Genomic DNA, 54,354 nt, shown 5'->3' on the forward strand with positions numbered 1-54,354 from the left:
AGCCCTGGAAATGCCCGTCAGGGCTTCGCCCCGACAACCCACCAAAGGGATGATCCCTTTGGAATCCCGTCAATGGGCCGCGCCCGTGACGACGAACTTGATCAGGAACAGGGCGGCGATCACCCAGACCACGGGCTTCACCATGCGCGCCCGGCCGGTGAGGAGCTTCAGCGCCGCGTAGGTGAGGAAGCCGAAGGAGATCCCGGTGGCGATCGAGTAGGTGAAGGGCATGAGCAGCGCCGTGACGCAGGCCGGCACCACCTCGGTGAGGTCGTCCCAGTCGAGCCCGACCAGCTCGTGCAGCATCAGGCAGGCGACGTAGAACAGGGCTGGCGCCGTGGCATAGGCCGGCACCGAGCCGGCGAGCGGCGCGAAGAACAGGCAGGCGAGGAACAGCACGGCCACCGTCACGGCGGTGAGCCCGGTGCGCCCGCCCTCCTCGACGCCGGAGGCGCTCTCCAGATAGGCCGTGGTGCTCGACGTGCCGAGGAGCGAGCCCGCGAAGATCGCCGCGGAATCGGCCATCAGCGCCCGGTCGAGACCCCGGCCTCCGCCCGTCCGCTCCGGCGCGAGGAGCCCGGCCCGGCTCGCCACGCCCATCAGCGTGCCGGTGGCGTCGAAGAGCTCGACCAGGAACAGCACCAGCACGACGTTGAGGAGCCCGGCCGAGAGCGCGCCCGTGACGTCGAGGGCGAGGAAGGTCGGCGCGATCGAGGGGGGCATTGAGACGAGGCCGCCGAAGGCGTTGCCGGCCACGACGAAGCTCAGGGCCGTGATCGCCAGGATCGACAGGAGCAGCGCGCCCGTCACCTTCCGCACCGAGAGCACGGCCACCATCAGGAAGCCCAGCACCGCCAGCACCGTGCTCGGCTTGTGCAGGTCGCCGAGGGTGACCAGCGTCGCCGGGCTCGCCGCCACGATGCCGGCGCTCTTCAGGGCGATGATCGCCAGGAACAGGCCGATGCCCACCGTGATGGCGATGCGCATGGAGCGCGGGATGCCGTCCACGATGATCCGCCGCAGGCCGGTCAGCGTCACGGCGAGGAAGCAGAGGCCGGAGATGAACACGGCCCCGAGCGCCGCCTGCCAGGTGAAGCCCATCCCCAGCACGACCACGTAGGCGAAATAGGCGTTGAGGCCCATGCCGGGGGCCATCGCCACCGGCCAGTTGGCGAGGAGCCCCATCACCAGGGAGCCGAGCGCCGCGGCGAGGCAGGTCGCCACGAAGACCGCGCCCCGGTCCATGCCGGCATCGGCCAGGATGCTCGGATTGATGAAGACGATGTAGGCCATCGTCAGGAAGGTGGTCAGCCCGGCGAGCAGTTCGGTGCGCACGGTGGTCCCGTGCTCCGAGAGCCTGAACAGGCGCTCCAGCGCCGCCCGGCCGCGCGACGGCGGCCTCGTGTCCCGGATCGCGTCCATGCCCGCCTCAATCGCCTCCTCGTACTGAAACCGTTCGACCGCTTCGGTCCGCGACGGGCCTCTCCTCCCCGCAAGAGGGAGGGGACGCCTCCGATGACCCGTCCGATCAACGGGACATCGCGATCAGCCGCGGCCGATCGTGGCCTCGATCTGCCCGTGCGGCTCGTCGGTGGGCAGGAACACGGTGCCCGGATTCTCCAGGCCGAAGGGGGCGAGGTCGATCGGGATGTAATGCTTGTTCGGCATGGCGAAGGCGATCTCGGCGATCTCCGGGACCGCGGCGAGGGCCGCCTCGCCCATGCGGTACATCGAATCCTGCACCCCGTGCGAGTAGGTGGAGCCGAACACGGCGAGCAGGGTCTCCAGCACGGCGGCGTTGGCGGCGGCGTAGTCGGCGGGGACGCCGCGCCAGGTCCAGGTCGCGTCCATGCTGGTGGCCGCGATGCGGTCGTCGGTGTCGGGCAGCGTGCGGTAGGCGTCGTCGAAGAAGCCGCTCCAGCCGGATTGCGTGGTCTTCATCAGGGTGAAGCCGCGCAGGCCCGAGCGCAGCACGGATCCCGCCCGGCGCGCCGTCAGCCCGACATGGCCGAACCCGTTGCCGTCGAGGGTGAAGGTGTGGCCGTGGGGCGCCCCGCCGATGGCGGCGCGCAGCCAGCGCGTCTCGCAGGCATCGACCGTGACCGTCTCGACCTGGGGATAGGCCTCGAGGAAGAGCGCGGCCACCGCCTGCACGAAGGCCTCCGCGCCGAGGCCGGGATTTCGCGCCGCCACCACGTTGACGATGTTCCTCATCGTGTCGGTGGCGATGCAGGCCCGGTTGTCGGCCGCCGTCCAGGCGGCGTCGAAGCCCCCCGTCAGCATGACGCTCAAGGTCAGCTCGCGCGGAATGTGGTGGTCGCCGTCGCGGGCGAGGCGCATCACGCGCACCTGGCCCTTGCCATAGGTTGCGGAGGTCAGCGGCATGGGGGCTCCGGCGGTCTCGATGGGCTTAGTGCACCTCACAAAACTCCCGTTCGCTGGGAGTCCTCTCTCTGGCCGCGACGGCGCAGCGGGAGTTTTGTGAGAGACACGTGGTCGGCATTCCCCGGCGGCGGCCTTCGCCCCCGCCGGACGGTCGCGGGCAGGATGCCGGAATCGGGCCACGAATGCAGCGCCGGCGCGATCGCCGGAGAGAAACCCCGAGACTTGGCGGCGGGCGCCGGGCGCCGCAGGATGCGGGCCCAAGGACCGGACCGGCTTGTCCGAGGGCGATCCGCGAGAGGGCGAGACAGCGATGACGGCCGCGACCCACCGGCTCACCGACCTCAACGCGATGCCGGAGGCGGATTTCGTCGCGGCGCTGGGCGCCGTGTTCGAGCACGCCCCCTGGGTGGCGGCGGGGGCGGCCGCGCGCCGGCCCTTCGCGACGGTGCAGGCGCTGGCCGCCGCGATGCGGGCGAGCGTGGAGGCGGCGCCCGAGGCGGACCGCCACGCCCTCCTCGCCGGCCATCCGGAGCTCGCCGGCGCCGCGGCGCGGGCGGGTGCGATGGCGCCGGCCTCCGTCGCGGAGCAGGCGGCGGCCGGCCTCGGCCGGCTGTCGGAGGCCGAGCATGCCCGCTTCGCCGCCCTCAACGCCGCCTACCGGGCACGTTTCGGCCTGCCCTTCATCCTCTGCGTCCGGCGCCACGGCCGCGCCTCGATCCTGCGCAGCTTCGAGGCGCGCCTCGCCGCCGACCCGGAGAGCGAGCGCCGCACGGCGCTGGAGGAGGTCTTCCGCATCGCCGCGCTCCGCCTCGCCGGGCTGGTCACGGGGGAGGGGCCCCTGGCGGTGGCGGGCCGGATCTCGACCCATGTGCTCGACACGGTGCGGGGCGCGCCCGCCGCCGGCGTCGCGGTGGAGCTGCACGAGGTGGTCTCGGCGACGGAGACGGTGCCGGTGGCGCGCGCCGAGACCAATGCCGCCGGGCGCACCGACGCGCCCCTGATCGGCGGCCGCCCGGTGCCGGTGGCGACCTACGAGCTGCGCTTCGCCCTCGGCGACTACCACCGCCGCCTCGGCCTCGCGCTGCCCGAGCCGCCCTTCCTCGACGTGGTGCCCCTGCGCTTCGGCGTGGCCGATCCGGAGGGGCACTACCACGTGCCCCTCGTGGCGACGCCCTGGAGCTACCAGACCTATCGCGGCAGTTGAGGCGGCACGGCGCGGACGCGCGCGCAGAGGGCCTTCCGGTCCCGACGGCCTTCGTGGCCGTCGCAAGCGCGACTGCGCGCCGCCGCCCATGCGGCGGATCGCCCGCGATGCCCCGGCATCGCGGGCAACCCAGAGGGCCGTTCACCGCCGAATCCGCCTGAACGGACGTTCAGGGTTGCCAAGCTTGGCCATATGGGCCAGCCTGCTGCGTAGTTCCTACGCGGCTGGAGCCGGGCCCGATCACCCTGGATCGGGACACGCCTCCGAGCCCCCGTCCCGACGCGCTCCCCATCCCCGAACCGGCCACCGCGCCGGCTTCGACGAGCGCACCGACCCCAACCCGGAGGTGCCATGCTGGTCAACCACGCACGCCGCCTGCTCAGGCGCGCCGCAGAGGCCGCCGATCTCCAGATCTCGATCCGGCAGAAGCCCGACCTGTCCTGGCCGAGCGACCACAGCCGGCTGGTGGCCCTCGAGAGCCGCGGCGACCTTCTCCGGATCGACCTCCGGGACGGTCGCGGCACCGACAAGGCCTGCGCGACCTGGCAGATCACGGATCGCGGCCTCGCCAACCTCCAGCACCTGTCGGGCAGCGCGGTCTGATGGCGTCGATCAAGATCCACGGGACCTGCGACGGCACGTTCTCGGTCTACAAGAACGGGAGCGCCGTCTGTTCCGGCCTCACCCGGCCCCAGGCGGAGCGGCTGGCGGCGGTGCTGCGCTGGACCGAGCGCTAAACCCAGCGCCGGACGATCTCCGCGGACGCCTCACTTCGCCACGTCGTCGTCGAAGCTGAGCGCGCAGCGCTGGATCGCGGCGCCCTGGGCGTTGCGCATCTGCACGACCGTGCCGCCCTTCTCCGCGCAGGCCACCGCGAACCTGTCCGGCGGCGCGCGGGCGAACAGGTCCGGCACCGAGACGCGGATGGAGTAGGCGCCGAGCACGGCGGCGCCGAGGGCGAGCGCCGCGAGGAGCGCGTTCCGGACCTTGCGGCCGCGCGCCGGCTTGGCCACGGCGCAGTGCGGGCAGCACCGCGCATCGCTCAGGATCGGCTGCCGGCAGGTCCCGCACCGCGTCAGGTATCCGACCATCGGCCGTCTCCGCACCGTCCGGCCCGGGCCCCGCCCGCGCCGGAGCCGCGTCCGATCGCCGAACCGGCGTCCACTTCGGCGGGGCGCGGCCCGTGCAATGACGCGCTCCCTTGCGCCGAACCGGCGTCCACTTCGGCGGGGCGCGCTCTAGATAGGGCTTCGTCGGGTTGAGGGACGCCGATCATGATCAGGATCGCCATACTGTTCGGCCTCCTCCTGCACGTGGTCCTTGGATACTTGGCCCCTGGATCCGCTGCGGCGCAGACCGACGTCAAGACGCAGAGGCATGCGCGGTCCCAGAAGGCCGACATCAATGCCTGGACGGTCGGATTGGCCGGCGGCCTGATCGAAGGCAGTTTTATCCGCTACGCGTCCGATTTGGCAAAAGTCCTGGATGACGGGGACAACCTGCGCGTCATCCCGATGGTGACGTTCGGCGCGGTCGGAAACGTCAACGACCTGCTCAACCTCAAGGGCGTCGACGTCGCCATTACGCAGGCCGACGTGCTGGACTATTTCCAGCGCGAGCTGAAGGTGCCGAACGTCAACGCGCGCATCCAGTACATCTCACCGCTCTACCTGGCCGAGGTGCATGTCTACGCCCGCGAGGAGATCAAGACGCTGGCCGACCTCGCGGGGCGCAAGGTCGCCTTCAACACCGCCGGCAGCGCGGCCAACCTGACGGGCCAAGCCGTCTTCCGGCGCCTCGGCATCGCCGTGGAGCCGCTCCTGATCAACAACGCGCTCGCCCTCGAACGCATGCGCAGCGGCGAGATCTCGGCGATCGTGCACGTCGTCGGGAAGCCGAACGAGCTGTTCACGACGACGAAGAAGGAGCCCGGGTTCCACTTCCTGCCCATCGAGTACAGCCAGGCCTTCGAGGATTTCTACCTGCCCTCGATCCTCTCCGCCGAGGATTACCCGCAGCTGATCGCCCCGAACGAGACCGTCCCCACGCTCGCGGTCGTCACCGTCCTGGCCGTCTACAACTGGCCGAAGAACAGCGAGGGCTTCCGCCGCGTGTCGCGCTTCGTGGAGGCCTATTTCGCCAAGTTCCAGCAGCTCAGGAACCCGCCCTTCCAGCCGAAATGGAAGGACATCAACCTCGCGGCCACCGTCCCCGGCTGGACCCGGTTCAGCGTCGCCGAGGACGCGCTGGCGCGGATGCGGTCCGCGCGCCCGCAGGGCGGCGAGCCGCGCTGAGGCCGCACGATCCCTCTCAGGGCGTCGCCGTCCGGCCCTTGGCGGCCTGGGGCCAGGACAGTTCGAGGTCGGCGGCCTTCAGGTACCAGCGGTCGGCCTCGGCCCGGTCACCCTCCAGCCCGATCACCGGAAGCCCCTTCAGCACGGCCGGATCGTAGCTGCGCGCGAGGCCGCGCGCGCCGCGCGGATCGCCCTGCGTGGCGGCGCGCTGGAAGAACAGCCGCGCGGACACGACCTCGCCCGAGGTCAGGAGCTGCTCGCCGCGAGCCACGAACGTGTCGAGCTGCTGGATCTCCGCGGGGGAGCGCTCCACCACGGCCGGCGCGGCAACCGGACCGTCCTGGCCCTCCTTCGCCGGCTCGGGGGTGGCCGGTGCGCTCATCGAGGGCGGGGGCAGGTCGGTGATCGATTGCCGCGGGGATCGGTCGGCCGCCGGGGCCGCCGCGAACAGCGCGCTCGGGGCGAGCGGCGCCCGCGCCGCCGCGGCGCCCTCGGAGGCGCCGGGCCGGGCCGGACTGGCGGCCGGGCCGGGCTCGGGATCGCGCGCCGTCTTCGCCAGGGTGGTCACGCCGACCGGCGCGTCGGGGCGGATTGCGGGCGGCTTGACCGCCGCCGCGGTCCCGGCGGACGGGGCAGGCGGCGTGGCGCGGTAGGCCAGGAACGCGCCCGTCCCGAGCAGGCCGAGGACGCCGAGGCCGGCGACGACGCCCAGCCAGACCCCATGTCGTTTCATGAAGCGCCGGAACATTGCCCGCAGCGGGCCTTCGGCGATGAAGTTCTTCGGATCGGATAGAGCCGACATCGATGCAGGATTCTGCTCGCTCTCCTGGCCGGATCGACGGGGTTTGACACTATCCTGGGGCCGGAACCGGCGCAGGAACTCCAGGTCTTCGTGCCTTTGAGAGGGTTCTTCGAACGGGACGGGATCCTGCGCTGGAAAGAGCGGCAGAACCTCGGCTTTCTGCTGCCTCGCGAGTGCGCCTGAGTTTCCGATCGAAGACATCGAGCCAGTCCTATTTTCCTCAACTGCAGAGCCGACGACACCCCTGCTTCGCAAAGACCCAAATCCTGCCAGTTGAGCTAGAGATTCATGAACCGCGCATTCGAATGGCGGCGATCCCTTTATAGGCTTAGCTTCGCTCTCCCAATGGGACTATCTTATATCCGACTGTCCTCGTCAAATTCGCCCCTCTTCATGCCGATCGGCCGCGACAGCTTGGCGAATTGTGGAGCCCACCCGGACCGCTTCTTCCGCGCGACATCGGTCATTGGTGAGGGACATTTCGTCCGGGCGGCTTGCGCAGCGCGCTTCCGCCCGCCAGTGACTGCTCGCAGACGAGCCGATCGCGGGATCAGTCACCGCGCTGCATCAATTCAATATCCATGCGCCAGTCGCGACAATTTTCATTGATCAATGGAACCAGTCGAGCGGCAACGATTTCTGACGTGCACGAAAAACAGCGTACGGTGCAGACATCATGGATACCAATTGCTTACCACCAAAGTCTAGTCGAACGATGATAACCGGCCTCGTCTGGCTTCTTGCCATGACGAGCGGACAAGACGTCCTCGCTCAATCCATGAACCTGCCCGATGCGGCCTCGAACGAGCGCTTTCAGGGTCTGAGACGGTCCGCGCCGGTGTTCACGTATCGCGAGGTGACCTCCCGCCTGCCGCCCATGCCGGCGGAGCCGGAGGCCGGCGCGGCGCCGCGCCGGGCGGCCTCCGGCTCGTACATGACGGCGGGCAGGTCCCGGCCGATCGAGAGCGGGAAGGCGAGCTGGTACCAGCACCCCGGCCGGACCGCGAGCGGCGAGATCTACGATCCCGACCGGCTGACCGCGGCCCACCGCTCCCTGCCGTTCGGCAAGCGCGTCCTGGTGGTCAACAAGCGGAACGGGCGCTCCGTCGTCGTGCGGATCACCGACCGCACCAATGCCCGGACGCAGGCGCGGCGGCCCTACATCGTCGACCTGTCCCGGGGCAGCGCCCGCGCCCTCGGCATCGACGGCATCGGCCAGGTCGCGCTCTACGAACCCCGCTGAGCCGGACCCTGACGCACCTTGCCGCGCACCCGCGCGGCAGGGCACGTCCGGGCGCTCCCGGTCCTCAATCCCAGTCGATGCCGAGCGAGCGCTCGAAGACGGCGGCCGCGAGCTCCCGGCCCTGGGGATCGACCACCACCACCTCCCGGAAGCCGCGCCGCTGCAGCTCCCAGGTCTTCTCCATCGCCTGCTCGTCCGTCCCGCAGGCGAAGGTCATGGCCCTGCCGGACGGATCGATACCCTTCACCTTGAACACGGCGCACACCTCTCTCCGAGCCGGAGATATGGGGGTGCCCCGGCGGGCCGGAAGCCGCAAGCCGGCAGCGGTCACGCACATCGTCCGATGTACCCTTGCCATGCACCCTTGTGAGCCGGCGCACAGAAAGGCCGCACGCGATGGTGTCTTCTCCTCCCACCCGAGATGGCATCCCGAGACGGAGGATGAGGCGATGTCGGACACCTACGAACAGCTCGTGGCGGCACTCCGCGCGGTGGTCGCGCAGACCGGCGATCCCATGCCCGTCGTCGCCTTCGCGCTCCAGGCCATCGAGCAGGAGAACCTCGCGCGCCGGCGCCGGATGCAGGAGGTGCCCGGCCCCTACGCGCCGAACCCGATGTCGATCTATGCGGAGCGCCTGCCCTGACCGGCGGCGAAGGGTAGATCGGGCGGCCCTCTGGCGGAAGCGGATGGGAATCGAACCCACCGTACGCTGTTGGCGTACCACTGGTTTTGAAGACCAGGAGGGCCACCAGACCCCGTTCGCCTCCACCATCCGGCCTAGCATGGGCGCCGGGGCCGACCAAGGGCCGACCGAGAGCGGGGCCCTGCGGCAATCGCGCCGGCCTCCGCGGCAGGCGGGCGCAGGCGGCGCCGAGGACGGGCGCGGGCGGCCGCCGCTGCCCAAGTCGTATTAATTTCGCCACACTGTTGTGGCCCTGCATCAGGGATGCGGTTTCGACGCAGAACACCCCTGGAGGAGGCGCCCGTGCCCACCGGCTCTGCCGGCGACGCGGCGCGGCCCGACCCGCGCGGTCCCGGCTGGATCGGCGCCGCCGTGGTCGTCACGGCGCTGATCTCGGCGATCGCCACCTTCCTCGTGCTGGCGGGGATGATCCGGATCACGCCGACCCCGACGATCGGCGTGACGCTGCTCGCCATCAACGTCGCGCTGGTGCTCGGCCTCGTCGTGATCATCGCCTGGGAGGCGCGCGTCTTCCTGAAGGCGCGGCAGGCGCATGCGGCGGTGGCGCGGCTCCACACCCGCATCGTCGGCCTGTTCTCGCTCATCGCGATCCTGCCCACGATCCTGCTCGCCGTCGTCGCCTCGGTGACGATCGACCGCGGCCTCTCGCTCGGCTTCACCGACCGGGTCCGCGACGTGGTGCTGAAATCCGTGGAGGTGGCCGACGCCTACCAGGAGAACCAGTGCCAGTCGCTCGCCCGCGAGATCCGCATCCTCAACGACGACCTGACGCGGGCGCGGCCGAACTTCGACGTGAACCGCGACTGGTTCCAGAACTTCCTCACCACGCGGGCGACCAATCTCGGCCTGCCGGTGGCGCAGATCATGCGCGGGCCGACCGAGGTGGTGGCCAAGGCCAAGATCGACATCCTCAAGGCGACGCGCCTGCCCTCGGCGGCGGCCTTCGAGGACGCGGCGAAGTCGAACGACCCGATCTGCCTGCTGCCCACCGAGGGCCGCGTCTTCGCCGCCCTCCTGCGCATGCCGGCCTACGACGACGCCGTGCTGATGGTGCAGCGGGAGGTGAGCCAGCTCGCCATCGAGTTCCCCGGCGTCTCGCGCGCGGCGGCGGCCGAGTATCTCACCTACGATTCCCTGCGGCGCTCGATCCAGGTCACCTTCGCCTCGGTCTTCGTGCTGATCGCGCTGATCGCGCTGCTCTCCGCGGTCTGGTTCGGCCTGAACTTCGCCAACCGCTTCGTCGCCCCGATCCGGCGGCTCATCAACGCCGCCGACCAGGTCGCCTCGGGCAATTTCTACGCGCAGGTGCCGGCCAAGAAGTCCGACGGCGACCTCGCGCATCTCGGCGCCAGCTTCAACAAGATGACGCAGGAGCTGCGCCGCCAGCACGACGGGCTCACCGCCGCCAGCGAGCTGATCGACCGCCGCCGCCGCTTCACGGAGGCCGTGCTCTCGGGCGTCTCGCCGGGCGTCATCGGCATCGATGCGGGCGGCTTCGTCACCATCGCCAACCCGGCCGCCGAGCGCATGCTCGACCTCGCGGGCACCGCCCTGATCGGCCAGCCCCTCGGCCAGGCCGCGCCCGAGCTCGCCCCGGTCCTCGCCGAGGGCGAGAGCCGGCAGCGGGCGGTGCAGCAGCAGATCCAGCTCACCCGCGCGGGCCGCGAGCGCACGGTGACCGTGCGGGTGACGAGCGAGCAGGCGCACGGCACCGCGCGCGGCTACGTGGTGACGCTCGACGACATCACCGACCTCGTCTCGGCCCAGCGCACCTCGGCCTGGGCGGACGTGGCGCGCCGCATCGCCCACGAGATCAAGAACCCGCTCACCCCGATCCAGCTCTCGGCCGAGCGCATCCGGCGCAAGTACGGCAAGGTGATCGTCAGCGACCGCGAGGTCTTCGACCAGTGCACGGCGACGATCATCCGCCAGGTCGACGAGATCAAGCGCATGGTCGACGAGTTCTCGTCCTTCGCGCGCATGCCCAAGCCCGCGATCGCCGAGAACGACCTCACCGAGATCGCCAAGCAGAACCTGTTCATGATGCGGGTCGCGCATCCCGACATCGACTTCGCCTTCGCGTCGACGGGCGCGGGCGCGAACGAGCGCATCACCGCGGCCTTCGACATCCGCCTGCTGTCGCAGGCGATCACCAACATCCTCAAGAACGCCGTCGAGGCGGTGGCCGAGGTGCCGGAGGACGTGCTGGGCAAGGGCAAGATCGGCCTGGACCTCGCGGTCGACGACGGCTACGCGCTCATCTCCATCACCGACAACGGCAAGGGCTTCCCCACCGAGGGGCGCCAGCGCCTGCTCGAGCCCTACATGACGACCCGCGAGGGGGGCACCGGCCTCGGCCTCGCCATCGTCAGCAAGGTGCTGGAGGAACACGGTGGCGGAATCGAGCTGAACGACAACCCCGCGGGCCGGGGCGGCCAGGTGCGCATGCGGGTGCCGCGGGCGCAGCCGGACGCGCCGGCCGCAGATCCGGCAGCCCGTCCGGCCACCGCTCCGGCGGCCCGGCCGTCGGGTGAGGCGGCGCACGGCGCCGGCGCGCCGGATCCGACATCCGACACGACGATGGACACGACAGTGGAGAAGGGCGCCGCGCGGACGGCCCCCCAGACCGCGGAGATGCACTAGATGAGTGCCGACATCCTGATCGTCGACGACGAGGCGGACATCCGCGACCTCGTGGCCGGCATTCTCGACGACGAGGGCCACCGCTGCCGCACGGCCGGCGGCTCGGACGAGGCGCTGGCGGCGATCGAATCGCGCCGCCCGCACCTCGTCTTCCTCGATATCTGGCTGCAGGGCTCGCGCCTCGACGGCCTGCAGGTGCTCGACCTGATCAAGGCGGGCCATCCCGACCTGCCGGTGGTGATGATCTCGGGCCACGGCAACATCGAGACCGCGGTCTCGGCGATCAAGGCGGGCGCCTACGACTTCATCGAGAAGCCGTTCAAGGCCGACCGCCTGATCCTGGTGGCCGAGCGGGCGCTCGAGGCCTCCCGCCTCAAGCGCGAGGTGCGCGACCTCAAGGCGCGCTCAGGGCACGCCAACCGCATCGTCGGCGGCTCGGTGGCGGTGAACCAGCTCCGCCAGACCATCGAGCGCGTGGCCCCGACCAATGCCCGCGTGATGATCACCGGCGCGCTCGGCTCCGGCAAGGAGCTCGCCGCGCGCTCGCTGCACAAGGTCTCGGCGCGCGCCAACGGCCCCTTCGTGCTGCTCAATGCCGCCGCCATCCTGCCCGAGACGATGGAGGCCGAGCTGTTCGGCGTCGAGGGCGAGGGCGGGCGCCGCGTCGGGGCGCTGGAGGAGGCGCATGGCGGCACGCTCTACCTCGACGAGGTGGCCGACATGCCCCGCGAGACGCAGAACCGCATCCTGCGCGTCCTCGTGGACCAGAACTTCCAGCGCGTGGGCGGCACCACCCGCGTCCATGTGGACGTGCGCATCATCTCCTCCTCGTCGAAGGACCTGCAGGAGGAGATCGCCGCGGGGCGCTTCCGCGAGGATCTGTTCCACCGCCTCTCGGTGGTGCCGATCCGCGTGCCCGCCCTCTCCGAGCGCCGCGAGGACGTGCCGGAGCTGATCCAGTTCTTCATGGACAACATCTCGGCCCAGACCGGCCTGCCCAAGCGCCGCATCGCCGAGGATGCCATGGCGGTGCTGCAGTCGCACAACTGGCCGGGCAACATCCGCCAGCTCAAGAACAACGTCGAGCGGCTGATGATCCTGACCCAGGCCGACCCGGAGCAGGAGGTCACCTCCGAGATGCTGCCCTCCGAGATCGGCGCGCTGGTGCCGACGACCCCGGCGGGGGCGGGCGGCGAGAAGCTGATGAGCCTGGCGCTGCGCGAGGCCCGCGAGATCTTCGAGCGCGAGTACCTCGTGGCCCAGATCGCGCGCTTCTCCGGCAACATCTCCCGCACGGCCGAGTTCATCGGCATGGAGCGCTCGGCGCTCCACCGCAAGCTCAAGTCGCTCGGGATCGGCCCGTAGCCCGGACGGCTGGCCCGGACGGCGCAGAGTGCTGTTATCCGCGGCCGTTTCGTCACGAAACCCGCCGGCCCCGGCCTTGCGTCGGCGCCGGCTTTGCCCGTCTATGGAAGATCCGAACCGCATCGCCGCCTGCAGGGCGCGGGGGCTGCGGCGAGGATTCAAGGCAAGAAGCTTTCAGACAAGAAGCCAGGACGACAAAGGATAAGAAATGGCGGTCGAACGCGCACAGAACCTGCAGGACACCTTCCTCAACCACGTCCGCAAGAACAAGATCCCGTTGACTATCTTCCTCGTCAACGGCGTCAAGCTTCAGGGCGTCGTGACCTGGTTCGACAACTTCTGCGTGCTGCTGCGGCGCGACGGGCACTCGCAGCTCGTCTACAAGCACGCGATCTCGACGATCATGCCGGGCCATCCCGTGCAGCTCTTCGAGCCGGACGAGGCCGGGGCCGAGAAGGCCTGAGGCCCGGCACGCCCCGAGACCTGTCCGCCTGCCCCGCGCCGCGCGCGCCCGGGGCAGGTTGCGAATCGCCGAATTTCCGGCACCGGCGCCGCTGCAAAGCGGCGCTCCGCTCCCCAGATGAGGCGTTGGGGGGCGACGGAGACTGAATGACGGACCTGATTTCCCGCGGCGAGGCCCGGCTGCAGGCGATGGCCCAGCCGGAGGGCGAGATCGCCGCCGCGACCCATACGCTCGTGGTCGGCCCCTATCTCGCGCGCGGCGCGGACGGCGCGCATCCGACCCGCTCCGCCCAGGCGCGGCTGGAGGAGGCGGTGGGGCTCGCCGCCGCCATCGAGCTCGACGTGGTGCGCTCGCTCGGGGTGAGCCTCGCGAAGATCCGGCCCTCGACCTATCTCGGCAAGGGCCGGGTCGAGGAGATCGCCGGGTTGATCCGGGCCGAGGAGATCGGCCTCGTGGTCATGGATTGCGCCCTCTCGCCGGTGCAGCAGCGCAACCTCGAGAAGGAATGGGGCGCCAAGGTCATCGACCGCACCGGCCTGATCCTGGAGATCTTCGGGCGCCGCGCCTCGACCCGCGAGGGCACGCTCCAGGTCGAGCACGCGCATCTCGCCTACCAGCGGTCGCGGCTCGTCCGCTCCTGGACCCACCTGGAGCGCCAGCGCGGCGGCTTCGGCTTCCTCGGCGGCCCCGGCGAGACCCAGATCGAGGCCGACCGGCGCATGATCCAGGAGCGCATGACCCGGATCGAGCGCGACCTCGACGCGGTCACCCGCACCCGCGGCCTGCACCGGCAGAGCCGGGCGCGCGTGCCCTATCCGATCGTGGCGCTCGTCGGCTACACGAATGCCGGCAAGTCGACCCTGTTCAACGCGCTCACCAAGGCGCAGGTGGTCGCGCAGGACATGCTGTTCGCGACCCTCGACCCGACGGCCCGCGCCACCAAGCTGCCGCACGGCGAGACCGTGATCCTGTCGGACACGGTGGGCTTCATCTCGGACCTGCCGACCTCGCTCATCGCCGCCTTCCGGGCGACGCTGGAGGACGTGATCGAGGCCGACATCCTGCTCCACGTGCGCGACGTCTCCCATGTCGACACCGAGGCCCAGGCCGAGGATGTCGGCGCGGTCCTGCGCGAGCTCGGCATCGAGGACGCGGCGGACCGCGTCATCGAGGTCTGGAACAAGGCCGACCTCCTCGACGAGGCCGAGCGCACGCGGCTCCTGAACCTCAGCCGCAAGGGTGACGGCGCCCAGCGCAACGACCGCGACAGCGCCGCCCCGGTGCTCGTCTCGGCGCTGACGGGGGAGGGGCTCGCGGCGCTCACCGGCCGGATCGAGGCGCGGATCGCGCGGGCGCGCTCGACCTTCGCGGTGGTGCTGCCGCCGGAGGACGGGGCCGCGCTCAACTGGCTCTACGAGAACGCCGAGGTGCTCGACCGGCGCATGGAGGAGGGCGGCACCCTGCATCTCGCCATCCGCATCGCCCCCGAGAAGGAGCCGCGCTTCCTCAACCGCTTCGGCGCGGCCCGCCGCCTCACCCGGGCCGAGTAGGCGCATGACGGCCGAGATGGAGGCCGCGCCGGCCCCATCGCCGGCCGCGCCGCCGCCCGATGCGCGGCCCGATGCGCGGGGGCACGCCCGCGCCGCCCGCCGGCTGGTGCAGGCGGCCAATGGCGGCCGGCTGCTGGCGATCCGCATCATCGTGGTGCTCGTGCTGCTGATGGCGGCGCAGGCCTATGACGGCTCCCTCCACGCGCTCAGCCACTGGATCATCCTCGCCCTCTACGCGGGCAGCTCCGTCTGGTTCGCCCTGGCCGAGCGGGGCGGGGGACGGCGCGCCGACGCCTATGCCTGGGCCGGCACGCTGCTGAATGCGGGGCTTGCCGTCTACGTCATCGTCGAGCACCTGCTCGCGGGGGCGGATACGGCGGGCGCGGCCGACGCGGTGAGCCGCCTGCCCGCCTTCCTGCTGCTCCTGCAGACCGCGCTCTCGGTGCGGGTCTGGCACACCGCCCTCTATGCCGGCATCGTCGGCACCGCCTGGGGCGGGGCGCTCGCCGTCACCCATCTCGACCGGGCCGGGATGCTCGGGCCCCATGTCGATCTCGCCGAGCAGGTCCCGGCCCTCGTCACCTTCGTGGCGGCGGCCCTCGTCGTCATCGACGGCACGGCGCGGCTGAGCCGGGCGGTGGCCGAGGCCCTGCGGCTGGAGCACCAGCGCACGCTGCTCGCCCGCTTCGTGCCGGACGACGTGGCCGAGGACCTCGCCCGCGAGGGGGGCCTCGGCACGGTGCGCCGCCGCCATGCCTGCCTGATGATCCTCGACATCCGCAGCTTCTCGCGCCTCAGCGCCGAGCACGCCCCCGAGACGATGGTCGAGGCGCTGCTCTCGTTCCGGGCGCTCGCGCAGGAGGCGGTCGCCGCCCATGGCGGGCTGGTGGACAAGTATGTCGGCGACGCGGTGCTGGCGCAGTTCGTGGTCGGGCTGCCGGCCGACCAGGCCCGGGCGGCGCTCGCCTGCGCCCGCATGATCCGGGTGCGGCTCGGGCGCCTCAACCGGGCGCGCAACGCGCAGGGGCGCTTCCCCTTGCGCGTCGCGGTGGCGCTCCATGCGGGCGAATTGCTCGTCGGCGTCTTCGACGATGGCACGCGGGCCGAGTACACGGTGCTGGGTCCGGCCATGAACACGCTGGCCCGCATCGAATCCCGCGCCAAGGCCGCCAATCTCGACATCGCCGCCTCCGAGGATTTCCTGAGGCTGACCGGGCCGATCCTGCCGGAGGGCATAACCCTCGCGCCGGTGGCGGATGGAGGCCAGCCGGTGCTGTTCGCGGTGGGCGAGGGGCGGCGGGTGCCGGCCTGAGGCGCTTGTCCCCTCTCCCTTGCGGGGAGGGGTCAGGGGTGGGGGTGGCTCAGGATGAGGCGTGGCGGTGCCTCCTGCAGCACCCCCACCTCCGGCTCCTCCCCGCAAGGGGGAGGAGAGGCCCTGCGATGACGCGCCCCTACGGCGTCCAGCGGTAGAGCCAGGTCTCGCTCACCGGCCGGCCGCCGCGGCGCAGGACGAGGCGCAGCTCGCTCGCGCGCTCGCTGCCGGGATCGAGCTCGAACAGCACCCGCGCCGTCTTCGCGGCGGGATCGCCGACGAGCTCCTGCCGGGTGATCGTGCCGGGCGCGGCCGAGAGCGCGATGTCGAGGCTGCCCGAGCCCGCCAGCCCCTCGCCGGCGAAGTCGACCAGGAACAGGCGGCGGCCGCCCGTGCCGCCGCGCCCGCCGCGGCTCGCCGTGACGCGGGCGAGGGGGGGCGGCTCCGGCCGGTCCCAGGCCCAGTGCTGGCGATAGGCGAAGCGCATCTCAGCGCCCGCCACCAGGGCCTCCTTCGGGCGCCAATAGGCCAGGATGTTCTCGTTCGCCTCCGAATCGCTCGGGATCTCGAGGAGCGTGACCGCGCCCGGCCCCCAGGGCTCCCGCGGCGTCAGCCAGAGGGCGGGGCGGCTCTCCCAATGGGTCGCGTCGTCCTCGTAGTCGCGGAAGGTGCGGGCGCGCTGCATCAGGCCGAAGCCCTTCGGGTTCTCGTCCACGAAGGAGGAGATCTGCAGGGAATCCGGGTTGTGGACCGGCCGCCAGATCGCCTCGCCGGCCCCGTTCAGGATGGCGAGCCCGTCGGTGGCGTGCACGCTCGCGCGCACGTCGTCCACGTTGCGCCGGTCGAGGGGGCCGAACAGGAAGCTCGCCTGGGCGCCGCCGAGGCCGAGATGGTCGAGCGGCTGGCGGGCGAACAGCACGCCCTCCACGTCGCAGACCGTGTCCCGCTCGCCCGGTGCCAGCGCGAAGCGCAGGGCCGCCACCGCCGAGGCCGATTCGATCAGCGCGTGCAGCACCAGGGCGCCGTCGCCGCCGGGGCGCTCCACGAACAGGGCGCGGAACAGGGGGAATTCCTCGCCGCGCGCGTCGGCCGGGCGCAGGGTGAGGGCGCGGGCGGTGACGCCGAGGCTCTGGCCGCGCGCCGCCATCTTGAAGAACGAGGCGCCCTGGAACACCGCCGCCTCGAAGGGCTCGCCCTGGCCGAGCCGCGCCCGCACCCGCAGGCCCGAATAGCCGGCCTCGGGGGGAAGCTCGGGCAGCTCGATCCCGTCCGCCCGGAAGCGGTCGCGGGCATAGGGCAGGGGGACGAGGCGCCCCTCCTCCACGAGGTAGATCTGCACCGGGTTGACGAAGAGCGAGCCCCGCTGCAGCGGCTCCAGGGTGAAGGGCAGCCCCTCCCCCTCCCAGATGCCCCGGCCCGGCGCGGTGCGGATCGCCCCGTAGGGCTCGCGGCCGAGATTGCGCAGCAGCGGCGGCAGGTCGTCCGTGCGCGGGGCGACATAGGGCGCCTTGGCGCGCTCGCGGGCGAGCGCGATCAGGCTCTCGCGGTCGAAGGCCGCGCCGGCGGCGGGCAGGGGCGGCGGATCGGCCGCCGCCGCTCCCGTGAGACCGGCCCCCGCGACGAGGCCGACGCCCGCAGCCAGCACGGCGCGGCGGGTCGGGGCACGGGATCCGAGGGGGGCGGGCACGTCGGTCGGCAGAGGGGACTCCTGTCGCTGGATTGTTTCCGAGGCTTTACCATGCTGGGCCCTGAACCGGCGGTTAAGGATCCGGCCCCGCACTTGCGTGGGCGGCGCGAAGGCTGCATCCCGTCGCGCGGGATGGGCCGGGTTGCGCCCGCAAGGCACGACGAGGACCGACGGATGATCCAATCGGGGGACAATCGGCGCAGCCTGACGACGGTGGTGCTGGCGGCGGGCAAGGGCACGCGGATGCGCTCGGCCCTGCCGAAGGTGCTGCACCGGCTCGCCGGGCGGAGCATGCTCGGCCACGTCCTCGCCGCCGCGCAGGAGGCCGGCGCCGATCACATCGCCGTGGTGGTCGAGCCCGGCCGCGCGGACGTCGCCGCCGAGATCGCCCGCGAGGCCCCGGGCGCGCGGATCTTCGGGCAGGCCGAGCGGCTGGGCACGGCGCATGCCGTGCTCTGCGCCCGCGAGGCCCTGGAATCGGGCGAGGACGTGGTGATCGCCTTCGGCGACACGCCGCTGATCACCGGCGCCACCCTCGCCCGCCTGCGCGCCCCGCTGCGCGACGGCGCCACGGTCGCGGTGCTCGCCTTCGAGAGCGCGGATCCGTCCGGCTACGGCCGCGTGCTCACCGAGGGCGGACATGTCCTGGCGATCCGCGAGGAGAAGGATGCGAGCGCCGCCGAGCGGCAGGTGCGGCTGTGCAATGCCGGGCTGATGGCGCTGTCGGGCGCGCACGCCCTCGACCTCCTCGACCGCATCGGCAACGACAACGCGGCGGGCGAGTACTACCTGCCCGACGCCGTGGCGCTGGCCGTCGCCGACGGCTACGACGTGGCGATGGTGCCGGTGGCGGAGGAGGAGGCGCACGGCGTCAACGACCGCCTGCAGCTGAGCATGGCCGAGGCGGTGATCCAGGACCGCCTGCGCCGCGCGGCCCTGCTCGGCGGCGCGACCCTGGTGGCGCCAGAAACCGTTTTCCTGAGCTACGACACGGTGTTGGGCCAGGATGTTCTCGTGGAGCCTCATGTCGTCTTCGACACCGGCGTCACGGTCGGCGACGGCTGCGTCGTCCACGCCTTCGCCCATCTCAAGGACGTGCGGCTGGAGGAGGCGGTCAGCATCGGCCCCTTCGTGCGCCTGCGCGGCGGGGCGGTGCTGGAGGCGGGCGCCGCGATCGGCAACTTCGTCGAGATGAAGAACGCCCGGCTCGGGCCCGGGGCCAAGGCCGCCCACCTGACCTATCTCGGCGATGCCGAGATCGGCGCGAAGGCGAATATCGGCGCGGGCACCATCACCTGCAATTACGACGGCGTGAACAAGCACCGCACCACCATCGGCGCGGGCGCCTTCATCGGCTCGAACTCGGCGCTCGTCGCTCCGGTCACGGTGGGGGCGGGGGCCTATGTCGCCTCGGGCTCGGTCATCACCGACGACGTGCCGGAGGGCGCCCTCGCCGTCGCCCGCGGGCGCCAATCGGTGAAGCCGGGCTGGGCCGAGACCAAGCGCGCCGCGCTGCTCGCCGCGAAGGCCGCAGCGAAGAAAGATTAACCATCGCAGTCGGTTGGCTCAAGTCTCTCAAGCATTCGTTGAGAGGCGCGGGCCAAGCCTTCGTAGCGGAAGCCGTGCAACGCCCGGTTCCGTATCCGGCGGGGACTGCCCCTGCCGGTCCCGTTCCGGTACAACCATGGCTGTCCGGCTGCGGGCCGCCGGACCCGAATTCCTGTGGCCTTGCGCCGCTGCGGCTCGCGCGGCGGGACGCTTTCCGAGAGGGCTTGGCGCCATGTGCGGCATCGTAGGCATCGTCGGGCGCGACGCGGTCGCCGACCAGATGATCGAGGCGCTGCGCCGCCTCGAATACCGCGGCTACGACTCGGCCGGCATCGCCACCCTGGAGGGGGGCCGGCTGGAGCGCCGCCGCGCGCAAGGCAAGCTCGCCAACCTCCAGGCCAAGCTGGTGGAGGCGCCGCTCGCCGGCGCCACCGGCATCGGCCATACCCGCTGGGCCACCCACGGGCGCCCGAACGAGACCAACGCCCATCCCCACGCCACGGCGCGGCTCGCGGTGGTCCATAACGGCATCATCGAGAATTTTCGCGAGCTGAAGCAGGAGCTCCAGGCCGACGGCGTCGTGTTCGAGACCGAGACCGACACCGAGGTCGTCGCCCAGCTCGTCAGCCGCAACATGGACCGCGGCATGGAGCCCGTGGCGGCGGTGGAGGCGGCTTTGCCGCGCCTGCGCGGCGCCTTCGCGCTCGGCTTCCTGTTCGCGGGCGAGGACGGGCTCCTGATCGGCGCCCGCCACGGCGCGCCGCTCGCCATCGGCTTCGGCGAGGGCGAGACCTATCTCGGCTCGGACGCCCTGGCGCTCGCCCCCTTCACCGACGCGCTCACCTATCTGGAGGAGGGCGACTGGGCGATCCTGACGCGCGACGGCGCCGAGATCCGCGACGCGGAGGGCACGATCGTCGAGCGGCCGCGCCAGCGCATCGCCACGCAGGCCTACCGCATCGACAAGGGCAACCACCGCCACTTCATGGCCAAGGAGATCCACGAGCAGCCGGAGGTGGTGGGCCGGACGCTGGCCCACTACGTCGACATGGCGGGCGGCCGGGTCGCGCTGCCCGAGGCCCTGCCCTTCGACTTCGCCAGGCTGTCGCGGCTCTCGATCACCGCCTGCGGCACCGCCTATTACGCCGGGCTCGTCGCCCGCTACTGGTTCGAGAGCCTGGCGCGGCTGCCCGTCGACATCGACGTGGCCTCCGAGACCCGCTACCGCGAGGCGCCGCTGGAGACGGACGGGCTGACCCTCGTCGTCTCGCAATCGGGCGAGACCGCCGACACCCTGGCGAGCCTGCGCTACGCCAGGAGCCAAGGCCAGCACACGCTCTGCATCGTCAACGTGCCGACCTCGACCATCGCCCGCGAATCCTCGGCCGTGCTGCCGACGCTCGCCGGCCCCGAGATCGGCGTGGCCTCCACCAAGGCCTTCTCCTGCCAGCTCACCGTGCTCCTGTGCCTCGCGATCCATGCGGGCCGGGCGCGCGGCGTCCTGTCGGCCGAGCGCGAGCGGGCGCTCGTCGACGCGCTGATCACGGTGCCCGGCCTGATGGCCGAGGCGCTGACCCGGGAGGGCGAGATCGAGATGCTCGCCCGCGAGGTCTCCAAGGCGCGCGACGTGCTCTATCTCGGCCGCGGCACCAGCTACCCGATGGCGCTGGAGGGCGCGCTGAAGCTGAAGGAGATCTCCTACATCCACGCCGAGGGCTACGCCGCGGGCGAGCTGAAGCACGGCCCGATCGCGCTCATCGACGAGAGCGTGCCGGTGATCGTGATCGCGCCCCATGACGGCGTGTTCGAGAAGACCGTGTCGAACATGCAGGAGGTGGCCGCCCGCGGCGGGCGCATCGTGCTGATCGGCGACGCGCAGGGGGCGGCCGAGCACGGGCTCGACACGCTGGCGACCGTGACCATGCCGGACCTCGACCCGGTCGTCGCCCCGATCGTCTACGCGGTGCCGATCCAGCAGCTCGCCTACCACACCGCCGTCTTCATGGGGAAAGACGTCGACCAGCCGCGCAACCTCGCCAAGTCCGTCACGGTGGAGTGATACCGTGTCCGGTTGATAGACCGGACGCGGTCTCGGCCAAGCCCGCGCGGCGCCTGAGCGAAGGCGGCATCCGCCATCCCGAAGGGATCACCCGGATGTCGTATGAGAGCCGCCGCGGCGGCGTGAGGCGCACCCCTTAGAGCCGTTCCCGATCGCGTTGCGACGGGGCACGGCTCCAAGCCTTTGTTGTGACGCGCTCTCTTTCGCCGAACCGGCATCCACTTCGGCGGAGAGCGCTCTAGCGGGGGCCGCCACCGCTTGCGCTGGATCAAGGCCCGCATGCGGCCCGCCCGGCATCGTGATGCCCGCAGACCCAAGCGGGAGAACGCGATGTCGACGGTCGTGACCTTCATCTCCATGACGAGCATGCGGACGGCGCGGGCCGCCGGGCCGGCGGCGCTGCCGCCCACGGCCCGGACCGCCCGGCGCCCCGACCTCGGCAGCCTGCGGGCGCTGGCGCTCGCGGCCGCCGCCGCGCTCCTGACGACCGGGGCGATGTGGCTCGTCCACTGACGGGGCAGGGCGGGTTCTTGCGCTGGATCAAGGCCCCCGCGGCGCGGGCGGGCCAGGATCCCCTCGCCGCCTGCGCCGGCCCCGCCTTCCGCGGACGACCGGCGCGGGCGCCTTCGAGGAGGCGGATATGAGCTACGCCAACATCCTGGTCTCGGTCGATCTCGACGCCGGAGCCGCGGAGCGGGTCCGCCTCGCCGCGGATCTGGCGCGGCGCTTCGGGGCGACCCTGACGGGGGCCGCGGCCCACAAGGTGCCGCCGCCGATCCTGGTGCAGGACATCGAGGATGCCCGCCTTCAGGATGAGGCGAACACGCACAAGGTCCGCGCCGTGCTGGAGCAGGCGCGGGTCCTGTTCGCCGAGGCGGCCGGGTCGGCGCGCAGCGACTGGCTCCCCGCGCTCGCCGGGCCGATCACCCATCTCGTCGCGCTGGCCCGGGCCGCCGACCTGGTGGTTCTGGGCCGGCGCGGGCCGGACGACGTGGAGCCCGGCCCCCTCGGCGTGCCGCCGGGGCCGATCCTGATGGAGGCAGGCCGGCCCGTGCTCGTGGTGCCCCGGGGCCTCGACCGCCTGAGGGCCGAGCGCGTGGTGGTGGCCTGGAAGGACGGACCCGAGGCACGCCGCGCGGTCTCGGCGGCGCTGCCGTTCCTGCGCGCGGCGGAGACGGTCCTCATCGCCAGCGCGGGCGAGGCGTGCTGCTACGAGGGCGCCGAGGCGGTGGCGGCCCATCTCGTCCGCCACGGCGCGCGGGCGACCACGCATCTCGCCCGCTCGGCCGCGAGCGACGGCGAGGCGCTGATGCGGTTCGCCGCCGACGCGGAGGCCGACCTGATCGTCATGGGCGCCTACGGGCATTCGCGCCTGCGCGAGTGGATGTTCGGCGGCGTCACCCGCGACATCCTCCAGCGCAGCCCGACCTGCTGCCTGATGAGCCACTGATCTTCGGATATCCGCGCCGTGTTACGCGACGGTCTTCGACGGGCGCTAGACGTGCCCGGTTCGGAGGAGGCCCGATGAGCGAGGACCCGCATCCGGCCCGGGCCCGGCCCTACGGCTACCGCGCCGACCCGGCCGTCCCGGCCTTCCCCGACGACCGGCCGATCATCGTCTATGACGGGCATTGCGCCCTCTGCACCGGCTGGATCCGCTTCGTGATCCGTCACGACCGGGCGGGCCGGTACCGGCTGCTCGCGGCGCAATCGCCGCTCGGCCAAGCGCTCTACCGCCATTACGGCCTCGACCCGCAGGCGTTCGAGACCAACCTCCTGATCGAGGACGGCCTGCCCCGGTTCAAGCTCGTCGGCTCGGCGCGCATGGCGCGCGGCCTCGGCTTCCCCTGGTCGCTCGCGGCCCTCTTCGCCCTGCTGCCGCAGCACCTGGGCGAGCGCCTCTACGACCGCGTGGCCCGCAACCGCTTCCGCCTGTTCGGCCGGCACGCCGTCTGCCACCGGCCGGACCCGGCCGAGGCCTGGCGCTTCCTCGCATGAGCGGGCCCTCGCTCTACGAGAGCCTCCTCGGCCCGGCCTTCGCCGCGCTGCCGGAGCCCGTGCGCGCCTTCCATGGCGCGGACGGCTCGCGGGTCTGGCACGGCCGGGCCTGCGTGGAGGCCGGGTCCGGCCCGCTGGCCCGGCTCGCGGCGCGGCTGTTCGGCTTCCCGCCGCCCGGCGCGGACGTGCCGGTGACGGTCCGCCTGGAGGCCGGCGGGGCCGGGGAGGTCTGGCGGCGCGATTTCGGGGGCCGGGTCTTCGCCAGCACCCAGTTCGCCGGGTGCGGGCGCTGGGCCGGCCTGCTCTGCGAGCGGGTCGGCCCGGTCACCGTCGGCATGGCGCTCGCGGCCGGGGAGGGTGGCCTGCACCTCGGCATCCGCCGCTGGCGGCTGCTCGGCCTGCCCCTGCCCCGGGCCCTGGCGCCGGGCGGCCCGGCCTGCGAGCGGGGCGCGGACGGCCGCTTCCACTTCGACGTGGCGATCGACCATCCGCTGACCGGCCGGATCGTGCGCTACCGGGGCTGGCTGGAGGCCGGGGCGCCGTGACGCGGCCCCGCACGCGCCCGGCCTTGAGGCGGGGAAGCACAGCCGCTACCTCTCCGCTGTCGGCCTGAAGGCCGTCGGTCGGACAAGGGCAGCCGTGGCCCCACCCATCACGCCGATCCCGGAGATCGATCCCGGCAACCCGCGCAAGCGGGTGAGCGCGCGCGGCCGGCTGCGGACCTACTTCCTCACCGGCATCATCGTGGCCGGCCCGCTCGCGATCACCGCCTACCTGACATGGTGGTTCATCGCGCTGATCGATTCCTGGGTGAAGCCGCTGGTGCCGGCGAGCTACCTGCCGGATCATTACCTGCCCTTCTCGATCCCCGGCCTCGGCCTCGTCATCGCCTTCCTGGCGGTGACGCTGCTCGGATTCCTCACGGCCAACCTCGTCGGCCGCTCGGTGATCGAGTTCGGCGAGGTGCTGCTCGCCCGCACCCCGGTGATCTCGGGGCTCTATCGCGGCCTGCGCCAGATCTTCGAGACGCTGTTCTCGGCCAACGGCTCGTCCTTCCGCACGGTGGGGCTGGTGGAGTTCCCGGTGAAGGGCACGTGGTCGGTGGTCTTCCTCTCGGCGCCCGCGGCGCCCGAGGTGCAGGAGGCCCTGCCGCGGGGCGAGGGCAATGGAGCCGGCCACGACTATGTCGGCGTGTTCCTGCCCTGCGCGCCGAACCCGACCACCGGGTTCTTCTTCTACCTGCCGCGCAGCGCGATCATCGAGGTGGGGATCAGCGTCGAGGACGCGGCCAAGCTCGTGATGTCGGCCGGCGTGATCCAGCCGGAGGACCCGCAGCGGGGGCTCCAGGCCATGGCCGCCACCTTGCGTGCCGCGCAAGGCGATCAGGCGACGCGCCCGGAGGCCGAGCGCCAGGAAGCGTGAGGGATTCCAAAGGGATCATCCCTTTGGCGGGGTCTCGGGGCGGAGCCCTGAGGCCTTCCAGGGCTCTGCCCTGGACCCGCGAGAGGGGGCTCCCTCTCGACGCCCGGATCAGGAGGCGCTGGCGGTGACGACCGGGGCCTTGGCCACGGGGGCGGTGTGGATGCCGCCCATCCAGCCGGTGGCGGTCTCGGCGGCCAGGAGCAGGGCGAGCGCCAGGGCGAGGCCGTTGGCGGCCATGAACAGGGGGCGGGAAGCCGTGCGCACCGCATTCGCCGCCGTGGCGGCACTCTCCGAAGCCTTGGTTCCGACCCCGTCAGAGATCGGCAGCAGCCACGGCTCCTGCACGGTCCAGCCCTCGGAAGAACCCAGGCCTTGGAACGGTCCATTGAGCATCGGCTTGCCCTCCGTCTTTTCGCTGTCGATCCCAGGCTGGCCCGAGATCGTTCATCTTGAGTTAAGGTTGGAGCACGAACGCTGCAAGGGATAATGCCCCCTTCGCGCCCCCGGCACAAGCCGGAACATGAACGGCACCTGAACCGACAACCCGGACGGACCGTTCCCTCGCCGGGATTTCAGGCGGTCACGAGGCCGTGAGAGGGTGAGGGCAGGGCGATTGCGGGGCGCTGGTGACGCGCCGGGCGGTCGGATCTAGAATCCCTGCGGAATCGACCGGAGTTCATGATGTCGGGCGCAGAGCGCATGACGGTCCTCCTCCCGGAAGCGGAAGCGGCCGGGATCCGGGCCGCCGTCGAAGCCGGGGAATACGGCTCGGCCAGCGAGGCCCTCGGCGAGGCGGTGCGCCTGTGGTCCGACAGCCGGCAGGCACGCGCCGACGCGGTCGAGCGGCTGCGGCGGGCCTGGGACGAGGGCGTGGCGAGCCCGACCTACGGTCCCGTCTCCTTCGACGACCTGCGGCGCGAGGCGCGCGCGCGTCTGGCCGCGGCACGGGATGCGCTGGGCCGGACCGACGCCCCGCATGCCGGTTGAGGTCGTCTGGTCGACGCGTGCCCGCGAGGATCTGCTGTCGCTCTAGTCGCGGTCGGCGTCCACAATCCGGCGGCGGCCGAACGTCTCATCGATCGGCTCGCGATGCGGGTGGAGCAGCTCGCCGGTCAGCCGCGCCTGGGTCCCCGGCGAGCCGAGATCCGGCCGACCCTGCGCATCCTGGTCGAGGCCCCGCACCTGATCCTCTACGAGACCATTCCCGATACCGATGCGGGTCCGGTCGAGACGGTGCGCATCGTCGCCGTCATCGACGGGCGCCGCGATCCGCTCACCTGGATCTGATCGCACCCTACCCGGCCTCCAGCAGCCGGATCGCCGCGTCGCGCTCGAACAGGTAGAGCAGCACCCGCAGCGCCCGGCCGCGCGGGCTGCGCAGGCCCGGGTCGCGCTCGACCACGAGGCGCGCGTCGTCGCGGGCCGCCTCGAGCAGGTCGCCGTCGCCCTCGAGGCGCGCGAGACGGAAGGCCGCGAGGCCGGACTGGCGGGTGCCGAGCACCTCGCCCTCGCCGCGGAGCTTCAGGTCGGCCTCGGCGATGCGGAAGCCGTCCTCGCTCTCGCGCATCATGGCGAGCCGGGCGCGGGAGACCTGGCCGAGCGGCCCCCGGTAGAGCAGCAGGCAGGAGGAGGCGGCCGAGCCGCGCCCGACCCGGCCGCGGAGCTGGTGGAGCTGGGCGAGGCCGAAGCGCTCGGCATGCTCGATCACCATGATGGTGGCTTCCGGCACGTCGACGCCGACCTCGACCACCGTGGTCGAGACGAGGAGCCGCGTCTCGCCGGCCGCGAAGCGGGCCATGGCCGCATCCTTGTCGGGCCCGGCCATCTTGCCGTGGATCAGCCCGACCGCGGCGCCGAAATATTTCTGCAGGTCCTCGAACCGGGCCTCCGCCGCGGCGAGGTCCATGAATTCGGATTCGGCCACCAGCGGGCAGATCCAGTAGGCGCGCTCACCCCGCTCGAAGGCGCGGGCGAGCCCCGCCACCACCTCCTCGATCCGCTCGGCCGGCAGGGTCACGGTGCGGATCGGCTGGCGGCCGGCGGGCTTCTCGTCGAGGATCGAGACGTCCATGTCGCCGAAGAAGGTGAGCGCCAGGGTGCGCGGGATCGGCGTCGCGGTCATCACCAGGAAGTCCACCGCCTCGCCCTTGGCGCCCAGCGCGAGGCGCTGGTGCACGCCGAAGCGGTGCTGCTCGTCCACCACCGCGAGGCCGAGATCCTTGAACTGCACGCTCTCCTGGAACAGGGCATGGGTGCCGACCAGGATGTCGATCTCGCCGGCCGCGAGGTCCCGCAAGGTGGCCTTCCGCTCGGCCGCCCTGTCGCGCCCCGTCATCAGGCGCAGGCGCAGAGGCGCGGCCAGCGGTATCAGTCGCTCGAAGTGCTGCCGGGCCAGGATCTCGGTCGGCGCCATCAGCGCGGCCTGGCGCCCGGCCTCCACCGCCGAGGCCATGGCCAGCAGCGCCACCGCGGTCTTGCCGGAGCCGACATCGCCCTGGAGCAGGCGCAGCATGCGCTGGCCGGAGCCGAGGTCGCCGCGGATCTCGGTGAGCGCCCGCCGCTGCGCGCCCGTCAGTCCGAAGGGCAGGCCGGCCTCGATGGCCGCGCTCAAGCGCCCGTCGCCCGCATTCACCCGGCCGGCCTTGCGGCGCTGGCGGGCGCGCAGCAGGGCGAGGGCGAGTTGCGAGGCGAGGAGCTCGTCATAGGCGAGCCGGCGCCGGGCCGGCGTCGCGGGGGCGGGCTGCAGCGGATCGGCCGGCTTCTGGGGCGCCTCGGCCGGGCGGTGCTCCGCCTTCAGGGCCTCGGCGAAGCTCGGCCATGCGTTGCGATGCATCCAGGCCTCGTCCTGCCATTCGGGCAGGACGGGCAGGCGGTCGAGGGCGGCCACGGCCAGCTTGCCGATGGCGCGCGAGGTCAGCCCCTCGGTGGCGCCGTAGATCGGCTCGACCGGGGGCAGGGCGGCCAGCCCCTCCGCATCCATGATGCGCGCCGGGTGCACCATCTGGCGGTGCCCGTCCCAGAGGTCGATCTTGCCCGAGACGTAGCGGTGGGCCCCCAGCGGCAGCATCTTCTCGATGCGGGGCGCGGGCATGCCGAAGAAGACGAGGGTGACGTCGCCGCTCGCATCCTCCACCAGCACCCGGTGCGGCCGGCGTCCGGCCCCGGGCTGGGCGTGCCGATGGCCGACCACGGTGACGCCGAGCGTCACCGGCTCGCCCGGCGGCGCCTCGGCGATCGAGCCTTTGAGCGCGCGCGAGACGCCGCCCTGCGGCAGGTGGAACAGCATGTCCACGACGCGGGCGGGCTGCTCCGGCGTGCCGAGCAGCCGCTCGATCAGCGGCGCCATCTTCGGCCCCACCCCCGGCAGCCCGCGCGCAAGCGCGAAGAGCGGGTCGAGGATGCTGGGGCGTAAGGTCTCGGTGTCCGGATCGGTCATCGCGCAGGGCAGGGTAGGGGCCGGAGCCTTACTATCCGGTGGCGGCCCATTCGTCCCGCGCCCGCGCGTCGCGGCAGGAATTCGATTTGACCGGGCCATGAACTACGGCTATGCCGTAGTCGCGATGGATGACGGCGCCTTCGAGTGGGATGACGACAAGGCGGCCGTCAACGCGGTGCGCCACGGCGTGACCTTCACGGCCGCCCGCGCCGTCTTCACCGACGCCTTCGCTCTCGAATGGCGCGACGAGCGTGTCGATTACGGAGAGGACCGCTACATCATCATCGGCATGGCGGCCGGTCGCCTGCTCACCGTGGCCTATACGCTGCGGGGCGACGCCATCCGCCTCATCTCGGCCCGGGCGGCCGAGCCCTACGAACGACGGCGATACCATGACGACAACGGCTGACGACCCGGCGCAGGACTGGAGCCGCCTCGATGCGATGAGCGAGGCGGAGCGGCACGCGGCCGCGCTGCGGGACCCCGACGCGCAGCCCCTCGACCCCGAGGACATGCCGAAGCTGCGGCGCACGCCACAGGTCCGGGTGATCCGGCGCGCCCTGGGCCTTTCCCAGGAGGCGTTCGCGACGCGCTTCCAGATCCCACTCGGAACCCTGCGGGACTGGGAGCAGGGTCGGAAGGACCCCGACGCGGCGGCCCGCGCCTATCTCGTCGTGATCGGCCGCAACCCGGCGGCGGTGAGCGAGGCGCTGCACGGGCCGCGGTGAGGCGCAGCATCCCGGCCGCGCGCGAAGACACCGTGCCCGGCTCGAGAGGTCGCGCTTTATACCAGTTCTCGTTGATACCGACCGATGGTCGGCATCAACGAGGTCCGGCGGACGACCGCCGCCGCGCGGTCGCGCGGGCAGACCTCGATGAGCCAGGCTCATCGAGGTCTGGTATTACCCCAGCACCCGGATCGGGGCGCCGGCGAGCCAGGCCTCGATGTCCTCCACCGCTTCCGTGAAATAGCTGCGGTAGTTGGCTTCCGTGACGTAGCCGAGATGGGGCAGGGCCAGCACGTTCGGCAGGCGCCGGAACGGGCTGTCGGCGGGGAGCGGCTCCTCCTCGAACACGTCGAGGCCTGCGGAGATCCGCCCCGCCTCCAGGGCCCGCACCAGGGCGGCCTGATCCACGAGGCCGGCGCGGGACGTGTTGACGAGGAAGGCGCCGGGCTTCATCCGGGCGAGGTCCTCGGCGCCGACGAGGCCGCGCGTCGTCGCCGACAGGACGAGGTGCAGGGTGACGACGTCGCTCTGCGCGAACAGCGCCTCCTTCGAGGGGGCGAGCGCCACGCCCGCCGCCGCGGCGCGCTCCGCCGTGAGGTTCGGGCTCCAGGCGGTGACCGCCATGTCGAAGGCCCGGGCCACCTGCGCCACCTTCGCGCCGATCTTGCCGAGCCCCAGGATGCCGAGCCGGGCGCCCGCGAGGTCGGTGCCGACGCTGCCCTGCCAGGGGCCATTGGCACGCAAGGCCGCGTTCTCCGCGGCCACGTGGCGGGCAAGCCCGAGGATCAGCGCCCAGGTCAGCTCGGCCGGCGGCGCCGGATGGCTCGCCGTGCCGCAGACGGTGACCCCGTGGGCCTTGGCCGCCGCGAGGTCGATCGCGGCGTTGCGCGGGCCGCTGGTGACCAGAAGCCTCAGGTTCGGCAGCCGCGCGAAGAGATCCGCCGGGAAGGGCGTGCGCTCGCGCATGATCACCAGGATCTCGGCCTCACCGATCCGGGCGACGAGGGCGTCCCGGTCCGGGATGTGGTCGTGGATCGCCTCCACCGCGACGCGGGGTGCGAGCCGCCCCCAATCGGCGAACTGCAGCGCCGCGTCCTGGAAGTCGTCGAGGATCAGGCAGGTGGTCACGGCGCGTCTCCGGCGGGCAGTGCGCCTTCCGTCACGAGGACCTCGTGGGCGGCCTTGAAAGCCTCGAGCCCGGCGGGGATGCCGCAATAGGCGGTGGCGTGCAGGAGTGCCGCCTTGATCTCCTCCACGCTGACGCCGTTCGTCAGCGCGCCCTTGACGTGGAGCTTCAGCTCCGCCGGCTTGCCGAGCGCGGTCAGCATGGCGAGGTTGAGGAGCGAGCGCGTCCTGCGGTCCAGCGTCGGGTCGCCCCAGGCCCAGCCCCAGGCCCAGGCGGTGGTGGCGCGCTGGAAGGCCATCATGAAGTCGTCGGCCTTGGCCATCGAGGCGTCGACATAGTCGGCGCCCAGCACCGCCCGCCGGATCGGCAGGCCTTTCTCGAACAGGGCCTCGTCGGACATACGTGCTCCTCCCCGGATATCTCTTATCGGGCGAGGCGTAGCATCCCGCCGTGACACGCGCGACGCCCTCCCTCTCCACGCTGCGGGAGGACCGGAGCGGGAGAAAGACAGGGCGCGGGTCCCCTCTCCCGTTCGGGAGAGGGACAGGGTGAGGGCCGAGAACTCTACGGAGAGGGCGGAACATGGACGCGGCATCGGCGTGCCGGATCCTGACACCTCTCATCCCTCACCCCAGCCCTCTCCCGAGCGGGAGAGGGGGCGCGTCGCGGTTCCTGTGCGCATCCGGAAACCGGCTGTGGGTCCTCGCATGAGGCGGCCTCAGGCCGCCTTCTTCGCCTTCTTCGCGATGCCGGCGAGGCTGCGCAGCACCTCGGTGGCGGTCTTCAGGCGGGCGGGGATGGTGGTCAGCTCGCGGATGAAGACCACGCTCATGTCGGGGCGGACCTTGGCGAAGGAGCCCTGCTCGGCCACCAGCGCGACGAGCCCCTGCGGGTTGGCGAAGCTCCGTTCACGGAAATGGACGACGACGCCCTTCGGGCCGGCCTCCACCTTCTCGACATTGGCCGCCATGCAGAGGAGCTTGATCGTGCCGATCTTGAGGAGCTGCTCCACCTCCGGCGGCAGCGGGCCGAAGCGGTCGATCAGCTCGGCGCCGAAGCTCTCCATCTCGGCATCGTTCTCGATGGTGGCGAGCCGCCGGTAGAGGGCGAGGCGCACGCCGAGATCCTCCACATAGGTCTCGGGGATGGTGACGGGCGCGCCGAGCGCGATGGTCGGCGACCACGCCTCCTCCGGCACGTCCTCGATGCCCGCCTTCAGCGCGGTGACCGCATCCTCCAGCATCTGCTGGTAGAGCTCGTAGCCGACCTCCTTGATATGGCCGGACTGCGCGTCGCCCAAGAGGTTGCCGGCACCGCGGATGTCGAGGTCGTGGGAGGCCAGCTGGAAGCCGGCGCCCAGCGTGTCGAGGCTCTGGAGGACTTTCAGGCGCTGCTCGGCCTGGGCCGTGAGCTGGCGGTTGGCCGGCGTCGTGAACAGGGCGTAGGCGCGCGCCTTGGAGCGGCCGACGCGGCCGCGCAACTGATAGAGCTGGGCGAGGCCGAACATGTCGGCCCGGTGCACGATGAGCGTGTTGGCGGTGGGGATGTCGAGGCCCGATTCCACGATCGTCGTCGAGAGCAGCACGTCGAACTTGCCCTCGTAGAAGGCCGTCATCACGTCCTCGAGCTGGCCCGCCGCCATCTGGCCATGGGCCACCGCGACCTTGGTCTCGGGCATCTCCGTGTCGAGGAACGTCTTCACCTCCGCCAGATCCTCGATCCGGGGGACGACGTAGAAGGATTGGCCGCCGCGGTAGCGCTCGCGCAGCAGCGCCTCGCGGATGCTGAGCGGGTCGAACGGCGTCACGAAGGTGCGCACCACGAGCCGGTCCACCGGGGGCGTGGCGATGATCGAGAGCTCGCGCACGCCGGTCATGGCGAGCTGGAGCGTGCGCGGGATCGGGGTCGCCGAGAGGGTCAGCACGTGCACGTCCGCCTGGAGCGCCTTCAGCCGCTCCTTGTGGGCCACGCCGAAATGCTGCTCCTCGTCCACGATGATCAGGCCGAGATCCTTGAAGGCTATTGTTTTGGCCAGAACCGCATGGGTGCCGACCACGATGTCGACCGTGCCGTTCGCCAAGCCGGCCCGGGTCAGCTTCAGGTCGCCGGCCGAGACGAAGCGCGAGAGCTGGGCCACCTGGATGGGGAGCCCTTTGAAGCGCTCGGCGAAGGTCCGGTAATGCTGGCGGGCGAGCAGGGTGGTCGGCACCACCACCGCCACCTGCTTGCCCGAGATCGCCGCGGCGAAGGCGGCGCGGAGCGCCACCTCGGTCTTGCCGAAGCCGACATCGCCGCAGACCAGCCGGTCCATCGGGCGGCCGGCATTGAGGTCGCCGAGCACCGCGTCGATGGCGTTGGCCTGGTCCTCGGTCTCGTCGAAGGGGAAGCGGGCGGCGAACTCGCCGTAGAGCCCGTCGGGCGGGTTGAGGCGGGGCGCCTGCCGCACGAAGCGCTGGGCCGCGACCTTGATCAATTCGCCCGCCATCTCGAGGATGCGGCGCTTCATCTTGGCCTTGCGGGCCTGCCAGGCACCGCCGCCGAGGCGGTCGAGCGCCACCTCGGAATCCTCGGAGCCGTAGCGGGTCAGGAGCTCGATATTCTCCACCGGCAGCAGCAGCAGGCCGCCGGTATATTGCAGCTCCAGGCAATCGTGCGGGGCGCCGGCCGCCGTGATGGTCTTGAGGCCCACGAAGCGGCCGATGCCGTGGTCGGCATGGACCACGAGGTCGCCGGGCTGGAGCGCCTGCACCTCCAGGATCACGTCCTGCGGCCGCTTGGCCTTGCGCTTCTGGCGCACCAGCCGGTCGCCGAGGATGTCGCCCTCGGAGACCACCGCCAGCTCGCCCGCGGTGAAGCCGGCCTCCAGGCCCCAGACGGCGACCGCCGCGTCCGCGCCGCGCTTCAGGGCGTAGATGTCGGTGAGCCGGGTGATCGCCACCGGCTTCCTCATGCCGTGGTCGGAGAGCACGCCGCAGAGCCGGTCGCGCGAGCCGTCGGACCAGGCTCCCAGGATCACGTGATGCCCGGATCCCTGGAGATCGCGGATATGGGCCACCGCCGCGTCGAAGACGCTCGCCGATTCGGCCTGGCGCTCGGGGGCGAAGTTGCGCCCCGCCTTGGCGCCGCAATCGATCACCGGGCGGCTCGCGCCTTCGGCTTCCGAGAACGGGCTGAGCTGGGCGACGCGGGTCGTGGCGACCCGCTCCTTCCACTCGTTCGGGGTGAGGTGGAGGGCGCGCGGCGGCAGCGGCTTGTAGGGGGCGACGCCGGATTGCGGGTTCTTGAGGGCGGATTCGCGCGCCTGGAAGTAGTCCTGCACCAGGGCGAGGCGCTCGGCCACCGCCTCCTCGACCTGCGGGTCGAAGACGAGGGGCACGCCCGGCACGTAGTCGAACAGGGTGTCGAGCTTCTCGTAGAACAGCGGCATCCAGTGCTCGAGGCCGCTGTAGCGCCGGCCCTCGCTCACGGTCTCATAGAGGCGGTCGTCGCGGGTGGCCGCGCCGAAGCTGGTGACGTAGCCCTGGCGGAAGCGCCGGATCGTCTCGGTGGTGAGCTGCACCTCGCTCATCGGCACGAGGTCGAGGGAGCGCAATTGCCCCACCGTGCGCTGCGTCTCCGGATCGAAGGCGCGGATCGATTCGAGGGTGTCGCCGAAGAAGTCGAGGCGGATCGGGTTCGGCAGCCCCGGCGGCGACAGGTCGAGGATGCCGCCGCGCACCGCATATTCGCCCGTGTCACGCACCGTCCCCGTGCGCAGAAAGCCGTTGGCCTCGACCCAGGCCACCACCTTGTCCATCGAGACGACGTTGCCGATCGCCGCCGAGAAGGTCTCGACCGCGACGCGGGCGCGCGGCGGCACCCGCTGCACCAGGGCGTTCACCGTGGTGCAGAGGATGCGCGGCGCCTCTTCCGTCGAGCGCGCCCGGGTCAGGCGCGACAGCGCCGTCATGCGCTGGGCCGAGACGGCGGCGGTGGGGGAGGTGCGGTCGTAGGGCTGGCAGTCCCAGGCCGGCACGATCATCGCCTCGATCTCGGGGGCGACGAAGCGGAGCGCGTTGACGAAGGCGGTGGAGCGCCCGGAATCGCGCGCCACGTGGACGAGCACGGCCGGCCCCTCGAAGCCGCGGCTCAGGGCGCGGGCGAGGTCGGCCACCACCAGCGCGTCGAAGCCCTCGGGCACGCCGGCGAGGACCGGGCTGTCGCCGGCCTTCAGCGCGTCGAGCGCCTTGGTCAGCGGCGCCGATTTCGGCAGGGCGAAGCGGGCAATCTGCGCCTTCGGGGCGGGGGCCGGCGGTTTGGGCTGAGGCTTGGCCATGGGTGTTTAAGGTGTCTCGTAACGGCCGCCGATCCCCTCCCCCTTGCGGGGAGGGGTCAGGGGTGGGGGTGGTGCCGGATGCGGCTCATCGGTGCCTCCTGAACCACCCCCACCTCCGGCTCCTCCCCGCAAGGGGGAGGAGAGATGGACGGAGCCGGAGCGCTTGGCTCTGTCAACCGTGGATCGGCGCGTCGTGCCGGTGGAACGCGGCGAGGCGGCGATAGACGCCGGTGTCGTAGTTCTCCGGCACGGCATCCTCGCCGGTGATCCAGCGGAACAGGTCGCGGTCGGGCACCTCGATCAGGGCCTCGAAGGCGTCGAGCTCGGCCTCGCTCAGCGTGCCGATCTCGGCATCGGCGAAGCGGCCCATGATCAGGTCCATCTCGCGGATGCCCCGGTGCCAGGCGCGGTAGAGGGTGCGGCGGCGGCGCGGGTCGAGATCCGCGCTGGAGCGGGTGGTGCCGGACATGGGAATCCTCGGGCCTTCATGGGATCCCGGGAGGGCAGGATCCGGTGATCGCAGGATCCCCCGCATGTAAGCCCTGGCGCGCCCGCGGCCAACGCCCCATCGCGGGGCGCGAGGCCGCAACCGGCGCGGGGCAGCCCCCGATCCCGTCGTCACCGGATCCGAGGATCCTAGAGCCGTTCCCGATCGCGTTGCAATCGGGAACGGCTCTAAGCTCTTGTTTTGACGCGCTCTCTTGCGCCGAACCGGTGTCCACTTCGGCTTAAGAGCGCTCTAGGACGCGCTCCGCCGAAGTTGCTGCCGGTTCGGCGAAGGGGAACGCATCCCGACGACGGCTTCGAGCCTCTGTCACCTCCCAGGGACAAGACTTGTATATGATACAAGACTGAAGCGTTATAGGATGGAGCGAGGCGCCGGCACGAGCGCCCGATCCCGGAGGAGACGAGCGATGAGCGAGATGCGGCCCGAATCCCTGCACCGGCGCGGCTTCCTGGCGGGCGCGGCGCTCGCCGGCCTCGGCGCGGCCCAGGCCCGGGCGGAGAGCCCGGCCCAGGCCCAGGCCCAGGCCCCGACGACCCAGGCCCCGACAGCCCCCGCCCCGGCGCCGGACAAGGCGAAGCTCCCCGGCTACGTCGCCTGGAAGGATGCGGACGCCCTCATCGTCCACTCGAACCAGACCATCGAGACGCGCCGCTCCGCCTTCGGCACGGGCCTGATCACCGACGAATCGGCGCTCTACATCCGCAACAACGTCAACCCGCCGCCCGAATCCATCGTGGCCGACCGCGACGGCTGGCGGGTGGAGATCGGGGGCGTGGCACGCCCCGGCACCCTGACGGTGGCCGACCTGAAGCGGCTCGGCCTCACCACGGTGGCGACCGTGCTGCAATGCTCCGGCAACGGCCGCAAGTACTTCCAGGACAGGCTGGCGCCCGGCCAGAAGATCAGCGGCACGCCCTGGACGGTGGGCGCGGCCGGCTGCGTGCTCTGGACCGGCGTGCCCCTGAAGGCCGTGGTCGCGGCGATGGGCGGGCCGGCCGCGGGTGCGAAGTTCATCACCGGCACCGGCGGCGAGGAGATCCCGCCCGGCCTGAAGCCCAAGGACGTGATGGTGGAGCGCTCGGTGCCGCTCGCCGCCCTCGACACGGTGATTCTCGCCTGGGCCCTCAACGGCCGGCCGATCTCGCTGGCCCATGGCGGCCCCCTGCGCATGATCGTGCCGGGCTATTCGGGGGTGAACAACGTCAAGTACGTGAAGTCCGTGAACCTCACCGAGGCCGAGACCGACGCCAAGATCCAGGCCGCGAGCTACCGCATGCACGGGGTCGGCGAGAAGGCGGCCCCGAGCCAGCCGCCGGTCTGGGAGCAGCCGGTGCGCTCCTGGATCACCGCCCCGCTGGAGGGCGACCGGGCGGGCCGGGTGGTGGTCGCGGGCGTGGCCTTCGGCGGCGTCAACGCGGTCGCGGGGGTCGAGGTCTCGACGGATGGGGGCGCCACCTGGCGCAAGGCCGAGCTGGTCGGGCCCGATCTCGGCCGCTTCGCCTGGCGGCAATTCGCCCTGCCGGCCGATCTCGGGCCGGGCACGCATGTGCTGGCGAGCCGCGCCACGGATTCGGCCGGCAACGTCCAGCCCGAGGAGGTGCCGGCCAATGGCGGCGGCTACAGCCATAACGGCTGGCGCGGGCCGGCGGTGACGCTGACGCTCGCCTGAGGGGGGCCTGCCCATGCGCCCCCACTTGCCCACGCTCGCCGCCGCCGTCGTCCTGCCGGCCCTCTTCCTGCCCGCCTTCGCCGCGCCGGACGAGGCCGGCCGCACGGTCTTCCTCGACCAGGCGGAGCCGCGCTGCGGCGTCTGCCACACGCTCGCCGATGCGGGCACCACGGGGGAGGTCGGGCCGAATCTCGACCTGCTGAAGCCCGATGCCGAGCGGGTGAAGGCCGCCGTGACCAACGGCATCGGCGTGATGCCGGCCTTCGAGGATCTGAGCCCGGACCAGATCGAGGCGGTGGCCCGCTACGTCTCCGGCGCGGCCAGTCGGAAATAGTCCGGGTTTCCAAAGGGATCATCCCTTTGGCGGGTCCGGGCGGAGCCCGGGAAGACGCCGGGGCTTTGCCCCGGCACCCCACCAAAGGGACTCAGTCCCTTTGGGATCCCGGGACTTTAGCGCCGCGCCAGGGTCTGGGGGGCGTCGCCCTGCACCGTGGCGCCGGTCGAGCCCGCGAAGGCGCCGCCGTCGCGGGCGAGCGCGCGGCCATGGGCGTAGAGGGCCTGCATGTAGCGCTGGTCGAACGGGCCCGGCGAGACCGCCTTGAAGCGGCCGTCGATCTCGGCGACGTGCAGGTCGAGCCCCTCGCGGCGGGCGAAGGCGCCGGTGAGCGCGAGCGCGTCCTGGAGCTGCGCCTTGATCGCCGCCGACATGGCCCGCCCCAGCACCGAGAGCGTCGAGCGGCGCGCCATCTCGAAGCTCGGTGTCGTGCTGTTGTTGACCACCACGTAGACGCTGCGCGCCGGGATGCGCAGGAGCTGCGCGCCGGTGAGCGCCGCGGTCAGGGCCCGCTTCGGGGCGAGGTAGAACGGAGCCGTGGTGCCGCCATCGGCATGCAGCTCCTGGATCGTGCGGCCATCGGGCAGGGTGGCGGAGACCTCCACCGGCGGGAACACCCCCGGCACCGCCGAGGAGGCGAGCACCACCGCGCGGAACAGGCCGAGCGCCCGCGGCTCGGCGCCCTTCGGCCCGGCGGCGGTCGCGATGGCGCCCATGTCCCACAGCACCGGGCGGCCGGAATCGATCTCGGTGGTGGCCACCAGCAGGCGCCGGCCCTTGGCGTGCTCGGCCGCGACCGCCTGGAGGAGCTCGGGCGTCACCGCCTTGTCGATCCGGCGCTTCAGCGGCCAGGTGTCGGTGAGCGCCAGGTCCGAGCCGCCGAACTCGAACACGTCCGCGGCGGTGATGGTGGTGTAGGCCTCGCGCAGGGGGCCGTCGCCCGCCTGGCCGACGAAGGCGAAGGGCGCGATCAGGGCGCCGGTGCTCACCCCCGTGATCACCCCGAAATCCGGCCGCGTGCCGGCCTCGCTCCAGCCGGCCAGGATGCCGGCCGCGAAGGCGCCGTCCTCGCCGCCGCCCGAGAGCACCAGCCAGGGGTCGGATGCCGCCGGGGCGTCGTCGATCAGGGCCTGGAACGCCGTCGGGTCGTCGCCCGCGACGCGCAGGGATTGTGTGAGCCCGGCGGGCCGGGCGGCGGCGAGATCCGCGGCGGTGAAGGCCGCGCGCTCCGCGGGGCGGGCCGCCGCTCTCGGCGCATCCCTGGATGCGTGATTGGCCGTATTCGGCCCGGCGAAGGACAGGTTCGGCGCGGCTGCGGACAGGATGCAGGCCGCCGCCAGGGCGGCGATGGGTCGCCGCGTCAGTCCGGACATGGCTCGATTCCCGTTTTCCGTTCACCCGCCTCGCCGGAAAAACGCCACGCCTATTGTCATGTTCCCCGGATCCAGCACGCCTTGCTGCGCCGCGGTGCGGGAGCGCACCACGCCGTTCGGACAAGGCGTGGGCCGCCCCGCACCAACGGACGGCTTTACCGCGGCCCGAGCCTTGCCATAACGGGAGCAGCATCACGCCGGACAACAACGAGGAAACGCCCCATGAAACTGCCGCGCCGCTTCTTCCAGCCGCTCGCCACCGGCGCGCCGGCCCCGTTCCGCGAGCTTCCGGTCAAGCTCGAGCGGATGATCCACTTCGTGCCGCCCCATGTGGAGAAGGTCCGCGCCCGGGTGCCGGAGCTCGCCGGCACGGTCGACGTGGTGCTCGGCAACCTCGAGGACGCGGTGCCGATGGACCAGAAGGAGGCGGCGCGCAAAGGCTTCGTGCAGATGGCGCAGTCCACCGACTTCGCCGCCACCGGCACCGGGCTCTGGACCCGCATCAACGCCCTGAACTCGCCCTGGATTCTCGACGACCTGTTCGAGATCGTGGCCAATGTCGGCAACAAGCTCGACGTGGTGATGGTGCCCAAGGTCGAGGGCCCCTGGGACATCCACTACATCGACCAGCTGCTGGCCCAGCTCGAGGCGCGGCACGGCGTCACCAAGCCGATCCTCGTCCACGCCATCCTGGAGACGGCGGAGGGCGTCGCCAATGTCGACGCCATCGCCTCCGCCTCGCCCCGCATGCACGGGATGAGCCTCGGGCCGGCAGATCTCGCGGCCTCGCGCGGCATGAAGACCACCCGCGTCGGCGGCGGCCATCCCGAGTACCGGGTCATCGCCGACCCCGCGGGCGATGCGGCGCGCGTCTCCGCCCAGCAGGACCTCTGGCACTACACCATCGCCAGGATGGTCGATGCCTGCATGGCCAACGGCATCAAGGCCTTCTACGGGCCGTTCGGCGACTTCTCGGACGGGGCGGCCTGCGAGGTCCAGTTCCGCAACGCCTTCCTGATGGGCTGCGCCGGCGCCTGGACGCTGCATCCGAGCCAGGTCGCCATCGCCAAGCGCGTCTTCGCGCCGGATCCGGACGAGGTCGCCTTCGCCGCCCGCATCGTCGCGGCCATGCCGGACGGGACCGGCGCGGTGATGCTCGACGGCAAGATGCAGGACGACGCCACCTGGAAGCAGGCCAAGGTCATCGTCGACCTCGCCCGGCTCGTGGCGGCCAAGGATCCGGAGCTCGCCGCCGTGTACAAGCTCGACTGACCGGGCCTGCGGGGCTCACCCGGAACCGGCGAGCCCCGATGACAGCCGTGCGACTCGGGCCTATCTGTCGATCCATGACGGATCAGGACATGACGACGGATCAGGCGGGGGCGGCCCCCGGTTACAGGATCGCGAAGTTCGGCATCGGGGCGGTGGTGCGCCACCGGATCTACCCGTTCCGCGGCATCGTGTTCGATGTCGACCCGGTCTTCGACAACACCGAGGAATGGTGGCTCGCCATCCCCGAGGAGGTGCGGCCGCGCAAGGACCAGCCCTTCTATCACCTGCTCGCCGAGAACGCGGAGACCGAGTACGTCGCCTACGTCTCCGAGCAGAACCTCCTGCCCGACACCTCGGGCGAGGCCCTGCGGCATGCCGGCATCCACGAGATGTTCGTGCGCGACGACCGCGGCTTCTACCGGATGCGCGACCGCACCCCGAACTGATACCGCGCCCGGTTGATCGGACCGGACGCGGTCTCGGCCAAGCCCGCGCGGCGCCTGAGCGAAGGCGACATCCGCCATCCCGAAGGGATCACCCCGGATGTCGTATGACCTGTCCGGACCTGGCCGCAGGGCATGAAAAAGGCCGGGCTCGCGCCCGGCCTCTTTCATGGGAGACGCCCCCGCGCGGCGGGGGCGTCGAGCCGCATCAGGGCTTCGGCGCGGCGTTGGCCGACGGCGCGCCGGGAGCCGCGCCCTTCTCGGCCTCGAGCTTCTTGCGCATGTCCTCGGAGCGCTTCTCCAGCTCGGACTGGAGCTTCTTCTGCTGCTCCTCCAGCACCTTCGGGTCCATGGCCGGGCCGTCGAAGGCCTTGCCGAAGCCGGCCAGCGGCACCGCGAAGGTGACCTCGCGCTGGGTCTGGTTCTGCACCGAGACGCTCAGCGTGGTGCCCTTCTTCATCGCCGCGATCACGCCCGCATCGACGCCGCCGGCCTCGGCGAAGCAGCCGTTCGGGAAGCAGACCGCGAACTTGCCCGGGGTGCCCTGCTGGCCGTCCACGTTGAAGCGGATGCCCGGCTGCAGCAGCAGGCCGAGCGGCAGCAGGTAGCGCACCACGCGCACCTCCTGCTTCTGGGCGGCGTTCTTCATCTCGTAGACGGCGACCGCGAGGACCGGCTGGCCCTGGTCGGAGACGAAGTCGCGGGTGGTGTAGCAGATGTCGGTGCCCGAGCCCTGATCCTTGCCGCAGACCTTGGTCCACTCGGCCTGGTTCGGCTCCGACTTCACGGTGATGATCTGCGGGCCGGTCTGCTGTTGCGCCGTCTGGTTGGTCGGCGCGGGAGCGGTCGGAGCCGGCGCGGCCGGGGCGGGCGCCGCCGGCTTCTTGGGCTGGGCGGAGGCCGGCCCGGCGAGGCCCGCGAGCGCGAGGAAGGCGGCAGCGCTCAGGAGCGCAGGGCTTTTGGCGAAGGACATCGGCTTCAGACCCCTCTGGGTTACCCTTGGTGCTTCTCGGTTCGTCGGGATGACGAGGAACATGACGCGGTGCCTGGCGGGCGGCACCGACCCGGGCGCTCCCCCATAAGGGCGCGACGCCGGATTGGCGAGCCTCGGCCGGCGGCGCCGCATGGAAGGCGCCGGCCCCGGGGAGGCTCTTCGATTCCCGGCAGGCGACCGGGCGGCCTGCTTTCCCGGCGAATGAGGCGAAGACATGACACCGCTGCCGTGCGGGACAGGCCGCGCAGGGCCCCGTTAGCCCGACCTTAACCATGCCGGCCCATCGATGGGGCTCGAAAGCGGGTCCGCCGCGGCAGGGGGCTAGAGGTGCAGGCGCTCGCCAGAGATCTCGCCGAGGACATGGGTGGGACCGCCCCACTGCCGGCGCGGCGCCCGGTGATCGCCCCCGTCCCCGACGCGGCGCCCCCGAGCCTCGGCCTGCCGACCCGCCGCACCGGCCTCAACGCGCTGCTCGCCGCCACGGCCGCGCGCCATCCCGGCCGGCCCGCGCTGATCGACCGCGGCGACAAGCCCGGCTGGTGCGGGCGCCCGGCCATGACCTGGAGCTACGGCGCGGCGGCCGAGATCGTCGCCCGCCTCGCCCGCGGCATCCGTCGCTGGCGCCTGCCCCCCGGCAGCCGCGTCGGCCTGTGGTTTCCCGGCGGCAGCGAGGGGCTCGTCGCCCATCTCGCGGTGGAGGCGGCCGGCCACGTGCCCTGCCCGATGCCCGCGGCCTGGGACGAGGCGCAGCTCCTGGCCGCCGTCGAGGCCGCCGGGATCGGCGCGGTGCTGACGCAAGGCCGCCTCGGCGCGCGCCGCCCAGCCGAGACCCTGTGCCGGGTCGCCCTGCAGGTCTTCTCCCTGCGCTACCTCGCCGCCTTCGGGCCGGACGTGCCGGACGGGGTGATCAACCTCGACGCCCTGGCGCTGGAGCGCGGCGGCACGGATACGGGCGTGGCCGGGGAGGGCGGCGGCGGCCTGATCAGCTTCGCCGGCCGCGACCCCGCCCGCCCCGTGCACCGGCCGGGCGACGCCCTGCTCGCGGCGGTGGCCGCCCATCTCGTCGCCGCCCGGATCGGCCCGGGCGAGCGCCTGCTGACCCTGTTGCCGCCGGACGACCTGCGCGGCCTCGTCACCGGGCTCGGCGCCGCCCTGGTCTCCGGGGCGAGCCTGGAGATGCTGCCGGTCTTCGACGATGCCGCGCTGGACGCGGCCCTGGCGGACCCGTCCGGACGCCCGCTCCACCTCGTCGCCCCGGCCTTCCTCGAAGGCGCGCTCCGCGACCGGATCCGGGAGCGCTTCCCCGAGGGGCCCGCTCTGGTCCTCGCCCACCGGGCGCCCGCCAGGCTGACCGGGCGCCGCCTGACCCCCGGGGAGGGGGCGGCGCGCACCGTCGACGCCCTGGCCCTCGACGAGGACGCCGTGGTCTCGCGCGCCCGCGGCGCGGACGACATCGCCCTGGCGCTCGCCGACCCCGAGGCGGCCCGCTTCCCCGCCGGCCTGATCGAGCTGTGCCGGGACGGGGAGGGGGGACTCGGCCTGCGCGGCCAGGCCTGCCGCGCAGCGCCCCTCGGCACCGGCCTCCCGGAGCCGGGTGCGTGGCGCGCCGCCCCCTATCGCGCCGCCCTGTTCGCCGGCACCGCCACGGCCCTGATCGCGCAGGGCGGCGCGAAATCCTGACGCCCGCCGGCAGATCCTGACAGGCGGCCGGAGGCCTCACGCAGGGGCGCCCTGCCCCGCCACGGCAAGCTCGACAAAAGCTTAACCTTGGCAAGGGTTTGATCGCCGCTTCTCAAGCATTCGGCGAGCATGCGGCACCGCATCGACGGGCGGTTCATCTGCCGCTCAGGCGGCGGATCTATCTTCGCATCTGCAACCGTGCCGGCGAACCAATTCGGGATTCGGCAGGTTATGTGCTCGGGCCTCTTCCCAGGAGGCGCTCGATGGGATACCGCTTAAGCTTATGGGTGCGCTGCAACAAGTGCTCGTCGTCGATGATGGTGTCCGCGCCGTCGACCACTCGCTGGCTGGAGAGCTGGCAGAGCTGGGCTATGCGAGCGTGACCGCCTCCCTCGAAGCGGCCGACGACGTCCTTGCCGTGATCGCCCGGCCCGCCGCGGTGCTGTTCCAGAGCTCCGACCGGCGCGACCCCACCTATCGGCGGCTGGCCGCGCAGCTGCGCATGCAGATGCGCGACCGGGGCATCCCGATCATCGACATCGAGGCGAGCCGCAGCCGCCGCTCCGGCGGTCCGGTCGACCTCCAGACCCGCATCGGCGCCTACGTCCTCCAGGAACCGGAACGCTAGAGCGCTCTCCGCCGAAGTGGACACCGGTTCGGCGAAAAAGAGCGCGTCAAAACGAGGACTGAGAGCCGTTCTCGATTGCAACGCGATCGGGAACGGCTCTCAGTCCCGGGATTCCAAAGGGATCATCCCTTTGGCGGGATCTTCGGGCGGAGCCCCGAGGTCTTCCAGGGCTCCGCCCTGGACCCGCGAGAGGGGTGACCCCTCCCGACACCCATTTTACCGCATCAGCTCCGGCGCGTTCAGGCGCGGCAGCACGCCCTCGCGCATCACGGCCCGCCGCAGCGGCCCGAGGGCGGAGAGGGCGACGAGGCCGAGGCCGCGCAGCGCGTCCACCGGCAGGTGGTGGCTGAGGAGCGCGCGGTTCAGCCCATCCACCGCCAGCGTGCGCAGGGTGGCGTCCCGCCGCCGCGCCCGGGCGAAGCCCGCAAGCGCCGCGCGCGAGCCCGGGTCGCGCCCGTCGCGGGCGGCGGCCACCACGGCATCGCGCAGGGCAGCCGCGTCGCGCAGACCGAGATTGAGACCCTGCGCGCCGATCGGCGGGAAGACGTGGGCGGCCTCGCCGACGAGGGCGAGGCGGTGGGCCACGGGGGTGGCCACCGAGAGCCCGCGCATCGGCACGAGGCCGCGCGGCCCGTCGATCCGCATGGCACCCAGCATGTGCCGCGCCCGGGTCTCGACCGCGGCGGCGAGATCCGCGTCGGACAGGGCCGAGAGGCGCTCGGCCCGGGCGCGGTCCGCCACCCAGACCAGGCTGGAGCGGCGCCCGCCGGGCAGCGGCACCAGGGTGAAGGGCCCCTCGCGGGTGTGGAACTCGGTGGAGACGTCCCCGTGCGGGCGCTCATGCGCCAGGATCGTGGTGAGCGCGGCCTGCGGGTAGGACCAGCTGCGCGTCGGCGTGCCGCTCTGCGCCCGCAGCTGCGAGCGGGCCCCGTCCGCCGCCACCGCGAGGCGGGCCTCGATCGGGCCGCCCGCCTCCGTCTCGATGCGGGCGGCGGCTTCGCCCGCCGTGAAGCCCGCGGCGTCGCGCTCCACCAGCGTCAGGTTCGGCGTCGCCCGGGCCCGGGCGCGCAGGGCCTCGACCAGGGCGGCGTTCTCCACGTTCCAGCCGAAGGCGGAGAGGCCGATCTCGCCCGCGTGGAAGCGCACCGGGGGCGGCCGGAACAGGCTGCCGGTATCGTCCACGATCTGCAGCACGGCGAGGGGCGCCGCCTTGTCCGCGAGGTCGCCCCAGGCCCCGAGCGCGTCGAGGAAGCGCACCGATCCGTCGAGCAGCGCCACGGTGCGCCCGTCCGCCACCGGCGCGTGCCGGCCGACGAGGGCGGTCGGGATGCCCGCCCGCGCCAGCGCCAGCGCCGCGGCGAGCCCGGCGGCCCCCGCGCCGACGACGGCGGCCTCGAAGCGGGGCAGGGCGGAGGCGGGCTGCGCGGTCTCGGGCATCGGGGACTCGGGGGTGATCGGAGCGGAGAGATCGCGGGATGACTCCGACAGGGCCAAGTGGCCCGGTCGGGCCGCGAAGGCAATGCGTCCAATGGAGCGTCCAATGGAGCGTCCGATGCGGCATCCGATCCGCACCCGCTCCGGAGCCATGCCCGCAGCGCGCTTGTCGGCCGCCGGCCGGACCCGCTACGGGCCTCGGGGACGATGGACCACAAGGGGGCGGGGATGACCGGCGCAGACGACACCGCGGATGACAGCTACGTCTACGACGAGGCGCTGGGCGAGTGGCGCCCCGCCGGGGCGGCCGCCGCGCCCGAGGCCGGCCGGGCGCCGGTCCGCGACGCGGCGGGCAACATCCTCGCCGACGGCGACGCCGTCACCCTGATCAAGGACCTGAAGGTCAAGGGCACGAGCCAGACCCTGAAGCAGGGCACCGTGATCCGGTCGATCCGGCTGACCGACGATCCGGAGGAGATCGACTGCCGCCACGACACCATCAAGGGCCTCGTCCTGCGCACCGAGTTCGTGCGCAAGCGCTGATCTTCAGCGGCTCCGGTGCCGGCAACAGGCGCGAGCCGGGCAATCCCGTCCGCGACCTCATCCTGAGGCGCGAGGCGACAGCCGAGCCTCGAAGAGCCCTCCAGAGATCTCGGCGCGCTCTGGAGGCCTCCTTCGAGGCCTGCGCTTCGCTGGGACGCCTCAGGATGAGGGGGATGGGTGGGACGAGGCGGGTCTCCCCACTTGACAATGTTCCTGTTTTGTGCTCATGTGCCCGCACCTGCCGCCCGGCACCGAACGGTGTCTCACGGGGGCCTGCACCGGGGACCGACCGGAGCGGGCGCGGACGGCGGGGCGGTGCCCGCGTCGCCAGCCTCGGATCCGGCCGGCGCCCCGGGCGGCGTGCCGACGCAAGGTCGGCTCGGACAGGGGCGCGCGGCGGGCTGAGGAAATGCTCCCGCCCCGACCCCGGCCTGGGCGACCGCCAGAGTCTCGCCGGCCCGACCCACTACGAGGCGGGCCTCGCGCCGAACGGGCGTATGTCAGCGTGCACGGGGCTCAGTCCTGATCCAGGACCCGGACCCGGCCAGCGGCAGTCAGCGAGGTCGGATCACGCCGGGACAGACACCGCGACGACAAGACGGATGGGACACCGAGCGATCGGCCCTCATCCGCGGGACGCCGGGGAGCCGGCTTTGCAACGTTGCGTTCAGGGCTCCGCGGCGTCCCGCGTCACCCCGACCGCGCCAGCCATGCCCCCGGCGGACAATCCGCGCGGGGCCGAAAGCACGTGCGCGTCTCCCTCCCCCCTCTGCGGGGGGGTGGCCCGCGAAGCGGATCGGGAAAGGGGAACCCGGCTTCCGGAGAGGAACGCGAACCACGACGCGCCCCCTCTCCCGAACGGGAGAGGGGACCCACGCCCTGTCCGGCGACCGGGTGCGCGTCTCAGGCGGGCCGGCGCCTTGCAGATCCCGCCGCCTGACGCCGCCCGTCCCGCCCCGGCCATTGCCCCCTGCGCGCCATCGGCTATGTCGGGCGCGAGGGGAAACGTCAGTCGAGGACGAGACCATGCCCAAGGCGATCCGGGTTCACGAATACGGCGGCCCCGAGGTGATGGCCTACGAGGATGTCGAGCGGCGCGAGCCCGGTCCCGGCCAGATCCGCGTGACGCTCACCGCCATCGGCGTGAACTTCATCGACATCTACTTCCGCTCCGGCGCCTACAAGGCGGCCCAGCTCCCCTTCACCCCCGGCAAGGAGGGCGCCGGCATCGTCGATGCGGTGGGCGAGGGCGTGACCGGATTCAAGGTCGGCGACCGCGTCGCGACCGCCTCGGCCGAGGGCAGCTATGCCGAGGAGATGGTGGTGCCGGCCGCGGGCTGCGTGCAGATCCCGGAGGGCGTCGACGACGCCACCGCCGCCGCGATGATGCTCAAGGGCCTCACCGCCGAGTACCTGCTCCACCGCACCTACACGGTGAAGCCCGGCGACACGATCCTCTTCCACGCGGCTGCCGGCGGCGTCGGCCTCATCGCCTGCCAATGGGCCAAGCATCTCGGCGCCACGGTGATCGGCACCGCAGGCTCCAAGGAGAAGGCGGATCTCGCGCGCCAGCACGGCTGCGACCACGTCATCCTCTACCGCGAGGAGGACGTGGCCAAGCGCGTCCGCGAGATCACCGGCGGCAAGGGCGTGCCGGTGGTCTATGACGGCGTCGGCCAGGCGACCCTGATGGGCTCCCTCGACAGCCTCGCGCCGCTCGGCCTGCTCGCCAGCTTCGGCTCGTCCTCGGGCCCGATCCAGGGGCTCGACCTCGGCCTGCTCGCCCCGCGCGGCTCGCTCTACGTCACCCGCCCGACCCTGTTCACCTTCGCCAGCCAGCGCCCGGTCCTGGAGGAGATGGCGAAGAACCTGTTCTCGGTGGTGGCGAGCGGCGCGGTGAAGATCCCGGTCCACGCGAAGCGCAAGCTGTCCGAGGCGCAGGCCGTGCACAGGGACCTGGCCGGGCGCGAGACCACCGGCTCCACCGTGATGCTGCCGTGATCCTAAGATCGGGGGATCCCAGGATACTGGGATCACGGGATCCGGGCTCCGCCCGGGCCCGCCGAAGGACACGTCCTTCGGAATCCTGGATTTTGGGATCCTGCCGGTGAGGATCGTCGAGACTGACGTCCTCCTCGTGGTGGACGTGCAGGTGGACTTCCTGCCGGGCGGCGCCCTGCCCGTGCCCGACGGCGACGCCGTCGTCGGGCCGGTGAACGCCCTGCTCGCAACGTTCCCGCACGCGGTGCTGACCCAGGACTGGCACCCGGCCGGCCACGCCTCCTTCCACACGAGCCATCCCGGCGGTGAGCCCTTCGGGACGGTGGCGATGCCCTACGGCCCGCAGGTGCTCTGGCCGGAGCATTGCGTGCAGGGCACGCCCGGCGTCGCCTTCGCGCCGGGCCTCGACGTCGCCCGCGCCGAGCTCGTGATCCGGAAGGGCTACACCCACGCGGTCGACAGCTACTCGGCCTTCCTCGAGGCCGACCGCACCACCCGCACCGGGCTCGCCGGCTACCTGCGCGAGCGCGGCTTCACCCGGGTGGTGCTCTGCGGCCTCGCCACGGATTTCTGCGTCGCCTGGAGCGCCCTCGACGCCCGCGCGGCCGGCTTCGAGACCGTCGTGGTGGAGGACGCCGTGCGCGGCATCGACCGCGACGGCTCGGTCGCCGCCTGGGCCCGGATGGCGGCCGCCGGTGTCGGACGGGTGCGCCTTGCGGAGATCATGGCGGGGCGAACGGCCGCAGCGCCGTGACCTCTCCGCCCGCGCACCGTTGACCTTCGGCAACCGACACGGAGGCCGCATGTCGACGAAGCACGCCAAGACGCAGGAGCCGAGCGACGCCGACCTCCGGGGCAATCCCGGAATCGGCACCGCGAAGGGCATGACGGGCCGCGACCCCAAAGACCTGGAAGCGGATTCGACCTTCGAGGGCGACGTCGAGAACGAGACCACGCCGGAGGGTGGGGTCGACCCGGACCACCGCCCGCGCAAGAACGCCTGAGCCTCAGGCTCCGTCGATCGTTCCCCGGAAAGCCCGGATGGCCTCCGGGAAGCGGTCCCGGATCCGCTCGGCGGCCCGGATCGCCGATCGCGCGTCCTGAACGCGGAAGCTGTTGTAGTTCTTTCGCGCCACGTGCCGGAACCGGTGCGTCTCATCTACCGCGGCGGCAAGGTCGGCATCCAGAATGGCCGGCCGGTCGTTCGGTATGGGTCGGCTGACGCGGCGGATGAGGTCCGCGTGATAGGATGCTCCGGTCGGCTTCTCCTCGCCGAGCATCTCCAGGATCCGCTCCAGCGCAGCTTCCAGCGACGTGTGGCCGGCCTGCATTGCCTGCATCAGAGCCATCCGGGCCTTGTAGGCGTCGAGATGCTCCCCCTCGAACCCGCCGGCCCGGTCGATCTCGACGGCCCGCGAGAAGTGCTCGACCGCCCAGTTCACGTCATCGAGGATCTCGATCCAGCGCGCATCGCTCATGCGAGGATCCGTGCTTCCGGCAGGATCTGGGCGCGGAAGGGTTCGGTGCACCACGCGATCGGCCGAATGTCGGCCGCGATTCCTTCGGCCGCGCAGGCCGCCTCGGCGAAGCGCCAGGCCGCCGCTTCAGCCTCGGCCGGGAAATCGACGAGGAGGTCGACATCGCTGTCGAAGCGCATCGCGCCCCGCCCCGCCGACCCGTAGAGGAGATAGCGACCGCCCGCCTCTCGCGCGTGCCGTCGCAGACGCTCCGAGAGGACGGCGACCGCCTCCGTCCGACGCCGGGCCTCGTCGCGCTTCCGGTCGCGAAGTGTCCGGATCATCGTGGCATCCCCGACCCTGGAGACGCCCTTATACCACGCTGCCGCGCAGGTCGTAGGCGTCGGCGTCCTCGATCTTCACGGTGACGATGTCGCCCGGCCGCACCGGACGGCGGAAGGCGGCGTGGACGCTGCCGTCGATCTCGGGCGCGTCGTACTTGGTGCGCCCGACCGCGACGTTGCCGCCGACCGAATCGATGATCACCGGCAGGCGCCTGCCCACCTTCTGCTTCTGCAGCCGCAGGGACACGCCCTGCTGCACCTCCATGAAGCGGCGCTTGCGCTCGGCCTGCACCTCCGGCGGCACCGCCTCGGCAAGGTCGTTGGCGGGGGCGCCCTTCACCGGCTCGTAGGTGAAGCAGCCGACCCGCTCCAGCTTCGCCTCGCGGATCCAGGCGAGCAGCTCCTCGAACTCGGCCTCGGTCTCGCCGGGGAAGCCGACGATGAAGGTCGAGCGGATGGCGAGATCCGGGCAGGTCTCGCGCCAGCGCCGGATGCGCTCGAGCTGGCGTTCCTGGTTGCCGGGGCGCCGCATCCGCTTGAGCACGGACGGGCTCGCATGCTGCAGCGGCATGTCGAGATAGGGAAGCACCTTGCCCTCGGCCATCAGCGGGATGACCTCATCCACGTGCGGGTAGGGATAGACGTAGTGCAGCCGCACCCAGGCCCCGAGCTCGCCGAGCTCCTTGGCGAGGTCGTAGAAGCGGGCGCGCACCGCGCGGTCGCGCCAGGGGCTCGCGGCGTAGCGGGTGTCGATCCCGTAGGCGCTGGTATCCTGCGAGACGACGAGGAGCTCCTTCACGCCCGCCTTCACCAGCTTCTCGGCCTCGCGCAGCACGTCGCCGGCCGGCCGGCTGACGAGATCGCCGCGGAGCGAGGGGATGATGCAGAAGGTGCAACGGTTGTTGCAGCCCTCCGAGATCTTCAGATAGGCGTAGTGCCGCGGCGTGAGCTTCACGCCCTGCGGCGGGATCAGGTCGAGGAACGGATCGTGGGCCGGCGGCACCGCCTCGTGCACGGCCGCCACCACCGATTCGTAGGCCTGCGGCCCCGTGACGGCGAGCAGGTTCGGGTACTTCTCGCGGATCTCCTCCGGCTGCGCGCCCATGCAGCCGGTGACGATGACCCGGCCGTTCTCCGCCATCGCGTCGCCGATCGCCTGCAGCGACTCGGCCTTGGCCGAATCGAGGAAGCCGCAGGTGTTGACGATGACGACATCCGCCCCGTCATGCTTGCGCGCCAGCTCGTACCCCTCCGCCCGCAGATGCGTCAGGATCCGCTCGGAATCGACGAGCGCCTTGGGGCAGCCGAGCGAGACGAAGGAGATGCGCGGCGCGCTGGCCTTCGCGGCGGGGGCAGGGGAGGCGGTGGCGGTCATGGTCGTCCAATGGCGCCGCGTTCCGCGGGGCCGGACGGGCCCGCGCCGCTTACGCGTGAGGGAAATTCGGAGAATCGGGCGTCCCTATACAGAAATCGGCCGCCCGTTGCGAGCCCGGCCCCCGCATGGGCCGCGCCCGCAGCCGGGGACACGCTGCGACGGCGCGCCGCGTGTCTCCGGCAGGGCAGGGCGGCGATCTCCCGGCTTCCCCCGCGGCATCGCCTGTGCGAGGCGTTCTCCCAAGCGGTTGCCGGACGCCGGAACAGGCCCCGCGTGAGAACGAGACGCCAAGCGCATGTGGACCCGTGAGATCCCGTTCTGCGATCCCGCCGCGGCGGCAGCGCGGCTGCGGCACCTGCCGGGGCTCGCCTTCCTCGACAGCGCGATGCAGCACGAGACGCTCGGCCGGTACTCGATCGCCGCCGCCGACCCGTTCGCGCGCTTCCGCTTCCGCGACGGCCAGGCCAGCCTTGACGGGCATCCGGTGCCGGGCGGCCCCATCGAGGCGCTCCGCGCCGCGCTCGCCCCCTGGCGGCTCGACCCCGAATCCGGCACGACCTTCCCGGGCGGGGCCATCGGCTACTTCGCCTACGACCTCGGCCAAGCGCTGGAGCGCGTCGCCCAGCCGGTCCGCCGGGCCGGGCTCACCGACGCCATGGCCTTCAACCTCTACGACACGGTGCTGGTGATCGACCACGCCGCCGGCACCTGCCGCCTCGTCGCCACCGGCTTTCCGGAGACGGGAGCCGCGGCGCGCGAATCGCGCGCGGCTGCGCGCCTCGCCGCCTTCGCCGACCTGCTGGGGCAGGGGCCTCCGCCCGAGATTTCCGCGAACGGCCCTGCCCCGGCCCTGCACTGGCGCTCGAACTTCACCCGGGCCGGCTACGAGGCGGCGGTCGAGCGGGTGCGCGACTACATCCGCGCCGGCGACATCTACCAGGCCAACATCGCGCAGCGCTTCAGCGCGGACCTGCCCGCGGGCTTCGACGGCTTCACCTTCTATCGCCGCCTGCGCGAGACCAACCCCGCCACCTTCGGCGCCTATCTCGCCTTCGAGGGCCTGACGGTGGCGTCGAGCTCGCCCGAGCGCTTCCTGAAGCTCGACGGACGGGCGGTCGAGACGCGGCCGATCAAGGGCACGGCCCGGCGCGTGGCCGATCCGGAGGCGGACCGGGCGATCGCCCTGGCGCTCCAGCAGAACCCGAAGGAGCGCGCCGAGAACATCATGATCGTGGACCTCCTGCGCAACGACCTCTCCCGGGTCTGCGAGCCGCACAGCGTGCAGGTTCCGGTCCTGTGCGGGCTGGAATCCTACGCTGGTGTTCACCATCTGGTCTCGGTGGTGACGGGCACCCTCCGCCGGGAGCTCGACGCCCTCGACCTCGTCGCCGCCACCTTTCCGGGGGGATCGATCACCGGGGCTCCGAAGATCCGCGCCATGGACATCATCACCGAGATCGAGGGCGATGCGCGCGAGCTCTATTGCGGCGCCATCGGCCGGATCGGCTTCGACGGTGCCCTCGACACCTCGATCGCCATCCGCACCGTCGTCCTCGACGGCCGCACGGCCGTGCTCCAGGCCGGCGGCGGCATCACCCTGCTCTCCGAGCCGGGCCCCGAATACGACGAGACCCTGACCAAGGCCGCGCGGGTGTTCCAGGCCTTCGAGAAGGATGAGCCGGCGTGAGCCCCGCACCCGTCACGATCCCGAACGGTCGAGACCTTTCGCGGGCCCGGGGCACGGCGTTGGGCTTCCGGAACGGACAGGCGTCGCAGCCATGATCCTCGTGCTCGACAATTACGACTCGTTCGTCTTCAACGTCGTCCGCTACCTGGAGGAGCTTGGCGAGACGGTCAGGGTCGTGCGCAACGACGCCCTCGACGTGCCCGGCATCCGCGCGCTCGAGCCGGACGCCCTCGTGGTCTCGCCCGGCCCCTGCACGCCCACGGAAGCGGGCATCTCGCTGCCGGCGATCCGCGAGCTGTCCGGGCAGGTGCCGATCCTCGGCGTCTGCCTCGGCCACCAGGCGATCGGCGCCGCCTTCGGCGGACGGGTCGAGCGGGCGCTCCGCCCGCTGCACGGCCAGGCGACCCCCGTCAGCCACGAGGGCGCGCGCCTGTTCCGCGGCCTGCCCGCGCCGATGCAGGTCGGGCGCTACCACTCCCTCGTGGTGAAGCCGGAGCCGGGCATGGAGCGGCACCTCTCGGTCGACGCCGTGTCCTCGGAGGGCGAGGTGATGGCCCTGTCGCACCGGGAGCACCCGACCTACGGCATCCAGTTCCACCCCGAATCCGTGCTGACCGAGGACGGCCATGCCATCTTCGCGAACTTCCTGAGGCTCGCCCGCGCGTGGCGGGCGGACGCGCGGCAGGCCAGCGATGCTGTGGCGTGACGGCAGCCTCCAGACCGGCACGCATGCGCCCTTCGACCTGACCGACCGTGGCCTGTGCCTCGGCGACGGCCTGTTCGACACCGCCCTCGCCCTCGACGGACGCGTGGCCTTCGAGGACGCGCATGTCGCCCGCCTCGTCGCCGGCGCGGAGAGCCTCGGCTTCCGCCTCGATCCGGCGACGGCGCGGACGGCGATGCGGGCGCTGGCAGCGACCGGCCCGCGCCTCGCGATCCGGACCACGGCGACCCGTGGATCCGGCCCGCGCGGATTGAGGCCGCCCGCCGAGCCGTGCCCAGTGCTCTACGCGACCGCCGCGGCGAGTTCCGCCGCCCTCGCCTTCGCGCCTCTGAGCCTGTGGCCGACGCAGATCGCCCGCAACGAGACCTCGCCCGCCGCCCGGCTGAAGACGCTCGGCTATCTCGACGCCGTGCTCGCCGCGCGCGACGCCGCCGCTTCGGGCTTCGACGAGGCCCTGTTTTGCAACACGCGCGGCCACGTCGCCTGTGCCGGCACCGGCAACCTGTTCGGGATCTTCGCAGACCGCCTGGTCACGCCGCCGCTCGCGGACGGCGTGCTGGCGGGCATCGTCCGCGCCGAGATCCTGGGCCTCGCGCCGCGGCTGGGCCTGCGCGTCGAGGAGCGGTCCCTGCCGCTCGACGCGTTTCTGCGGGCCGATGCGGTCTTCCTGACGAACTCCCTGCGCCTGCTCGCGCCGGTCCGCGCGGTCGGCACGACGCCCTTCGCGAGCGTGGACCATCCCGGCCTCGGCCGCCTGATCGACGCGCTGCGCACCCGCGTCGCGGAGAGCTGCGGGGTCGCGGAACCCGCGGTGGCATGACGGGGGCGGCGAGGGCGCCGGAGCGTGGCCGCGCCCGGCTGCGCGGCGCGCTCGCCCTCCTCTATGGGGGCGTCGGCGCCGCGCATCTCCTGCGTCCCGAGCTTCTGATGCCGATCATGCCCGGCTGGGTGCCGGAGCCGCGGCTCGTCATTCTCGCCACGGGCCTGTGCGAGATCGCGGGCGCGGCGGCCCTGCTCGGGCAGCGCTGGCGCAGGGCCGCCGCGGCCGGGCTCGCCCTCTATGCGGCCTGCGTCTACCCGGCCAACCTGAAGCACGCGCTGGAGCACGTCTCCGTGCCGGGTATCCCGGATTCCTGGTGGTATCACGGGCCGCGCCTGGCCTTTCAGCCGGTCCTGATCTGGGCGGCGCCCTATGCGGGCGGGCTGATCGACTGGCCGTTCCGGACGAAGCGGCCTCCGAATTCGGCAGAGCCTGATCTTCGCGATCGGATCCGTTGACTTTCCCAGAAACGGCGCAACATTCGTTGACCATGATATGGACGTGCGCGGGTGCGTAGGTCGACAGGCTTGCGATAATCCGGTCCTGATCCATCCCCATCTTCGGAGTTGCACGGGCTCAGCCCATCGTTCCGCAGGATCACCGCTGGAGCCGTTCCCGATCGCGCTGCAATCGGGAGCGGCTCCCAGTCTTCGTTCCAATGCGCTCTCCTGCGCCGAACCGGCATCCACTTCGGCGGAGAGCGCTCCAGGCAGGAAGCCCGATGCCGAAACGCCGCGTCTCGAAGCCTCCGGCACAGGCGATGCAGCGCGATCCGGACCATCGA

The 54,354-nt window shown here is 72.1% G+C and carries 55 protein-coding genes and 1 tRNA gene (1 of these 56 only partly in view); 37 read left to right on the forward strand and 19 right to left on the reverse strand.

What is annotated here, in order from left to right:
• Window positions 1–69: 69 nt before the first annotated feature.
• Entirely contained in the window at window positions 70–1,422 is a 1,353-nt protein-coding gene (locus MTDSW087_RS09870) for an NCS2 family permease (RefSeq protein WP_144763279.1), read from the reverse strand.
• 123 nt (window positions 1,423–1,545) lie between these two features.
• Window positions 1,546–2,385, reverse strand: a complete 840-nt coding sequence (gene pucL, locus MTDSW087_RS09875; RefSeq protein ID WP_144763281.1) for a factor-independent urate hydroxylase — start codon at window positions 2,383–2,385, stop codon at window positions 1,546–1,548.
• Between the two features lie 310 nt (window positions 2,386–2,695).
• On the opposite strand from pucL, the gene uraD reads away from it, so the two are divergent.
• The 3 genes from uraD to MTDSW087_RS31215 all read left to right on the forward strand — a co-directional run bounded on the left by uraD (window position 2,696) and on the right by MTDSW087_RS31215 (window position 4,326).
• Window positions 2,696–3,589, forward strand: coding sequence for a 2-oxo-4-hydroxy-4-carboxy-5-ureidoimidazoline decarboxylase (gene uraD, locus MTDSW087_RS09880; protein WP_144763283.1), 894 nt, complete (start codon window positions 2,696–2,698; stop codon window positions 3,587–3,589).
• Window positions 3,590–3,940: 351 nt separating this feature from the next.
• On the forward strand, window positions 3,941–4,192 hold the full coding sequence (locus tag MTDSW087_RS09885) for a hypothetical protein (protein WP_144763285.1): 252 nt from the start codon (window positions 3,941–3,943) through the stop codon (window positions 4,190–4,192).
• Window positions 4,192–4,326 carry a hypothetical protein gene (locus MTDSW087_RS31215; RefSeq protein ID WP_280525262.1) on the forward strand — a complete coding sequence of 45 codons (135 nt, stop codon included), beginning with the start codon at window positions 4,192–4,194 and terminating at the stop codon, window positions 4,324–4,326. The genes MTDSW087_RS09885 and MTDSW087_RS31215 overlap by 1 nt, the downstream gene beginning before the upstream one ends.
• Before the next feature lie 30 nt (window positions 4,327–4,356).
• Here MTDSW087_RS31215 and MTDSW087_RS09890 read toward each other — a convergent pair whose 3' ends face one another.
• Window positions 4,357–4,680: a hypothetical protein gene (locus tag MTDSW087_RS09890; RefSeq protein WP_144763287.1), complete on the reverse strand. Its 324-nt coding sequence runs from the start codon at window positions 4,678–4,680 to the stop codon at window positions 4,357–4,359.
• Window positions 4,681–4,863: 183 nt separating this feature from the next.
• On the opposite strand from MTDSW087_RS09890, the gene MTDSW087_RS09895 reads away from it, so the two are divergent.
• Window positions 4,864–5,883: a TAXI family TRAP transporter solute-binding subunit gene (locus tag MTDSW087_RS09895; protein ID WP_144763289.1), complete on the forward strand. Its 1,020-nt coding sequence runs from the start codon at window positions 4,864–4,866 to the stop codon at window positions 5,881–5,883.
• Window positions 5,884–5,899: 16 nt separating this feature from the next.
• Here MTDSW087_RS09895 and MTDSW087_RS09900 read toward each other — a convergent pair whose 3' ends face one another.
• Window positions 5,900–6,685 (reverse strand): hypothetical protein, encoded by a 786-nt coding sequence (locus MTDSW087_RS09900; RefSeq protein ID WP_144763291.1) that lies wholly within the window; start codon window positions 6,683–6,685, stop codon window positions 5,900–5,902.
• 934 nt (window positions 6,686–7,619) lie between these two features.
• Between MTDSW087_RS09900 and MTDSW087_RS31410 the strand changes: the two genes are divergently transcribed.
• Window positions 7,620–7,928, forward strand: coding sequence for a septal ring lytic transglycosylase RlpA family protein (locus MTDSW087_RS31410; protein WP_210248280.1), 309 nt, complete (start codon window positions 7,620–7,622; stop codon window positions 7,926–7,928).
• A 64-nt stretch (window positions 7,929–7,992) separates the two neighbouring features.
• Here the strand turns inward: MTDSW087_RS31410 and MTDSW087_RS09910 are convergent, their stop codons facing one another.
• Window positions 7,993–8,184: a hypothetical protein gene (locus tag MTDSW087_RS09910; protein WP_144763444.1), complete on the reverse strand. Its 192-nt coding sequence runs from the start codon at window positions 8,182–8,184 to the stop codon at window positions 7,993–7,995.
• A gap of 193 nt (window positions 8,185–8,377) precedes the next feature.
• Between MTDSW087_RS09910 and MTDSW087_RS09915 the strand changes: the two genes are divergently transcribed.
• On the forward strand, window positions 8,378–8,572 hold the full coding sequence (locus MTDSW087_RS09915; RefSeq protein ID WP_144763295.1) for a hypothetical protein: 195 nt from the start codon (window positions 8,378–8,380) through the stop codon (window positions 8,570–8,572).
• A 31-nt stretch (window positions 8,573–8,603) separates the two neighbouring features.
• Here the strand turns inward: MTDSW087_RS09915 and MTDSW087_RS09920 are convergent.
• Window positions 8,604–8,696, reverse strand: a tRNA-Sec gene (locus tag MTDSW087_RS09920).
• A 179-nt stretch (window positions 8,697–8,875) separates the two neighbouring features.
• On the opposite strand from MTDSW087_RS09920, the gene MTDSW087_RS09925 reads away from it, so the two are divergent.
• The 5 genes from MTDSW087_RS09925 to MTDSW087_RS09945 all read left to right on the forward strand — a co-directional run bounded on the left by MTDSW087_RS09925 (window position 8,876) and on the right by MTDSW087_RS09945 (window position 15,965).
• Window positions 8,876–11,275 carry a sensor histidine kinase NtrY-like gene (locus tag MTDSW087_RS09925; RefSeq protein ID WP_144763297.1) on the forward strand — a complete coding sequence of 800 codons (2,400 nt, stop codon included), beginning with the start codon at window positions 8,876–8,878 and terminating at the stop codon, window positions 11,273–11,275.
• Window positions 11,276–12,640, forward strand: a complete 1,365-nt coding sequence (ntrX, locus tag MTDSW087_RS09930; protein ID WP_144763299.1) for a nitrogen assimilation response regulator NtrX — start codon at window positions 11,276–11,278, stop codon at window positions 12,638–12,640.
• Window positions 12,641–12,848: 208 nt separating this feature from the next.
• Window positions 12,849–13,103, forward strand: coding sequence for an RNA chaperone Hfq (gene hfq / locus MTDSW087_RS09935; protein WP_144763301.1), 255 nt, complete (start codon window positions 12,849–12,851; stop codon window positions 13,101–13,103).
• Between the two features lie 146 nt (window positions 13,104–13,249).
• Window positions 13,250–14,653, forward strand: a complete 1,404-nt coding sequence (gene hflX, locus MTDSW087_RS09940) for a GTPase HflX (RefSeq protein WP_144763303.1) — start codon at window positions 13,250–13,252, stop codon at window positions 14,651–14,653.
• A 4-nt stretch (window positions 14,654–14,657) separates the two neighbouring features.
• Complete coding sequence (locus MTDSW087_RS09945; RefSeq protein ID WP_144763305.1) at window positions 14,658–15,965, forward strand: adenylate/guanylate cyclase domain-containing protein; 1,308 nt, start codon at window positions 14,658–14,660, stop codon at window positions 15,963–15,965.
• Between the two features lie 139 nt (window positions 15,966–16,104).
• Here MTDSW087_RS09945 and MTDSW087_RS09950 read toward each other — a convergent pair whose 3' ends face one another.
• Window positions 16,105–17,652, reverse strand: a complete 1,548-nt coding sequence (locus MTDSW087_RS09950; protein WP_186383797.1) for an OpgD/OpgG family glucan biosynthesis protein — start codon at window positions 17,650–17,652, stop codon at window positions 16,105–16,107.
• A 174-nt stretch (window positions 17,653–17,826) separates the two neighbouring features.
• Between MTDSW087_RS09950 and glmU the strand changes: the two genes are divergently transcribed.
• The 7 genes from glmU (at window position 17,827) to MTDSW087_RS09985 (ending at window position 24,679) form a co-directional block, all read left to right on the forward strand.
• Window positions 17,827–19,200: a bifunctional UDP-N-acetylglucosamine diphosphorylase/glucosamine-1-phosphate N-acetyltransferase GlmU gene (gene glmU / locus MTDSW087_RS09955; RefSeq protein WP_144763307.1), complete on the forward strand. Its 1,374-nt coding sequence runs from the start codon at window positions 17,827–17,829 to the stop codon at window positions 19,198–19,200.
• Between the two features lie 232 nt (window positions 19,201–19,432).
• Complete coding sequence (gene glmS, locus MTDSW087_RS09960) at window positions 19,433–21,259, forward strand: glutamine--fructose-6-phosphate transaminase (isomerizing) (protein WP_144763310.1); 1,827 nt, start codon at window positions 19,433–19,435, stop codon at window positions 21,257–21,259.
• A gap of 330 nt (window positions 21,260–21,589) precedes the next feature.
• Window positions 21,590–21,772 (forward strand): hypothetical protein, encoded by a 183-nt coding sequence (locus MTDSW087_RS09965; protein WP_144763312.1) that lies wholly within the window; start codon window positions 21,590–21,592, stop codon window positions 21,770–21,772.
• Window positions 21,773–21,899: 127 nt separating this feature from the next.
• The gene (locus tag MTDSW087_RS09970; protein WP_144763314.1) at window positions 21,900–22,709 is read left to right on the forward strand and encodes a universal stress protein; all 810 of its coding nucleotides are present in this window, start codon (window positions 21,900–21,902) and stop codon (window positions 22,707–22,709) included.
• Between the two features lie 74 nt (window positions 22,710–22,783).
• Window positions 22,784–23,257, forward strand: coding sequence for a thiol-disulfide oxidoreductase DCC family protein (locus tag MTDSW087_RS09975; protein ID WP_144763316.1), 474 nt, complete (start codon window positions 22,784–22,786; stop codon window positions 23,255–23,257).
• Window positions 23,254–23,802 carry a DUF4166 domain-containing protein gene (locus MTDSW087_RS09980; RefSeq protein ID WP_144763318.1) on the forward strand — a complete coding sequence of 183 codons (549 nt, stop codon included), beginning with the start codon at window positions 23,254–23,256 and terminating at the stop codon, window positions 23,800–23,802. Before MTDSW087_RS09975 ends, MTDSW087_RS09980 begins: the two co-directional genes overlap by 4 nt.
• A 94-nt stretch (window positions 23,803–23,896) precedes the next feature.
• Window positions 23,897–24,679 carry a DUF502 domain-containing protein gene (locus MTDSW087_RS09985; RefSeq protein ID WP_186383798.1) on the forward strand — a complete coding sequence of 261 codons (783 nt, stop codon included), beginning with the start codon at window positions 23,897–23,899 and terminating at the stop codon, window positions 24,677–24,679.
• Window positions 24,680–24,787: 108 nt separating this feature from the next.
• Here MTDSW087_RS09985 and MTDSW087_RS09990 read toward each other — a convergent pair whose 3' ends face one another.
• A complete protein-coding gene (locus MTDSW087_RS09990) occupies window positions 24,788–25,072 on the reverse strand; it encodes a hypothetical protein (RefSeq protein WP_144763322.1) in 285 nt (94 codons plus the stop codon).
• A 306-nt stretch (window positions 25,073–25,378) separates the two neighbouring features.
• On the opposite strand from MTDSW087_RS09990, the gene MTDSW087_RS09995 reads away from it, so the two are divergent.
• On the forward strand, window positions 25,379–25,666 hold the full coding sequence (locus MTDSW087_RS09995) for a ribbon-helix-helix domain-containing protein (RefSeq protein ID WP_238179427.1): 288 nt from the start codon (window positions 25,379–25,381) through the stop codon (window positions 25,664–25,666).
• Between the two features lie 102 nt (window positions 25,667–25,768).
• Window positions 25,769–25,966: a type II toxin-antitoxin system RelE/ParE family toxin gene (locus MTDSW087_RS31310; protein ID WP_306421697.1), complete on the forward strand. Its 198-nt coding sequence runs from the start codon at window positions 25,769–25,771 to the stop codon at window positions 25,964–25,966.
• A 7-nt stretch (window positions 25,967–25,973) separates the two neighbouring features.
• Here MTDSW087_RS31310 and recG read toward each other — a convergent pair whose 3' ends face one another.
• Complete coding sequence (recG, locus tag MTDSW087_RS10005; RefSeq protein ID WP_144763324.1) at window positions 25,974–28,115, reverse strand: ATP-dependent DNA helicase RecG; 2,142 nt, start codon at window positions 28,113–28,115, stop codon at window positions 25,974–25,976.
• Between the two features lie 97 nt (window positions 28,116–28,212).
• Between recG and MTDSW087_RS10010 the strand changes: the two genes are divergently transcribed.
• Both MTDSW087_RS10010 and MTDSW087_RS10015 read left to right on the forward strand, forming a co-directional pair.
• Window positions 28,213–28,524, forward strand: coding sequence for a BrnT family toxin (locus MTDSW087_RS10010; RefSeq protein ID WP_238179426.1), 312 nt, complete (start codon window positions 28,213–28,215; stop codon window positions 28,522–28,524).
• Entirely contained in the window at window positions 28,508–28,843 is a 336-nt protein-coding gene (locus tag MTDSW087_RS10015) for a helix-turn-helix domain-containing protein (protein WP_144763326.1), read from the forward strand. Before MTDSW087_RS10010 ends, MTDSW087_RS10015 begins: the two co-directional genes overlap by 17 nt.
• 174 nt (window positions 28,844–29,017) lie before the next feature.
• On the opposite strand, the gene MTDSW087_RS10020 is transcribed toward MTDSW087_RS10015, so the two are convergent.
• The 4 genes from MTDSW087_RS10020 to MTDSW087_RS10040 all read right to left on the reverse strand — a co-directional run bounded on the left by MTDSW087_RS10020 (window position 29,018) and on the right by MTDSW087_RS10040 (window position 34,753).
• A complete protein-coding gene (locus MTDSW087_RS10020; RefSeq protein ID WP_144763328.1) occupies window positions 29,018–29,971 on the reverse strand; it encodes a D-2-hydroxyacid dehydrogenase family protein in 954 nt (317 codons plus the stop codon).
• Complete coding sequence (locus MTDSW087_RS10025) at window positions 29,968–30,369, reverse strand: carboxymuconolactone decarboxylase family protein (protein WP_144763330.1); 402 nt, start codon at window positions 30,367–30,369, stop codon at window positions 29,968–29,970. Before MTDSW087_RS10025 ends, MTDSW087_RS10020 begins: the two co-directional genes overlap by 4 nt.
• A gap of 318 nt (window positions 30,370–30,687) precedes the next feature.
• Window positions 30,688–34,284, reverse strand: a complete 3,597-nt coding sequence (gene mfd, locus MTDSW087_RS10030) for a transcription-repair coupling factor (RefSeq protein WP_144763332.1) — start codon at window positions 34,282–34,284, stop codon at window positions 30,688–30,690.
• Between the two features lie 172 nt (window positions 34,285–34,456).
• Complete coding sequence (locus MTDSW087_RS10040) at window positions 34,457–34,753, reverse strand: FAD assembly factor SdhE (RefSeq protein WP_144763336.1); 297 nt, start codon at window positions 34,751–34,753, stop codon at window positions 34,457–34,459.
• A gap of 445 nt (window positions 34,754–35,198) precedes the next feature.
• On the opposite strand from MTDSW087_RS10040, the gene sorT reads away from it, so the two are divergent.
• On the forward strand, window positions 35,199–36,461 hold the full coding sequence (gene sorT / locus MTDSW087_RS10045) for a SorT family sulfite dehydrogenase catalytic subunit (RefSeq protein WP_373322017.1): 1,263 nt from the start codon (window positions 35,199–35,201) through the stop codon (window positions 36,459–36,461).
• Between the two features lie 13 nt (window positions 36,462–36,474).
• Complete coding sequence (gene sorU, locus MTDSW087_RS10050; protein ID WP_144763338.1) at window positions 36,475–36,795, forward strand: SorU family sulfite dehydrogenase c-type cytochrome subunit; 321 nt, start codon at window positions 36,475–36,477, stop codon at window positions 36,793–36,795.
• Window positions 36,796–36,911: 116 nt separating this feature from the next.
• On the opposite strand, the gene MTDSW087_RS10055 is transcribed toward sorU, so the two are convergent.
• Window positions 36,912–38,168, reverse strand: a complete 1,257-nt coding sequence (locus MTDSW087_RS10055; RefSeq protein WP_144763340.1) for a patatin-like phospholipase family protein — start codon at window positions 38,166–38,168, stop codon at window positions 36,912–36,914.
• Window positions 38,169–38,390: 222 nt separating this feature from the next.
• Between MTDSW087_RS10055 and MTDSW087_RS10060 the strand changes: the two genes are divergently transcribed.
• Together MTDSW087_RS10060 and hspQ are read left to right on the forward strand one after the other, a co-directional pair.
• Complete coding sequence (locus MTDSW087_RS10060) at window positions 38,391–39,440, forward strand: HpcH/HpaI aldolase/citrate lyase family protein (RefSeq protein ID WP_144763342.1); 1,050 nt, start codon at window positions 38,391–38,393, stop codon at window positions 39,438–39,440.
• Window positions 39,441–39,529: 89 nt separating this feature from the next.
• Window positions 39,530–39,886: a heat shock protein HspQ gene (gene hspQ, locus MTDSW087_RS10065; protein ID WP_144763344.1), complete on the forward strand. Its 357-nt coding sequence runs from the start codon at window positions 39,530–39,532 to the stop codon at window positions 39,884–39,886.
• 205 nt (window positions 39,887–40,091) lie between these two features.
• Here hspQ and MTDSW087_RS10070 read toward each other — a convergent pair whose 3' ends face one another.
• Window positions 40,092–40,856: an invasion associated locus B family protein gene (locus MTDSW087_RS10070; protein WP_144763346.1), complete on the reverse strand. Its 765-nt coding sequence runs from the start codon at window positions 40,854–40,856 to the stop codon at window positions 40,092–40,094.
• Between the two features lie 381 nt (window positions 40,857–41,237).
• On the opposite strand from MTDSW087_RS10070, the gene MTDSW087_RS10075 reads away from it, so the two are divergent.
• Window positions 41,238–42,557, forward strand: coding sequence for an AMP-binding protein (locus tag MTDSW087_RS10075; RefSeq protein WP_244948380.1), 1,320 nt, complete (start codon window positions 41,238–41,240; stop codon window positions 42,555–42,557).
• 283 nt (window positions 42,558–42,840) lie between these two features.
• On the forward strand, window positions 42,841–43,185 hold the full coding sequence (locus MTDSW087_RS10080) for a hypothetical protein (RefSeq protein ID WP_144763348.1): 345 nt from the start codon (window positions 42,841–42,843) through the stop codon (window positions 43,183–43,185).
• A gap of 216 nt (window positions 43,186–43,401) precedes the next feature.
• On the opposite strand, the gene MTDSW087_RS10085 is transcribed toward MTDSW087_RS10080, so the two are convergent.
• Window positions 43,402–44,622: an FAD-dependent monooxygenase gene (locus MTDSW087_RS10085; RefSeq protein ID WP_144763349.1), complete on the reverse strand. Its 1,221-nt coding sequence runs from the start codon at window positions 44,620–44,622 to the stop codon at window positions 43,402–43,404.
• Window positions 44,623–44,847: 225 nt separating this feature from the next.
• Here MTDSW087_RS10085 and MTDSW087_RS10090 point away from each other — a divergent pair, with 225 nt between their 5' ends.
• From MTDSW087_RS10090 to MTDSW087_RS10105, 4 genes are all read left to right on the forward strand, one after another.
• Window positions 44,848–45,162, forward strand: coding sequence for an alkylphosphonate utilization protein (locus MTDSW087_RS10090; protein WP_144763351.1), 315 nt, complete (start codon window positions 44,848–44,850; stop codon window positions 45,160–45,162).
• A gap of 1,026 nt (window positions 45,163–46,188) precedes the next feature.
• Entirely contained in the window at window positions 46,189–47,163 is a 975-nt protein-coding gene (locus MTDSW087_RS10095; protein ID WP_144763354.1) for a quinone oxidoreductase family protein, read from the forward strand.
• A gap of 106 nt (window positions 47,164–47,269) precedes the next feature.
• A complete protein-coding gene (locus tag MTDSW087_RS10100; protein WP_144763356.1) occupies window positions 47,270–47,917 on the forward strand; it encodes a nicotinamidase in 648 nt (215 codons plus the stop codon).
• Window positions 47,918–47,966: 49 nt separating this feature from the next.
• Entirely contained in the window at window positions 47,967–48,167 is a 201-nt protein-coding gene (locus tag MTDSW087_RS10105; RefSeq protein ID WP_144763358.1) for a hypothetical protein, read from the forward strand.
• Between the two features lie 3 nt (window positions 48,168–48,170).
• Here MTDSW087_RS10105 and MTDSW087_RS10110 read toward each other — a convergent pair whose 3' ends face one another.
• The 3 genes from MTDSW087_RS10110 to rimO are packed head-to-tail and all read right to left on the reverse strand — an operon-like array spanning window position 48,171 to window position 50,339.
• Window positions 48,171–48,641, reverse strand: a complete 471-nt coding sequence (locus tag MTDSW087_RS10110) for a ribonuclease toxin HepT-like protein (protein WP_144763360.1) — start codon at window positions 48,639–48,641, stop codon at window positions 48,171–48,173.
• A complete protein-coding gene (locus tag MTDSW087_RS10115; protein ID WP_144763362.1) occupies window positions 48,638–48,964 on the reverse strand; it encodes a nucleotidyltransferase domain-containing protein in 327 nt (108 codons plus the stop codon). Before MTDSW087_RS10115 ends, MTDSW087_RS10110 begins: the two co-directional genes overlap by 4 nt.
• Window positions 48,965–48,992: 28 nt before the next feature.
• Window positions 48,993–50,339 carry a 30S ribosomal protein S12 methylthiotransferase RimO gene (gene rimO, locus MTDSW087_RS10120; RefSeq protein ID WP_144763364.1) on the reverse strand — a complete coding sequence of 449 codons (1,347 nt, stop codon included), beginning with the start codon at window positions 50,337–50,339 and terminating at the stop codon, window positions 48,993–48,995.
• 295 nt (window positions 50,340–50,634) lie between these two features.
• Between rimO and pabB the strand changes: the two genes are divergently transcribed.
• From pabB to MTDSW087_RS10145, 5 genes are all read left to right on the forward strand, one after another.
• Window positions 50,635–52,026, forward strand: coding sequence for an aminodeoxychorismate synthase component I (pabB, locus tag MTDSW087_RS10125; protein ID WP_144763366.1), 1,392 nt, complete (start codon window positions 50,635–50,637; stop codon window positions 52,024–52,026).
• A gap of 91 nt (window positions 52,027–52,117) precedes the next feature.
• The gene (locus tag MTDSW087_RS10130) at window positions 52,118–52,732 is read left to right on the forward strand and encodes an anthranilate synthase component II (protein WP_144763368.1); all 615 of its coding nucleotides are present in this window, start codon (window positions 52,118–52,120) and stop codon (window positions 52,730–52,732) included.
• Window positions 52,719–53,570, forward strand: a complete 852-nt coding sequence (locus MTDSW087_RS10135; protein WP_144763370.1) for an aminotransferase class IV — start codon at window positions 52,719–52,721, stop codon at window positions 53,568–53,570. The genes MTDSW087_RS10130 and MTDSW087_RS10135 overlap by 14 nt, the downstream gene beginning before the upstream one ends.
• Window positions 53,567–54,028, forward strand: a complete 462-nt coding sequence (locus MTDSW087_RS10140; protein WP_144763372.1) for a DoxX family protein — start codon at window positions 53,567–53,569, stop codon at window positions 54,026–54,028. The genes MTDSW087_RS10135 and MTDSW087_RS10140 overlap by 4 nt, the downstream gene beginning before the upstream one ends.
• Before the next feature lie 263 nt (window positions 54,029–54,291).
• Window positions 54,292–54,354: the beginning of a hypothetical protein gene (locus MTDSW087_RS10145; RefSeq protein ID WP_144763374.1), read on the forward strand. Its footprint extends 144 nt past the window's final position; only the first 63 of its 207 coding nucleotides appear in the window; it begins with the start codon at window positions 54,292–54,294; the stop codon falls past the right edge of the window.

It is taken from the genome of Methylobacterium dankookense (assembly GCF_902141855.1).
Taxonomy (GTDB): domain Bacteria; phylum Pseudomonadota; class Alphaproteobacteria; order Rhizobiales; family Beijerinckiaceae; genus Methylobacterium; species Methylobacterium dankookense.

Coding starts and splice junctions, on each gene's coding strand:
- MTDSW087_RS09870 (WP_144763279.1), bottom strand. CDS start 1,422: ATGGACGCGATCCGGGACACGAGGCCGCCGTCGCGCGGCCGGGCGGCG.
- pucL (WP_144763281.1), bottom strand. CDS start 2,385: ATGCCGCTGACCTCCGCAACCTATGGCAAGGGCCAGGTGCGCGTGATG.
- uraD (WP_144763283.1), top strand. CDS start 2,696: ATGACGGCCGCGACCCACCGGCTCACCGACCTCAACGCGATGCCGGAG.
- MTDSW087_RS09885 (WP_144763285.1), top strand. CDS start 3,941: ATGCTGGTCAACCACGCACGCCGCCTGCTCAGGCGCGCCGCAGAGGCC.
- MTDSW087_RS31215 (WP_280525262.1), top strand. CDS start 4,192: ATGGCGTCGATCAAGATCCACGGGACCTGCGACGGCACGTTCTCGGTC.
- MTDSW087_RS09890 (WP_144763287.1), bottom strand. CDS start 4,680: ATGGTCGGATACCTGACGCGGTGCGGGACCTGCCGGCAGCCGATCCTG.
- MTDSW087_RS09895 (WP_144763289.1), top strand. CDS start 4,864: ATGATCAGGATCGCCATACTGTTCGGCCTCCTCCTGCACGTGGTCCTT.
- MTDSW087_RS09900 (WP_144763291.1), bottom strand. CDS start 6,685: ATGTCGGCTCTATCCGATCCGAAGAACTTCATCGCCGAAGGCCCGCTG.
- MTDSW087_RS31410 (WP_210248280.1), top strand. CDS start 7,620: ATGACGGCGGGCAGGTCCCGGCCGATCGAGAGCGGGAAGGCGAGCTGG.
- MTDSW087_RS09915 (WP_144763295.1), top strand. CDS start 8,378: ATGTCGGACACCTACGAACAGCTCGTGGCGGCACTCCGCGCGGTGGTC.
- MTDSW087_RS09925 (WP_144763297.1), top strand. CDS start 8,876: ATGCGGTTTCGACGCAGAACACCCCTGGAGGAGGCGCCCGTGCCCACC.
- ntrX (WP_144763299.1), top strand. CDS start 11,276: ATGAGTGCCGACATCCTGATCGTCGACGACGAGGCGGACATCCGCGAC.
- hfq (WP_144763301.1), top strand. CDS start 12,849: ATGGCGGTCGAACGCGCACAGAACCTGCAGGACACCTTCCTCAACCAC.
- hflX (WP_144763303.1), top strand. CDS start 13,250: ATGACGGACCTGATTTCCCGCGGCGAGGCCCGGCTGCAGGCGATGGCC.
- MTDSW087_RS09945 (WP_144763305.1), top strand. CDS start 14,658: ATGACGGCCGAGATGGAGGCCGCGCCGGCCCCATCGCCGGCCGCGCCG.
- glmU (WP_144763307.1), top strand. CDS start 17,827: ATGATCCAATCGGGGGACAATCGGCGCAGCCTGACGACGGTGGTGCTG.
- glmS (WP_144763310.1), top strand. CDS start 19,433: ATGTGCGGCATCGTAGGCATCGTCGGGCGCGACGCGGTCGCCGACCAG.
- MTDSW087_RS09965 (WP_144763312.1), top strand. CDS start 21,590: ATGTCGACGGTCGTGACCTTCATCTCCATGACGAGCATGCGGACGGCG.
- MTDSW087_RS09970 (WP_144763314.1), top strand. CDS start 21,900: ATGAGCTACGCCAACATCCTGGTCTCGGTCGATCTCGACGCCGGAGCC.
- MTDSW087_RS09975 (WP_144763316.1), top strand. CDS start 22,784: ATGAGCGAGGACCCGCATCCGGCCCGGGCCCGGCCCTACGGCTACCGC.
- MTDSW087_RS09980 (WP_144763318.1), top strand. CDS start 23,254: ATGAGCGGGCCCTCGCTCTACGAGAGCCTCCTCGGCCCGGCCTTCGCC.
- MTDSW087_RS09990 (WP_144763322.1), bottom strand. CDS start 25,072: ATGCTCAATGGACCGTTCCAAGGCCTGGGTTCTTCCGAGGGCTGGACC.
- MTDSW087_RS09995 (WP_238179427.1), top strand. CDS start 25,379: ATGACGGTCCTCCTCCCGGAAGCGGAAGCGGCCGGGATCCGGGCCGCC.
- MTDSW087_RS31310 (WP_306421697.1), top strand. CDS start 25,769: ATGCGGGTGGAGCAGCTCGCCGGTCAGCCGCGCCTGGGTCCCCGGCGA.
- recG (WP_144763324.1), bottom strand. CDS start 28,115: ATGACCGATCCGGACACCGAGACCTTACGCCCCAGCATCCTCGACCCG.
- MTDSW087_RS10010 (WP_238179426.1), top strand. CDS start 28,213: ATGAACTACGGCTATGCCGTAGTCGCGATGGATGACGGCGCCTTCGAG.
- MTDSW087_RS10015 (WP_144763326.1), top strand. CDS start 28,508: ATGACGACAACGGCTGACGACCCGGCGCAGGACTGGAGCCGCCTCGAT.
- MTDSW087_RS10025 (WP_144763330.1), bottom strand. CDS start 30,369: ATGTCCGACGAGGCCCTGTTCGAGAAAGGCCTGCCGATCCGGCGGGCG.
- mfd (WP_144763332.1), bottom strand. CDS start 34,284: ATGGCCAAGCCTCAGCCCAAACCGCCGGCCCCCGCCCCGAAGGCGCAG.
- MTDSW087_RS10040 (WP_144763336.1), bottom strand. CDS start 34,753: ATGTCCGGCACCACCCGCTCCAGCGCGGATCTCGACCCGCGCCGCCGC.
- sorT (WP_373322017.1), top strand. CDS start 35,199: ATGAGCGAGATGCGGCCCGAATCCCTGCACCGGCGCGGCTTCCTGGCG.
- sorU (WP_144763338.1), top strand. CDS start 36,475: ATGCGCCCCCACTTGCCCACGCTCGCCGCCGCCGTCGTCCTGCCGGCC.
- MTDSW087_RS10055 (WP_144763340.1), bottom strand. CDS start 38,168: ATGTCCGGACTGACGCGGCGACCCATCGCCGCCCTGGCGGCGGCCTGC.
- MTDSW087_RS10060 (WP_144763342.1), top strand. CDS start 38,391: ATGAAACTGCCGCGCCGCTTCTTCCAGCCGCTCGCCACCGGCGCGCCG.
- hspQ (WP_144763344.1), top strand. CDS start 39,530: ATGACGACGGATCAGGCGGGGGCGGCCCCCGGTTACAGGATCGCGAAG.
- MTDSW087_RS10070 (WP_144763346.1), bottom strand. CDS start 40,856: ATGTCCTTCGCCAAAAGCCCTGCGCTCCTGAGCGCTGCCGCCTTCCTC.
- MTDSW087_RS10075 (WP_244948380.1), top strand. CDS start 41,238: ATGGGTGGGACCGCCCCACTGCCGGCGCGGCGCCCGGTGATCGCCCCC.
- MTDSW087_RS10080 (WP_144763348.1), top strand. CDS start 42,841: ATGGGTGCGCTGCAACAAGTGCTCGTCGTCGATGATGGTGTCCGCGCC.
- MTDSW087_RS10085 (WP_144763349.1), bottom strand. CDS start 44,622: ATGCCCGAGACCGCGCAGCCCGCCTCCGCCCTGCCCCGCTTCGAGGCC.
- MTDSW087_RS10090 (WP_144763351.1), top strand. CDS start 44,848: ATGACCGGCGCAGACGACACCGCGGATGACAGCTACGTCTACGACGAG.
- MTDSW087_RS10095 (WP_144763354.1), top strand. CDS start 46,189: ATGCCCAAGGCGATCCGGGTTCACGAATACGGCGGCCCCGAGGTGATG.
- MTDSW087_RS10105 (WP_144763358.1), top strand. CDS start 47,967: ATGTCGACGAAGCACGCCAAGACGCAGGAGCCGAGCGACGCCGACCTC.
- MTDSW087_RS10110 (WP_144763360.1), bottom strand. CDS start 48,641: ATGAGCGATGCGCGCTGGATCGAGATCCTCGATGACGTGAACTGGGCG.
- MTDSW087_RS10115 (WP_144763362.1), bottom strand. CDS start 48,964: ATGATCCGGACACTTCGCGACCGGAAGCGCGACGAGGCCCGGCGTCGG.
- rimO (WP_144763364.1), bottom strand. CDS start 50,339: ATGACCGCCACCGCCTCCCCTGCCCCCGCCGCGAAGGCCAGCGCGCCG.
- pabB (WP_144763366.1), top strand. CDS start 50,635: ATGTGGACCCGTGAGATCCCGTTCTGCGATCCCGCCGCGGCGGCAGCG.
- MTDSW087_RS10130 (WP_144763368.1), top strand. CDS start 52,118: ATGATCCTCGTGCTCGACAATTACGACTCGTTCGTCTTCAACGTCGTC.
- MTDSW087_RS10135 (WP_144763370.1), top strand. CDS start 52,719: ATGCTGTGGCGTGACGGCAGCCTCCAGACCGGCACGCATGCGCCCTTC.
- MTDSW087_RS10140 (WP_144763372.1), top strand. CDS start 53,567: ATGACGGGGGCGGCGAGGGCGCCGGAGCGTGGCCGCGCCCGGCTGCGC.